This window comes from Streptomyces sp. NPDC013187 (assembly GCF_042899705.1).
GTDB lineage: Bacteria > Actinomycetota > Actinomycetes > Streptomycetales > Streptomycetaceae > Streptomyces > Streptomyces hawaiiensis_A.
Genome location: NZ_JBIBAF010000030.1, coordinates 1 through 57,671 on the forward strand (window position 1 = coordinate 1; position 57,671 = coordinate 57,671).

Below are 57,671 nucleotides of genomic sequence, written 5' to 3' on the forward strand. Positions count from 1 at the left end.
CCGCGCCCCCCACCCGTGGCTTTTTTCACCCCCGGGGGCGCCCCCCGGGGGGGGGGGGCCCCCCCCCCCCCGGGGCCCCCCCCCCCCGCCGTGTTGCCATGCCCCGGCCGAACCCGGTCGGCCGGAAGTGCCTACTGCTCCTTCTGCGACTGCTGGGGCTGTTGCCCCGTCCCGCCCGCCGCCTGACCGGCGCCCCCGGGGCCGCCGCAACCGCCGCCGGGACCACCCTGGCCGCCCTGCGCGCCACCGGGCATGCCCGAAGGGGCCCCGGACGGCGCCCCCGTCGGCTTGGCGCCCGAGGAGGCGGCGCCCGAAGGAGCCTCTGACGGAACACCCGACGGAGCCCCTGACGGAACACCCGACGGAGCCCCGGAAGGAACGCCCGAAGCCGCCCCCGACGGCGCCTGGCACGCCTGCCGCTGCCCGGAGCCACCCCCGCTGCCCGAGGACGACGACTCACCCGACCCACAGGCCGCGAGAGCCAGCGGGGACAGCATCAGCAGGGCCACGGCGGGAACGAGACGCGCACGCTTCATGAGAGACAGCTCCAGGGAGGAGGAGGAGAGTTCCGAGGCGACGAACTCAACCAACGCCGCCTGGGCCTCCCTTGGGATCGTCCTGTGATCCCCCTGTCAGCGCGGCGGAGTTCAGCCCAGCCGGACCCGCGCCAGTTGCCGGGACTGCGCGACCAGCCGGTCCGCGCTGTCCCACACCTCGGCGTCCTCCTCGAGGAAACCGCCGGCGAGGTTGCGCGTGGTGATCGACACCCGCAGCGGGCCCGGCGCCGGGCGGCACCGGACGTGCACGGTCAGCTCCACGGTCGGCACCCAGCCCTTCAGGCCGAGCTCGAACGCGGTGGGCGGCAGGGCGTCGACCGCGAGCAGCAGGGAGAGCGGGTCGTGATCGCGCCCGTCCTTGAGTCCGAACCAGGCCCGCATCTCGCCCTTGCCGGAGGGCTGTCCCAGGGCCCAGCCGAGGGTGGACGGGTCGAGCTTGAGCATCAGGCGCTCGGTGATCGCCGAACTGCCGTCGACGGGAGCGGGCCCGTCCTCCGGGCCGAAGCAGTGCTCCAGCGGCGGGATCGCGGGCGGCCGGGCCGTGGTGCGGACGTCGTCGGGCAGGGTGTCCAGGTCGCCGTAGGAGGCGAGGACGCGGATGCGTTCGACCTCGCGGCCCTCGTCGTCGTACTGGAAGAGGGAGGCCTGGCCGGTCGACAGGGTGCGGCCGGTACGGACGACGTCCGTGCGGACGACCGCGGGGCCGGGCTGGGAGGCGGTCAGGTAGTGCGCCGAGATCGTGAAGGGGTCGGCGTGCGGCAGGGCGTCCGCGAGGGCGCGGCCCAGGACGGCCAGCAGGTAGCCGCCGTTGACGGCGCTGATGATCGTCCAGCCGGCGGAGAGGTCGATGTCGTAGACGCCCGGCGCGCGGCGGGTGAGCGCGGTGTCGCGGTCGAACTCGCTGTCGCCGATCGTGGCCCGGGCGGCCGGGGCGGTGGCTGCTTCTGGCATGGCTGAACAGTACAAGAACCAGCTACTAAGCGGTAGCTTTCTGGCGGCGACGCGGGTCATGCGCCCCCCTGCCGACCCGGGTCATGCCTTGGTGAGACACGGGCAATTCTTCGGTAAGTGTCGGACTCGTCCGTAAACCCGCGTACGCCTTCCCTCCTCTGTAGGGGCATGAGCCTCACCGGAACGCCGTTCCTCTGCACGCTGGTCGTCCTGTCCGTCGCCGCCCTGGTGCTGCCGCTGTTCCTCTGGTCGCGCATCCGCGGGCACCGGGTCCTGCGTGTCGCGGTCCGGGCGCTGATGCTGCTGTTCGCGCAGGGGACGGCCGTGGCCCTGGTCTTCACCCTGGTCAACAACGCCGACAACCTGTACGACAACTGGGCCGACCTGCTCGGCACCGGCGACCACGTGGAGCAGGCGGCCGATCTCGGCGCCGACGGAACCGGCGGCATCGCGCTCACGCGGCTGCCCAAGGTGCGCCAGACCTTCGAGCCCGCCACCGGACCCGGGATGGGCGCGGCCGGCGGGGTGCGGGTGACCCAGCTCGCGGGCCGGGTGTCGGGGGTGAACGCCGAGGTCTACGTCTGGCTGCCACCGCAGTACCGGGAACCGGCCTACCGGCACCACCGGTTCCCGGTCGTGGAGCTGCTGCCCGGCTATCCCGGCTCGGCGAAGGCGTGGTTCGGCTCGCTCTTCGCGCACGAGCAGCTGGAGCCACTCATGCGCGACGGCCGGGTGGCCCCGTTCATCCTGGTCGCGCCCCGCACCAACCTGCTGGCCGCCGTGGACACCGGCTGCGCCAACGTCCCGGGCACGGTCAACGCGGACACCTGGCTGAGCGTCGACGTGCCCAAGATGGTCATGGACAACTTCCGCGCCCAGCCCGCGCCGCAGGGCTGGGCCGTCGCCGGCTACTCGGCCGGGGCACACTGCGCGACCAGGCTCGCCGTCGCCCATCCCGACCGCTACCGGGCCGCCGTCAGCATGTCCGGCTACAACGACCCGAGCGGCGAACGCGACTCGCTCACCGCGCAGAGCCCCGCCCTGCGCTCCGAGAACAACCCGCTGCTGATGCTGCGCAGGGCGTCCGTCCCGCCGCGGATCGCGCTGTACCTCTCCGGCCAGCCGCACGACGGCTACGAGGACGCCGTGGCCATGCAGCGGGCCGCGAAGGCCCCGACGACCGTGCACGTCGTGTACATCCCGAAGAGCGCGGGCGGCCACAACATGGCGCTGTGGCGGCCGCAGGTGGTCCCGGCGTTCCGCTGGCTGACCCAGCAGATGGGCATCGGCCGGGTCACGGCCGGACGGGCTGCTCCTCCTCGCTCACCGTCGACCGCCGGTGCCACGCCCGCGGAGCTCGCCAGTGGTACCGCATCGCGAGCAGGCGCAGTACGAAGGCGGTGATCACCGCGAGAGAGCTGGTGAACGGGTTCAGGGCGTCGTAGCGGATGCACAGGGCGGCCAGGGCGGAGCCGACGATCGCCGGGACCGCGTACAGGTCGCGGTCCCAGCGCAGCAGGGAGGGGACCTCGTTGGCGAGGACGTCGCGCAGCACACCGCCGCCCACGGCGGTGGTCAGCCCCAGACCGGCGGAGGCGGTCAGGCCGAGCCCGTACTCGTACGCCTTGATGGTGCCGGCGACGCAGAACAGGCCGAGGCCGGCCGCGTCGAAGACGTTCACCGCGATCTGGATGCGCTCCACCTGGGGATGCAGGAAGAAGACGAGGAGAGTGGCGAGCAGCGGGGTGAGGAAGTACCCCAGGTCCGTGAAGGCTGCCGGCGGTACGGCCCCGATCACCAGGTCGCGGAAGAGACCCCCGCCCAGCGCGGTGACCTCGGCGAGGACGGCCATGCCGAACACGTCGAAGTTCTTGCGCACGGCCAGCAGGGCACCGGAGATGGCGAAGACGAAGATGCCGATCAGGTCGAGCGTGTGCTGGACGGACGGGCTGAAGAGTTGCTGGAGCACCCGGACATACTCGCTCACCCCTGACGGGCGGCCCACCGGGGCCGCGACACAGCGGGTACGGGCCGCGCTCCCGGGCAAAGCGATGAGAGGCGAATGCCGGACAGGCGGGGTCCTCCCGCCTGTCCGGCATGTTCCGCAGGTATGGCTCGGCGGTCAGGCCGGCTTGTCTCCCGACGCCGGTTCGCCCGTTTCCTTCGCTGTGCCGGCACTCGACGAGGTCCCGTCCACGGGCTTGCCCTCGACTGCCCCGGCCACCGCCGCCGACGTCTGCGCCGACTCGGCCAGCACCTCGTCGGCCACCAGCTCCGCCGCCTCCTTGGCGGCCGTCAGCAGCACCGTGTCCTGCGGGGCCTGGTCCTCGAAGTTCTCCGGGTGGTGGCAGGCCACCCGCTGGCCGGGACGCAGTTCCTTCAGCGGCGGCTCGGTCGTCTTGCAGATCTGCGTGGCCTTCCAGCACCGGGTGTGGAAGCGGCAGCCGCTCGGCGGGGCGATAGGCGAGGGCACGTCGCCCTTGAGCAGGATCCGCTCGCTCTTGGCGTTCTTCCGCCTCGGGTCCGGGATCGGCACCGCCGACATCAGCGCCTTGGTGTACGGGTGCATCGGCGTCTTGTAGAGCAGGTCACGGTCGGCCAACTCGACGATCTTGCCGAGGTACATCACCGCGATACGGTCCGAGACGTGCCGGACGACCGACAGGTCGTGCGCGATGATCACATACGTCAGACCGAGTTCCTGCTGGAGGTCGTCGAGCAGGTTGACGACCTGGGCCTGGATCGACACGTCGAGCGCGGAGACCGGCTCGTCGGCCACGACCAGCTTCGGATTGAGCGCGAGCGCGCGGGCGATGCCGATGCGCTGGCGCTGACCGCCGGAGAACTCGTGCGGGTAGCGGTTGTAGTGCTCGGGGTTGAGGCCCACGACCTCGAGCAGCCGCTGCACTTCCTTCTTGATGCCGCCCTCGGGCGTGACTCCCTGGAGCTTGAAGGGGGCGCCGACGATCGTGCCGATGGTGTGGCGCGGGTTCAGCGAGGAGTACGGGTCCTGAAAGATCATCTGCACGTCCCGGCGGAGCGGACGCATGCCGCCGACACCGAGGTGCGTGATGTCCTGGCCCTCGAACTCGACCTTTCCCGCGGTGGGTTCGAGCAACCGTGTGATCAACCGGCCCATCGTCGACTTGCCGCAGCCCGACTCGCCCACGACACCGAGGGTTTCACCGGCCCGGACTTCGAAGTCGATGCCGTCGACCGCGCGCACCGCACCGACCTGCCGCTGAAGCAGCCCCTTGCGGATCGGGAAGTGCTTCTGCAGCCCGGTCACCTTCAGCAGGACATCGCCCGGAGCCGCGTCCTTGGTGAGGGTGGCCGCGCCGGACGCGTTCGCCTCGGTGCCGTCGCTCTCGGCGGGAGTGGTCACAACGGTGTCCTTGGAGTTCTCGCTCACAGCTTCGGCGCAATCTCTTCGATCCAGATCCGCTCCCGCTGCTCCCTGCTCATGTGGCAGGCGGCCCAGTGCCGGCTGCCGGCTTCGGTCAGCTCGGGGCGGACCGTGCGGGTGAGGTTGTCCTTGGGGACGTCGGCGTACGGGCAGCGCGGGTTGAAGGCGCAGCCGGACGGGACGTTGATCAGGGAGGGCGGGGACCCCTTGACCGGGATGAGGCGCTCCTGCTGGTCACGGTCGAGGCGCGGCATCGAGCCGAGCAGACCCCAGGTGTAGGGGTGGCGGGGCTCGTAGAACACCTGCTCGGCCGGGCCCCGTTCGACGCAGCGGCCGCCGTACATCACGAGGAGATCGTCGGCGAGCTCGGCGACGACCCCCAGGTCGTGGGTGATGATGATGACCGCGGAGCCGAACTCCTTCTGCAGGTCCCGGATCAGGTCGAGGATCTGCGCCTGGACGGTCACGTCGAGGGCGGTCGTCGGCTCGTCCGCGATGAGCAGCTCGGGGTTGTTGACGAGCGACATCGCGATCATCGCACGCTGGCGCATCCCGCCGGAGAACTCGTGCGGGTAGCTGTCGACGCGCTTGTCCGGCTGCGGGATCCCCACGCGGTCGAGCATCTCGACCGCCCGGCGGCGCGCGACCTTCTTGCTGACGTCGTTGTGGATCCGGTACGCCTCCACGATCTGCTGGCCGATCGTGTAGTACGGGTGCAGCGCGGACAGCGGGTCCTGGAAGATCATCGCCATCTGACGACCGCGCAGCTTGCGCACGTGGTCGGGGTCGGCGGACAGCAGCTCGGTGCCGTCCAGCCAGATCTCGCCCGAGAGCCGCGCCTTGCGCTTGCCGTACTGGCCGGCGGTATGCAGGCCCATGATGCCCAGCGAGGTCACCGACTTGCCGGAGCCCGACTCGCCCACGATGCCGAGGGTCTTGCCCTTCTCCAGCTGGAAGCTGAGCCCGTCGACGGACTTGACCAGACCGTCATCGGTCGGGAAGTGCACCTTCAGGTCGCGCACTTCCAGGAAGGCGGTCGGTGCCGCGGAGTCGCTCGTGGGCTCGCCCACGGCCGCTCCGGTCTTGCTGAGGTCGGTCATGCGAGCCTCACTCGGGGGTCGATCACGGCGTACAGGACGTCCACCACGAGGTTGGCGATGAGCACCGCGACGGAGGTGATCAGGGTGACGCCCAGGATAACGGGCAGGTCCTGGTTCTTGATCGCGTTGAGCACGGCCTGGCCCAGGCCGGGCAGGCTGAACGTGGTCTCGGTCAGGATGGCGCCGCCGATGAGGGCGCCGAGGTCCATGCCGAGCATGGTCAGGATGGGGGTCATCGTCGAGCGCATGGCGTGCTTGCGGATGACGACCTGTTCGCGCATGCCCTTGGCACGGGCGGTACGGATGTAGTCCTCGCCGAGGATCTCCAGCATGGTGGCGCGGGTGATCCGGGCGTACATCGCGGCGTACAGGAACGCCAGGGTCACCCACGGGAGGATCATGCCGCCGAGCCAGCCGGTGAAGCTCTCCTCGATGGGCACGTACTCGGCGTTGATCCAGCCCAGCCCGTAGGAGAAGATCGCCAGGCTGAGCAGCCCGGTGAAGTAGATGGGGAGGGAGACGCCGGCGAGGGCGATCACCATCGCACCGCGGTCCCACATGCTGCCCCGCTTGAGCGCGGAGAGGACACCCGCCGCGACACCGAACAGCAGCCACAGCACGGCTGCGCCGAGCGCGAGTCCCAGGGTCACCGGGAATCGGTCGGTCAGTACCGGCCAGATGGCCTGTTCGCTGCGGAATGAGTAACCGAAGCACGGTGCGGCGCAGTGGGTGACGTCGCCGCCGGCCGCGTAGGTGCGGCCCGCGAAGATGCCTTTGAAGAACTCCCAGACCTGGACGAAGATCGGGTCGCCCAGACCCAGCTTCTGGCGCACGGCCTCGACGGCCGCCGGGTCGGCCTGCTTGCCCACGAAGCTGGTGGCGATGTCGACACCCGCCCACTTGGGGACGAGGAAGAAGATGCCGAAGACCACCATGATGATGACCGCGAGCATCACTACGGCGGCGAACAGCCGCCTGATCAGGTAAGCGAGCACAGATCTCGGCCCGCTGCGGACCTCGGGCCACCGGAGGTCTTCCGGTGGCCCTGGGTCACGCCGCGCCGGCCTTCACCTGCCTTTCGTGCCGTACGGCGGGTGTGCCGGTTACTTCGCGGACTTCAGGCCGAGGTTGACGAAGTCGTACATGCCGCTGTACGCGTCCGTCGTGTAGACGTTGGCCAGGCGGCTGGAACGCCAGTTGATGAACTTCTCGAACACGAAGGGCAGGTAGTAGCCGCCCTCCATGACCTTGTGGTTGATCTCCGTGGCGATCTTGGTCTTGCCCGCGTCGTCCAGCGTGGTGACGTACTTGTCGAACAGACCGTCGATGGCCTTGTCCTTGATCAGGGCGAAGTTGTTGTTGCCGCTCTCCAGGATGTAGCTGCTGTCCCACAGCGGCAGACCGTAGCCCTGCACGGACGGGAAGTCCGGGCCCCAGCCCATGATGATGATGCCGTAGCCCTTCTTCTTCACGTTCGAGGGGCTGCCGATGATGCCGGAGCTCTGCGAGCCGTCGTACTGGTCGATGTCGGCGGTGATGCCGACCTTCTTCAGCGAGGCCTGGAGGGACTCGGCGGTGGCCACCTCGGACGGCTTGTTGTTGCGGACCGCGATGGTGGTCTTGAAGCCGTTCGGCTTGCCGCAGGCCTTCAGGGCTTCCTTGGCCTTGGCCGCGTTGCCCTTCTTGTTGGCACCCGCGATCTCGTACGGGTCGTACTTCTGGCCCTCGGCGCCCGGGACCGCCGGCGGCAGCATGTTGGTGCCGATGTCACCACCGGCGACGGGGCCGCCGCGGGCGGTCTGCAGCGACACGTGGTCGGCGCCGTAGATCACGGCCTTGCGGCACTCGATGTTGTCGAACGGCTTCACGCTCTGCGGGAAGACCGCGTAGCGGATGTAGCCGGAGACCGGGTTGTCCAGGTTGCCCTTGTGCTGCTTCAGGGCAGTGGTGCGGCCCTGCGGGGACATACCGGTCTGGTTGATGTCCAGGTCGTAGTCGCCCGCGATCAGGCGCGCGTCCATGTCGTTGGCGTTGGAGAAGAACTTGATGGTGATCTTGTCCGGGTACGCCTTGCGGATCGGGTCCGAGGCCTGCTTCCACTGGGTGTTGCGGACCAGCGTCAGGTCCTTGCCCGGGTTGTACGACTCGAACTTGTACGGGCCGGAGGAGAACGGGTGCAGGCCGTACTTGGACTTGGTGTCCTTGTCCTGGCGGACCGGGGACGCCGAGGTCAGGGCCAGCATCTCCTCGAAGTCGGAGTTCGCCTGCGGCAGCTTGAAGACGATGGTCTTGTCGTCGGGCGTCTCGATGGCCTTCAGGCCCAGCTTGTCCGCGGACTTGTCCTTGTACGGGCCCTGGTACTCGCCCTTGGGGTCGAGCACGTCCTTCAGGTAGACCGGGCCGCCGGACAGCACGTCCTGCGCCCAGACACGCTCGATGCCGTACTTGACGTCCTTGGACGTGATCGGCTTGCCGTCCTCCCACGTGACGCCGTCACGCAGGGTGTACTGGTAGGTCTTGCCGTCGTCCGAGATCTTGGCGAGCCCGGTGGCGAGGTCCGGGGTCAGCTCGGTGCCGGCCTTGCCCGGCTCCGTCTTGCTGGTGACGAGCTGACGGCTGTAGTAGCGGGAGAAGTTCCACATGAAGCCGTAGTAGCCGCGCGTGGTGTCCCACGAGTCGGCGTCCTGGGCGCCGGCGAACTTCAGCGTGCCGCCCTTCTTGGCGAGCGAGGCCTGGGCGACCTTGTTGTTCGCGGCGTCGAAGCCCGCCGCCCCGTCCTTCGACCCCCCGTTGTCGTTGCCGCCGCCGCACGCCGCCGTGGTCAGCAGTGCGGCGACCACGGCCGCAGCGGCCATGGCCTGCTTGCGCCGCCCTGAGGTGCGTTGGGTAGTCACGATCTCGGATCCTCCGGATTAGATGAGAGACCCCGTGCCAGGTGTCACGGGTCGCTGTTTGTACGGCAGTTCAGCGGGAGCCCTTCGGGTCGAGCGCGTCACGCACGCCGTCACCGAAGAGATTGAAGGCAAGGACGGTGATGAAGATCGCCATGCCCGGGACCACCATGTACATGGGGTCCGAGTCGTAGTAGTCGATCGCGCTCGACAGCATCTGCCCCCAGGAGGCCGTGGGGGGTTTGACACCCACACCCAGGAAGCTGAGTGCCGCCTCGGTGAGGATGTTGGTGGGGATCATCATCGTCGTGTACACGATGATGGGCGCGACGAGGTTGGGCAGCAGCTCCTTGAAGAGGATGTAGAACCGCCCGGCACCGAGCGATCGGGCCGCCTCGACGTACTCCCGCTCGCGCAGCGAGAGCGTCTGGCCGCGTACCACGCGCCCGATATAGGGCCAGCCGAAGAAGCCGATGACCAGGATCATCACGAACAGACGCACGCCGGTGCCGGTCAGCCCCAGCATCTCGTTCGGCATGACGGAGACCAGCGCGATGATGAACAGCAGCTGCGGGAAGGCCAGCAGGCCGTCCATCACACGGCTGACGACGGCGTCGACCCAGCCGCCGAAGAAGCCCGCCAGGACGCCCAGGACGGTGCCGATCACGACGGCGACGATCGCGGACAGGAAGCCCACGAGGAGTGAGATCCGGGCACCGTAGATGATGCGGGCGAAGATGTCACGGCCGCTCACCGGCTCGACACCCAGCAGGTGATCACCACTGATGCCGCCCAGCGCTCCCGTGGGGGTGCCGAACAGCGGGTCGATCAGGTCCTCGTGGTGCGCCTCGGGGTCCTGGCCCACAAGGCTCGTGATGACCGGCGCCAGGAGGGCGATCGCGATGAGCACGAGCACCATGACGCCACCCGCCAGTGCGAGTTTATCCCGTTTCAGGCGCTCCCAGGCGATCCGCCCCAGAGAACGGCCCTGTACGGCTTTCACACCGGCGCCGACAACTGCCGCTTCCTCGGCCGCACTCGGAGCCGCTTCCGCGGTCGGCTCGTGCAATGGTGCCGTCATCAGGCAGGGACCCCTCTTCTCAACCGGCGGTGGCCGGCCCGCGCATTCCGCTGTAGCGGCGTGATCAGTCCGTCGTACGCAGGGGCGAAACTCCCCTGGTGCGGGGAGTCTTCAACGCTTCAGCGTTTCGCTGCCAGACTTGACGATGAAAGGATGCGCAAACGTGATGCTGTCTGCGGGATTCCGTTATCCGGACAGGGGAAGACGGGGATCGGTCGCAGACAAACCTGGACATTTGACGCAGGTTAGATGATTTCTCCGCCATCTACGCGCGAAGACGCGCCTCTGTCACGGCCGACAGGATGAGGGCGGGCGAAGCTCAGTACCGGCCTTGGGCCGGAGGGTAGCCGTAGCCGGAGGCCGGGGCCTGCACGGGGGCGGTGGCGTGCGCCTCACGGTCGTAGAAGGGGCGCGCCCTCTCGCGCAGCCACATCGCGACCGGGTCGTGCTCGTCGGACATGGCGACGGTCGACACGGGCAGCCCGTCCGGTACGGCACCGAGGGACTGCTGCATCATCGCGCGCACGGAGTCCACGGCCGGCGGCGAGGTGTCGTACACATCCAGTCCGATGGCGAGGTACGGCGCCCCGAGCGCGGGCTGCACCCAGGCGCGGCGCAGCGAGCGGACGGCCGGGGTGCGGTGGGCGTTCTGCGCGAGCAGGGCGTAGAACTGCGGGACCTCGATGGCGGGTTCGGACAGGCGCAGGGGTCCGGCGGGCTGGCGGTCCAGGCCCGTGGCGATCCGGCGCAGGTCGAGCCACGGGATGCCGACGCCGCCGCCGGGGGCGTGCGGGTTGAGCCAGAGGCCGTAGTGGTCGGGGTAGAGGGCACGGGCGACGTCGAGTCCGTCGACCACCTCGTACGAGCGGTTCCAGCCGCTGGCGGAGAGCTCCTGGGCGGAGGTCACGCAGGGGGCGTAGCCGTGGCCGTCGACGTCCATGTTCCCGTACTGGGCGTCGGGTGAGCCGGCCTGGCCGTGCCACAGGAGCATCCAGATCTGGCCGGTGTGCGGGGTCGCGAGCGCGCGCAGGAGTGCCTCGTAGGCGTCGTAACGCCCGGGCGTGACCTGGCGCAGCATGTGCTCGACCTGTCCGGCCGCGGCCGTGCCGCTCGCGCTCACCTTTACCGCCCCTTCGTACAACGCCTCGACGGTGCCCTAGCTTAAGCCCGCCCACGGGGTAGGGGGTTGCCCTCGCTTGGCGGGTGCGGGTCGATGTGTGGCAGGTCGCGCAGTTCCCCGCGCCCCTGGGGCGGCTGCCCTAACGCTGGTAGAAGGGCCGGACCCTCTCCCGCATCCAGGCACCCACGGGGTCCTCCGTCACGTCCAGGAGCACCAGGTTGACCGGCCAGGGGGCCGGGGCGGCGGTGACGGCACGGGTGAGGGCGTCCAGGGGGAGGACGCGCAGGTCGCCCTCCCACTGGGAGAGTTCGACGCCGACGAACATCACCGGGTCGGCGGTCTCGATCGCGGCGAGGCAGCGGCGGGCGGTGACGACGACGCCGGTCGCCTCGAACTCGGCGGCCGCGGCGGCGAGGAAGTCCACCGGGTCGTCCTGCCAGTCGGGCTCGAAGAGGCGGACCCGGCCGCCGCTCGCGGGGCCGTCCAGCGGGGTCCGGCCGGCCCGGCACAGCTCGGCCACGGCGGGCGGCGGCAGCGGGATGCCCACCACCCCGCCCGGGTTGACGGCTATCCCCGCGTGCGGGGGAAGGCCGCGGGCGAACTCCACCGCGGGCGCGATGGTGTAGGACATCTGCGCGCCCACGACCTGGCGGAACTGCTCCTCGGAGCTGAACACCGGCACGAACGCCTGGCCGTCGATCTCGATGCCGGGCAGGTCGAGGGGACCGCTGTGCGGGCCGCCGCCGTTGGGCAGCGGGATCCAGAGGAAGCTCCGGCCGAGCACCTCGACGATCCGCCCGCCGGCGGCCGGCCCGGCGCCCAGGGAGGCCGAGAGCACCTCCTCCAGCTCGTTGCCGGGCCAACCGCCGTGCGGGTGGGTCTGTGTCTGCGCCGGGAAGTCCGCGGAGAAGTCCGCCGGGATGTCCATCTGCCTACCGCCTGCCTGGAACCACTGCTGTGGCTCAAAAGGCTAACGGCTGACGGACGCCGGGCGGCAGGAGGAAGGCCGGCTTGTGGACGACCGCGCGGGCTCAGCCCGTGAAGCCGATTCTGCGGAGGCTGTTCGCCGCGTCCCGGTCGGCCAGGACGGCCGAGGCGCAGCCGGCGGGGAGGTCGCCGCGCTCCACCGCGCGCAGGAGGCGGGTGCTCGCCGCGCGGTGGCGCAGGAACGCGTAGCGCGAGACGCCGCGACCGCGGTCGCGCTGACCGGCCAGGGCCTGTTCGGGACTGACGTCGAGCAGGAGGAGGTGCAGGGCGCCACCACGGCGGCCGGCCTCGCGGGCGAGCCAGCGGCGGACCCAGGCCTGTGTGCCGCAGTCGTGCACGACGACGCCCTCGCCGGTGCGCAGGGCGCGGCGCAGCCCGGCGTAGTGGGAGAGGCGGACGAGCGGGCGGTAGAGCGCGTACGGCAGGGCGCGCGGCATGCGGGCGGCCCAGCGGTCGCGGGTGTCCTGGGAGTCGACGCGCCGGCCCGGCACGGTGCGCCGCATCAGCGTGGACTTGCCGCTGCCCGGCAGGCCCGTGACCACGACGAGGTCGCGGGGGCCGAACAGCAGCGCGTGCGGGCTCCGGCCGGCACGGTCGCGCAGGTCGCGGACGACCGGCGCCGGTGCCGGAGCACGGACCGCCCGGGCCGGTGCGGCCGGCTGCTCGGGCAGCGCGATGCCCGTCGTCGCGTACGCGGTGGTCCTGTTCACCGTGATCGTCCTCCCCTGGGGCCAGGTACGGAGTCCCATCCCCGCCGAGTGTAAAGAGAAGGTAATGCCGCAGGCCTCTCATTTACGTGCCCGTCCTGCAACAGGGCTGCTACAGGTCGCTGCGTCCGGGGGGACGGACTCGTGCACTCCCTGGGAAAGGTCCCCCTGCCGCGCCGGAAGGATGCGTGCAATGATGTGCGCGCCAACTGCATACCGGCCGTTTGAATCCGCGCGGGAGAGTCCCCAGCAGCAGCCGTCGCTGGGGCGCCGAAGGAGCAAGTCCCTCCCTTGAATCTCTCAGGCCCCGTTACCGCGCGGGCGAGGCACATCTGAAAAGCGGGCCGCCCCCTGTCCTCGACGGGGACGCGGCTCCACCCAAGGTGCAAGCCATGGACCCGTGCGGTCATGGCGAACCTCTCAGGTTCCGATGACAGATGGGGAGGATCGCCCTCGCCCGTCATGCCCCTTGGAGACACCGACCGTGAGCAGTACAGGACAACTCCGCCACACCGCGCTCGATGCCCTGCATCGTTCGCTCGGCGCGACGATGACCGACTTCGCCGGCTGGGACATGCCCCTGCGCTACGGCTCCGAGCGCGACGAGCACACCGCCGTGCGCACGCGGGCCGGGCTCTTCGACCTCTCCCACATGGGTGAGATCACCGTCACCGGGCCGCAGGCCGCCCAGCTGCTGAACTTCGCCCTGGTCGGCAACATCGCCTCGGTCGGTGTCGGCCGGGCCCGCTACACCATGATCTGCCAGGCCGACGGCGGCATCCTGGACGATCTGATCGTCTACCGGCTGGGCGAGAGCGAGTACATGGTCGTCGCCAACGCCTCGAACGCCCAGGTCGTCCTCGACGCGCTGACCGAGCGCGCGGCCGGTTTCGACGCCGAGGTGCGGGACGACCGGGACGCGTACGCGCTGATCGCCGTGCAGGGGCCGGAGTCCCCCGGGATCCTCGCGTCGCTGACCGACGCGGACCTCGACGGCCTGAAGTACTACGCCGGTCTGCCGGGCACGGTCGCCGGCGTTCCGGCGCTGATCGCGCGCACCGGGTACACCGGGGAGGACGGCTTCGAGCTGTTCGTGAAGCCCGAGCACGCGGTCCAGCTGTGGCAGGCCCTGACCAAGGCGGGCGAGGGCGTCGGGCTCGTCCCGTGCGGGCTGTCCTGCCGGGACACGCTGCGCCTGGAGGCGGGCATGCCGCTGTACGGGCACGAGCTCTCGCGGGAGCTGACGCCCTTCGACGCCGGGCTCGGGCGGGTCGTGAAGTTCGACAAGGAGGGCGACTTCGTGGGCCGCGCGGCCCTGCGTGAGGCCGCGGAGGACGCGAACCACGAGCCGCGCGTCCTCGTCGGACTCGTCGCCGAGGGGCGTCGCGTCCCGCGTGCCGGGTACGCCGTCGTCGCGGACGGCGAGGTGATCGGCGAGGTCACCTCCGGAGCCCCCTCCCCCACCCTCGGCAAGCCGATCGCGATGGCGTACGTCGACGCCGCGCACGCCGCACCCGGCACGACCGGCGTGGGCGTGGACATCCGGGGCAGTCACGAGCCGTACGAGGTCGTGGCGCTGCCGTTCTACAAGCGCCAGAAGTAGACACTGGCCGAAGGGCCGCGGCAGCGACCCCGTGCCCGTCGTCCCAGCTCACCAGCAGTCCCCCCTTCCACAGCACTCCCGCGCGTACAGGAGAATCCAGGCCATGAGCAACCCCAACGAGCTGCGCTACAGCAAGGAGCACGAGTGGCTGTCGGCCGCCGAGGACGGCGTCTCGACGGTCGGCATCACGGAGCACGCGGCCAACGCGCTCGGCGATGTCGTGTTCGTCCAGCTTCCCGAGGTCGGTGACTCCGTGTCCGCCGGCGAGACCTGCGGCGAGCTGGAGTCGACCAAGTCGGTGTCCGACCTGTACTCCCCCGTCTCCGGTGAGGTCACCGAAGTGAACGAGGACGTCGTGAACGACCCGTCGCTGGTGAACTCGGCCCCCTTCGAGGGCGGCTGGCTGTTCAAGGTGCGGGTCACGGACGAGCCGGGCGACCTGCTGTCCGCCGACGAGTACACCGCGTTCTCCGCGGGCTGAGGGAGCCGTATGTCCGTCCTGAACACACCCCTGCACGAGCTCGACCCGGCGGTCGCCGCGGCCGTCGACGCCGAGCTGCACCGCCAGCAGTCCACGCTCGAGATGATCGCCTCGGAGAACTTCGCGCCGGTCGCGGTCATGGAGGCGCAGGGCTCGGTCCTCACCAACAAGTACGCCGAGGGCTACCCGGGCCGCCGCTACTACGGCGGCTGCGAGCACGTCGACGTGGTCGAGCAGATCGCGATCGACCGCGTCAAGGAGCTGTTCGGCGCCGAGCACGCCAACGTCCAGCCGCACTCGGGCGCCCAGGCCAACGCCGCCGCGATGTTCGCGCTGCTCAAGCCGGGCGACACCATCATGGGTCTGAACCTCGCGCACGGCGGGCACCTGACTCACGGCATGAAGATCAACTTCTCCGGCAAGCTCTACGACGTCGTCGCCTACCACGTGGGCGAGGACGGCCGGGTCGACATGACCGAGGTGGAGCGGCTGGCCAAGGAGTCCCGGCCGAAGCTGATCGTCGCCGGCTGGTCGGCGTACCCGCGGCAGCTGGACTTCGCCGAGTTCCGCCGGATCGCGGACGAGGTCGGCGCGTACCTGATGGTCGACATGGCCCACTTCGCCGGTCTTGTCGCGGCCGGGCTGCACCCGAATCCGGTGCCGCACGCCCACGTGGTCACCACCACGACCCACAAGACCCTCGGCGGCCCGCGCGGAGGTGTGATCCTCTCCACGGCCGAACTGGCCAAGAAGATCAACTCCGCCGTCTTCCCCGGTCAGCAGGGCGGCCCGCTGGAGCATGTGATCGCCGCCAAGGCCGTCTCCTTCAAGGTCGCCGCCTCGGAGGACTTCAAGGAGCGTCAGCGCCGTACGCTGGACGGTGCCCGCATCCTGGCCGAGCGTCTGGTGAAGGACGACGTCCGGGCCGTGGGCGTGGACGTCCTGTCCGGCGGCACGGACGTGCACCTGGTCCTGGTCGACCTGCGCCATTCGGAGCTGGACGGCCAGCAGGCCGAGGACCGCCTCCACGAGCTGGGCATCACCGTCAACCGGAACGCCATCCCGAACGACCCGCGTCCGCCGATGGTGACGTCCGGTCTGCGGATCGGCACGCCGGCCCTGGCGACCCGCGGGTTCCAGGCCGAGGACTTCGCGGAGGTCGCGGACGTCATCGCCGAGGCGCTGAAGCCGTCCTACGACGCCGAGGCCCTCAAGGCCCGCGTGAAGGCCCTGGCCGACAGGCACCCGCTGTACCCGGGTCTGAACAAGTAAAGAAGAAACCTTTCGGGTGCCGCGCCCGCCACAAGCGGGCGCGGCACCCACCCCCTTGGCACCACCCCCGTAGTCAGGAGTTCCCCCGTGGCCATCTCGGTCTTCGACCTGTTCTCGATCGGCATCGGCCCGTCCAGCTCCCACACCGTCGGCCCGATGCGGGCGGCCCGGATGTTCGCCCGGCGGCTGCGCAACGAGGATCTGCTGGCCCCGACCGCGAAGGTCCACGTCGAGCTGTACGGCTCGCTCGGCGCGACCGGCCACGGCCACGGCACGCCCAAGGCGGTGCTGCTCGGCCTGGAGGGCGACTCGCCGCGCACGGTCGACGTGTCGAGCGCGGACGAGCGGGTGGAGGCGATCAAGACCGGCGGGCGGCTGAACCTGCTCGGCGAGCGCGAGATCGCGTTCTCCTTCGACGACGACATGGTCCTGCACCGCCGCAAGGCCCTGCCCTATCACGCGAACGGCATGACCCTGTGGGCGTACGACGCCTCGGGTGCCGAGCTGCTGACGAAGACGTACTACTCGGTGGGCGGCGGGTTCGTCGTGGACGAGGACGCGGTCGGCGCGGACCGCATCAAGCTCGACGACACCGTGCTGAAGTACCCCTTCCGCACGGGCGACGAGCTGCTGCGCCTGACCGAGGAGACCGGCCTGTCCATCTCCGCGCTGATGCTGGAGAACGAGCGGGCCTGGCGCTCCGAGGAGGAGATCCGCGAGGGCCTGCTGGAGATCTGGCAGGTGATGCGGGACTGCGTGGCGCGCGGACTGTCCCAGGAGGGCATCCTGCCGGGCGGTCTCAAGGTGCGCCGCCGGGCCGCGAACACCGCGCGCAAGCTGCGCTCCGAGGGCGAGCCGCTGGCTCTGGCCATGGAGTGGATCACCCTCTACGCCATGGCGGTCAACGAGGAGAACGCCGCCGGCGGACGGGTCGTCACCGCGCCCACCAACGGCGCCGCCGGCATCATCCCGGCGGTCCTGCACTACTACGTCAACTTCGTGCCCGGCGCCGATGAGGAAGGAGTGGTCCGCTTCCTGCTCGCCGCGGGCGCGATCGGCATGCTCTTCAAGGAGAACGCCTCGATCTCCGGCGCCGAGGTCGGCTGCCAGGGCGAGGTCGGCGCCGCCTGCTCGATGGCCGCGGGCGCCCTCGCCGAGGTCCTCGGCGGTTCGCCCGAGCAGGTCGAGAACGCCGCCGAGATCGGCATGGAGCACAACCTCGGCCTCACCTGCGACCCGGTCGGCGGCCTGGTGCAGATCCCCTGCATCGAACGCAACGGCATGGCCGCGGTCAAGGCCGTCACGGCCGCCCGCATGGCGATGCGCGGCGACGGCTCCCACAAGGTGTCCCTGGACAAGGTCATCAAGACCATGAAGGACACCGGCGCGGACATGTCGGTGAAGTACAAGGAGACGGCCCGGGGCGGGCTGGCGGTGAACATCATCGAGTGCTGAGGAAGTGGGCCCTGACCAGCAGGTTTCGTCTTTCAGCGCTGTCAGGGCCTCACTTGGCGGATCAGGGCTTCACCCCGTAGACGTCCGGATCAGCGAGGCCGCCTTCTCTCCGATCATGATCGCGGGGGCGTTCGTGTTCCCGGTGACGAGGGTCGGCATGATCGACGTGTCCGCCACGCGGACGTTCTCCAGCCCGCGCACGCGGAGTTCGTGGTCGACGACCTTGCCCATCATGCAGGTGCCCGACGGGTGGTAGAAGGAGAACGACTGCGTGCGGATGAAGTCGTCGATGTGCTGGTCGCTGTCCGACAGCGGGGCGAGCCCGGCGTCGGCGGCCGCGCGCAGGTCCGCCTGCAGCAGGGACGTCAGCCGCTTCTCACGGGCGATGCGCATGCACAGCCGGACACCCTCGCGCAGCCGCCGGCGGTCGTCGGGGTCGGCGAGGTAGTTGTGGAAGATGCGCGGCTTGGCGTACGGGTGGGAGTGCCGCAGCCGCACCGAGCCGCGGCTCGCGGGCCGTGCGACGTAGGGGCCGAACGACATTCCGGGCTCGAGCGGCGCGGCCAGGCCTTCGTCACGGACGATGCCCAGTGCCGCGTGCACCTGGATGTCCGGTGCGGGGAGGTCGTCGCTGGAGCTGAAGAAGCCGCCGGTCTCGTTCCAGGCCATCGGGCCGGTGCCCTGCTCGCGCAGGAGCCGCTCCTCCGCGGAGGTGTCCGGTCCGAGGAGCGGCTGGGTGTCGCTGAAGAAGCTGATGAAGCACCCGGTGTGGTCCTGCATGTTCCTGCCGACGTCCGGCAGGTCGTGCAGGGGGGTGATCCCTCCCGCGGTCAGTTCGTCGGCCGGCCCGACACCGGACTGCAGGAGCAGGTGGGGTGAGTTGTAGGCCCCGAGGGACAGCACGATCTCACGGTCGACGTGGATCGTCCGGACGGTTCCGAGGTGGTCGACCTCCAGACCGGCGGCCCGCGAGCCGTCGAAGCTCAGGCGCAGGGCGGTCGTCGAGGGAAGCACGGTGAGGTTCGGACGACCCGCGGCCGGCTCCAGGAACGCGATCGCGCTGCTGCACCGCAGACCGTTCCGCTGCGTGACCTGGTGGTAGCCCACGCCCTCCTGCTCAGCCCCGTTGAAGTCCGCGTTGTACTTGTGGCCCGCGTCCTGAGCCGCCTCGACCCATGCCGTCAGCAGCGGGTGGACGGAGTTGGGGTTGCTGACGGTGAGAGGCCCGCCGACGCCGTGGAAGTCGTCGGCGCCGCGCTCGTTGTCCTCGGACTTCTTGAAGAACGGCAGAACGTCGTCGTAGCCCCAGCCCGGGTTGCCGAGCCGCTCCCAGGTGTCGTAGTCGTAGCGGTGCCCGCGGACGTACAGCATCGTGTTCATCGAGCTGGTGCCGCCGATCGCCCGGCCGCGGGGCAGATAGGCACGGCGCCCGCCGAGTTGCGGCTCGGGCTCCGTCTCGAAGTCCCAGTCGAACGCCGTCTTGAGCTGCTGCGAGAACAGTGCGGGTATCTCGAAGAGGCGGCCCCGGGCAGGCGGCCCCGCTTCGATCAGCGCGACCGTGACATCAGGATCCTCGGACAGCCGGGCCGCCAGCGCGCACCCGGCCGAGCCGGCCCCGACGACGATGTAGTCATACGATTCCCTGTTCATTGCGCCTCCACGGAAGTCCGGTCGCCCTGATCGGCGGCGTGGTTCCTGGAGAGGCTAGAGACGCCAGGCACGCTCAGCACATGCACGAGGTGAGCAACTCGGGCGTCAGTCATTACCCATATCGTGCATGTGCTGGGTCCATGGCGCTGCTTAGGCTCTCCTGGAACTGCCACGGCAAGGAGCACCACTTCTCGCCGTCCGTACCCGAGCGCCCAAGGGATTCCGACTCATGTCCCACCCGGTCCGTCAGGATTACACACCCCCGGAGCTCCGGCCCGAGGCCCTCGTTTCAGTCGGTACCGCCGAGGAGATCAGCACCGATGTCCTGATCATCGGCTCCGGCATGGGCGGGTCCGCGCTGGCCTGGGCGCTGAAGGACTCCGGTCTCGACGTACTCGTCGCGGAACGCGGCCATTTCCTTCCCCGTGAACCCGAGAACTCACAGCCGACCGAGATGTACATCAAGGGCCGGTACAAAAACGCCGGCTATTGGTACGACGGCAGCACCGGCAAGCCGTTCGCGCCGGGTGTGTATTACTGGGTGGGCGGAAACACCCGTTTCTACGGCGCCATGCTGCCCCGTTTCCGGCGCAGTGACTTCACCGAGGTGGAACACCACGAGGGCGTCTCGCGTGCCTGGCCTTTCGGTTACGACGACCTGGAGCCCTTCTACACCGTCATGGAGCATGTGCTCCAGGTGCACGGGCAGACCGGCGAGGACCCGACCGAGCCGCCTCGCTCCAAGCCCTACCCGTTCCCGGCGCTCCAGCACGAACCGGAGATCGAGCGGTTCTCCCGGTCGCTGCGCGGGCAGGGCCTGCACCCGTTCCACACGCCGAACGCCCTGAACATCAGCACGCAGGCCGACCGCGCCGCCGTGACGACGGCCGACGGCTGTCCGGACGAGACGGGCATGAAGTCTGACGCCGAGAACCGGCTCCTCCTGCCCGCGCTGCGCGACGGCGTGAAGATCCTCACGGGTGCGGAGATCACCCGCCTGATCACCTCGCCCGACGGCCGGAAGGTCGTCGCCGCCGAGGCACGGCACGGGGGCCGTACCGTCCGCATCAACGCCAAGACCTTCGCCCTCGCCGGAGGCGCCGTCAACTCGGCCGCGCTCCTGCTGCGTTCGGCCGGTGACGCGCACCCCCAGGGGCTCGCCAACTCGTCGGGACTGCTGGGCCGCAACTACATGGTCCACAACTCCACGTTCTTCGTCGGGGTCAACCCCCTGCGGACCAACCCCACGCAGTGGCAGAAGACGCTCGGCCTGAACGACTTCTACGAAGCCGGACCGGGAACGCGCTTCCCGCTCGGGAACCTCCAGATGCTGGGCAAGCTGCAGGCCCCCATGCTGAAGCCCGCGCGGCCGTGGGCACCGACGTGGGCCCTGAAGTTCATGGCGGCCAGAAGCCTCGACATCTACCTGACGACCGAGGACCTCCCGTCCCGGAACAACCGGGTACGCGTGGACGGCGACCGCATCCTCATCGACTGGACACCGACCAACCTCGCGCCCCACCACGAACTCGTGCGCCGGGTGACCCGGGCGGTCCGCAGGGCCGGTTATCCGCTGATCTTCACCCAGCGCATGGGTATCGAGACCAACTCCCACATGTGCGGAACGGCCGTGGCGGGTCACGACCCGGCGGAGAGTGTGCTCGATCCGCTGTGCCGCAGCCATGACGTCGAGAACCTCTGGCTGGCCGACTCGTCGTTCTTCCCGTCCTCCGCGGCGCTCAACCCGGCCCTGACGATCGGGGCGAACGCCCTGCGCATCGCCCCGTTCCTCGCCAGGGCGACGAAGGACTGACGTCGCAGCGGTCGGTCGGGTCCGCCGCAGGTCACGTCCGCCGCAGCGTCGGCTTGCGCAACAGGTCGTGTCCGCGCACGGCCAGTTGCAGCCGCTGCTGGTTGCTGACCTGCGTGAGGTCCAGGCCGAGGATCTCGGAGAGTTTGTCGAGGCGGTGGTAGAGGGTGCGTCGCTGGATGAAGAGTTCCTCCGCCGCCCGGGCCTTGTTGCCGCCGCAGTCGAGGAACGTGCGGAGGGTGGGCAGCAGGGGGTTCTTCGCCAGTGCGTCGTGCTCGAAGAGCAGACCCAGTTCGTCCTCGACGTAACGCCTGAGCTCGGGGCCTTCGGAGAGGGCGACGAGAAGGCGCAGAGCTCCCAGGTCGTCGAAATGACGCACTTCCGGGGTCGAGGCCGCCGCGGCGACGGACGCCGCGCTGCGGCTCTGGCGCAGCGCCAGCGGAAGTACCCCCGGCTCCACGATGCGGCTGACGCCACCCCGTACCCCGTGATCGGCCAGCAGGGTCTGCATACGGCCGGCGTCGACGCGGGCGGGCAGGCCCACGACCGCCACGTCGAAGTCCCCGGTGTCGCCGACGACGGCGGGCCAGCCGGCCTCCTGCAGTAGGCGGGCGAGGAGGTGGTCCCTGTCGGACTCCTCGTCCCCCGCCCAGGCCGTGACGACGATCAGGTCCCGTCCGCGCAGGTCCTGGCCGAGCGCCAGGCTGAGGGTCACGAACCGCTCTCCCGTGACGTCACCGAGGAGGAGCCGGTTGAGCAGCGCCGTCTGGCGCTGGGATGCGCGGGCGCCGCTCTCCCGTTCGCTCAGCAGCGAGATCGCCACGGCCGCGGCGGCCCGCTCCAGCGTGCGCAGTTCGGGCGGGCTCGGCTGCCTCCCCCCGTGCAGGAGGTGGAGCCACCCCCACGACTCACCCCGAAGCACCACGGGCTGGCGAGCGCATGGCGCGACCTCGCGGAACGAGGCCGCCGAGGCGGTCGGAACCTCGGGGCCCTGCGCCGCGAGCGAGGGGTGGCGTTCGTGAATGGCCCGGGAGTGCGCGCTCCACTCGTCCACGATCCGGTCGGCCTCCGGCGTCGCGCCTCCGTAGGCCAGCATCTGGTGGGCGACGTCCTCCAGCACCACGGGGTGCCCGGTGCGACGGGCCAGTTCCCTCACCACGCCGACGTAGTCCTCGTCCGCCAGGAGCAGATCCATGAACGCCTGACTGGTGGCCTCCTCGGCGATCAGCTGCTTCACACGCATCCCGACCAGGACCTCGTGGACCTGGGCCGACGTCTCGACGAAGGGAATCTCGTCGGCGAGTCCCACCAGGGGCAGGCCGACCGCCTCCGCCTCCTCGATCACGGCCTCCGGCATGGAGTCGAACATGCGCCCGGCCAGCTCGACGACGAGGACGGCCGCGTGGGCGTCCGCGAGCCGCCGGATGAAGGCCCGCTGCTCGAGCTGCGTCGCGCCCATGCCGAGGCCGGCCGTCAGCAGCATCTCCTGACCCGTGAGAAAGCGATGGATGTCCGGGATCTCACCGGTGTGCACCCAGCGCACGGGACGGTCCAGATTCCTCTCCCCGGCATACACACGCACGGCGGTGCGGGTGAACACCTCGAGCTCCAGCGCGGCGCGAACAGTCAGGACTTGAGCCATGATCCACGACCTCGGTGTGTGCAGAACCCCCGGTCAATATTGCACACACTGTGCCTGTCGTCCCACCCCCGGTTTCCCCAGACTTCAGGGCAAGCCCGCAGGCACGACCCCGTGCAAGGAGTGCAGAGTGTCAGCCCAACACAAGACCATGAAGGCTCCTGTCGCCGTGAAGACGTCGCGGACCAGCCGTCCGGAAATCGTCGAGACCGTCGCGGACGTGATCGCCGACGTACGGGCCAACGGCGACGCCGCCGTGCGCCGCTGGTCGCAGAAGTTCGACGACTGGAGCCCGGAGTCCTACCGTCTAGGTCCGGACCAGATCGCCTCGGTCGTCTCCTCCGTCCCCGAGACGGTCCTCGACGACCTGCGGTTCGTCCAGAAGCAGGTCCGCGGCTTCGCCCAGGCGCAGCGGGACTCCCTCACCGACTTCGAGGTGGAGACGCTGCCCGGCGTGTTCCTGGGGCAGCGCAACATCCCCATCGGCGCGGCCGGCGCCTACGTTCCCGGCGGCCGCTACCCCCTCACCGCGTCGGCCCACATGACCGTCCTGACGGCCAAGGTCGCAGGAGTCGAGCGGGTCGCCGCGACGACTCCGCCGGACCGAGGGGCTCCGCCGCCCGTCAGCATCGCCGCGATGCATCTGGCCGGTGCCGACGAGATCTACGTCATGGGCGGTGTCCAGGCCGTGGCGGCCCTGGCGCTGGGTACCGAGACGATCGACGCGGTCGACATGCTCGCCGGCCCCGGCAACGCCTATGTGGCGGAGGCCAAGCGCCAGCTCTTCGGCGAGGTCGGGATCGACCTCTTCGCCGGACCGACGGAAGTCCTGATCGTCGCGGACGGCACGGCGGACCCGTTCGTGGTGGCGACGGACCTGCTGTCCCAGGCCGAGCACGGACCCGACTCCCCGACGGTGCTCATCACGACGTCCGAGGAGGTGGGCAGGCAGACCATCGCCTGGGTGGACAAGCTGCTGCCCGACCTGTCCACCGGAGAGGTAGCCGGGCGGGCCTGGCGCGACCACGGCGAGGTGATCGTGGTCCCCACCCTCGACGCCGCCTACGAACTCGCCGACGAGTACGCCAGCGAGCACGTCCAGATCCTGACCGCAGAGCCCCGCGAGGCGCTGCACCGGATGCGCAACTACGGTGCCCTGTTCCTCGGGGACAAGACGTGCGTCGCGTACGGCGACAAGGTCATCGGCACCAACCACGTGCTGCCCACCTTGGGAGCGGCCCGCTACACCGGCGGCCTCTGGGTCGGCAAGTACCTGAAGACCATGACCTATCAGGAGATCAGGGACTCCGGGTCCAGCGCCCGGCTCGGCGAGATCTGCGGCAGGGCCTCACGCATCGAGAACTTCGAGGGACACGCGCGCTCCGGAGACGTCCGCGCCGCGCGTTACGGATCGGCCCGGCTGGACTGGACCGACCACACCTTCGAGCAGAGCTGAACCGCGATGACCCATCGCGACTTATGCCGGACCGCGTACGCGGTACGGCAGCCGTTCGACAAGGAGCAGTTCCCCCTCGACACACGGAGATCGTCATGTCAGCTACGGACAACGAGGCGCACGCGGCGCCCACATCCACCCCCGGCGGCCCGGGCGGGACCGCGAGTCCCGTCTCGTCGGCCGCGGACGCGGAAATGCTCGCCGTACTCGGCTACGAGCAGAAGTTCGACCGCAAGGTCAGCCTGTGGGGGAACTTCGCCCTGGGCTTCGTGTACCTCTCGCCCCTCGTGGGTGTCGTGGCCCTCTTCGCGGTCGGTCTGGCGACCGCCGGCGGACCGTCCGTCTTCTGGATCGGCATCGTCGGGGCCGGGCAGTTCCTGGTCGCGCTGGTCTTCGGCGAGGTCGTCTCGCAGTTCCCGCTCGCGGGCGGCCTGTACCAATGGGTCAGACGACTGTGGAACGGGCGCTATGCCTGGTTCAACGCCTGGACGTACATCTGTTGCATCACCATCGGCATCACCAGCACCGCACTGTTCAGCTCGGACTTCGCGGCCAGCCTCTTCGCCGGAACCGCTGCCGAGCCCGCCATCAGCTCCACCCCCGCCCAGCGCCTGTGGATCGCCGTCGCCGTGACCGTCGTCTGCCTGATCTGCAACTGCTTCGGCACCAGGACACTGGCTCTGATCTCGAAGATCGGACTCGCCGCGGAACTGATCGGCATCGTCCTCGTGGGCCTCTACCTGCTGGTCTTCGAACGGCACAACTCCATCTCGATCTTCTTCGAGACCAGCAGCGCCACCCACGACAACTACGTCATGGCCTTCATCGCCGCCTCGCTCGTCGGGCTCTTCCTCTTCTACGGCTTCGAGGCGTGCGGCGAGATCGCGGAAGAGGTTCCCAACCCCTCCCGCAGCATCCCGCGGGCCATGCAGCTGACCGTCGTCGTCGGTGGGGTGGCCGCACTGTTCGCCTTCGTCGGTTACGCCCTCGCGGCTCCGGACCTCGGCTCGATCCTCTCCGGCAAGGACACCAACCCGATCCCCTCGATCCTGCAGAGCTCGGTCGGCACCATAGGCACGAAGGTGGTGCTCGCGGTGATCATGACGTCCTTCATCGCGGGTGTGATGAGCCAGCAGGCCGCCGCGAGCCGGATCGTCTTCTCCTTCGCCCGCGACGACATGTTCCCGGGTTCCCGCGTCTTCTCGCAGATCACCCGCAAGCACCGTGTCCCCATGAACGCGCTGCTGGCCGTCAACGTCCTGCCGCTGCTGCTCTTCGTGTTCGTCTACTACTCGCCCGACTCCCTCACCAAGATCGCGGCGTTCCAGATGCTGGCCGGATACGCGGCCTTCATGATGGTCGTACTGGCCGCGCTGCGGATGCGCCTGAAGGGCTGGCGCCCCGCCGGAGCCTGGACGCTGGGCCGCTGGGGCTTCCCGGTGACCGTGGCGGCCCTGACCTACGGCGTGCTCGGAATGGTCCTTCTCGCCTGGCCCACCGGTGACTCCGGAACCCCCTTCGTGGACCGATGGATCGCGCTCATCGGGTTCCTCGTCGTCTCGGCAGTGGGACTGGTGTACCTGCTGGCCGCGAAGCCGGAGCGCAAGTCCACCGCGCCGGAAGGTGACGCCCTCGAGGTGGCCGAGCGTCTGCGCAGCCGCGCCGAAGCCCTTGCCCGTACGACCTCAGGGAGCACCGCATGACCCGCGTTCTGTATCTGTACGGAGGCTGGCCTGGGCACAAGCCCTACCAGGTGGCCGAGCAGTGGGCCCTCCCGATCTTCAAGAACCTCGGATTCGACGTCGACGAGACCAACGACATCTTCTCGCTCGACGCCGACCTCACCGGCTACGACCTCATCGCGCTCAACTGGAACAACGCCCTGCTGTCCGAGGGGCTGACCGCCGCCCAGGAGTCGAACCTGCTGGGGGCGGTGGAGAACGGCACCGGAATCGCCGCCTGGCACGGCGCGGCCGCCGCGTTCCGCACGAGCCTCAAGTACCACTGGCTGATCGGCGGCAGCTTCCTCGAACACCCCGCCGGCGAAGGCGTGAAGTACCCCTACGAGGTCACCGTCACCGACACCGGCCACCCCATCACCGCCGGGGTGAAGGACTTCCGGGTCGCGTCGGAGCAGTACTACATGTCCGTCGACCCCAACAACCACGTCCTGGCCGAGTCCACCTTCACCGGCGAACACCTGCCCTGGCTGGAGGGAAAGACGATCCCCCAGGCCTGGACCCGCACCTGGGGCGAGGGCCGCGTCTTCTACAGCGCGGTCGGACACGACCTCGACGACCTCCAGAACCCGGACGTCACCCGCCTGTGCACCCAGGGCTTCGCCTGGGCCGCCCGACAGAACCCCTGACCCCACCATCCGACCCGAGCTGATTGGGAACACACCATGCCCGTCCTCACCGGAGGCCAGATCGTCGCGCGGACCCTGCGCAACTACGGGGTCGACGTCGTCGCCGGCATCCCCGGCCACGGCATCTGGTCACTGACCGACGCCTTCCTCGACGACGAGTCCAGGATCCCCTTCATCCAGACCTTCCACGAGCAGAGCGCCGTCCACCTCGCCGACGGCTACTACCGCGTCACCGGCCGCCCACAGGCCGCGGTGACCTCCATCGGCGCCGGCGCCAGCAACACCGTCATCGGCATGGGCACCGCGTTCACGGACTCCACCAGTGTTCTCGTCGTCACGGGCGGCCCGCCGACCCACATGCGCGGCCACGGACTGCTGCAGGAACTCGACCGCTACACGGCGAACGACTTCCCCAAGGTGGCCGAGGCGGTCAGCAAACGGCACTGGGTCGTCACCCGGGTCGAGGAGCTCCCCTTCGTCCTGCACCGCTGTTTCAACTCCATGCTGACCGGCCGGCCGGGCCCGGTGCACCTCGAAGTCCCCATGGACGTACAGGCCGAGGCCGCGAACGTGGACCTCCACGACCTGGAGCGGCGTATCCCCGTCGGCCGCCAGCACCCCGACCCGGAGGCCGTGGACCGCGCCGTGGACGTGCTGCGCGCGGCTACCCGGCCGGTCATCGTGGTCGGCGGCGGTGCGATCACGTCCGAGGCGTCCGACCAGGTCCTCGCGCTCGCCGAGCGGTGGCAGATCCCGGTGGTCACCACGTGGAACGGCAAGAGCGCCTTCCCCGAGGACCACGAGCTGTTCGCCGGCAGCGTCGGCCAGACCGGCACGATGACCGGCAACGCGATCGCGAGCTCCGCCGACGTCGTGATCTCGGTCGGCTGCCGCTTCACCGACTGGTCCGCCTCCAGTTACGCCAAGGGCGTCAGCTTCTCCATCCCGCCCGCGAAGCTGATCCACATCGACATCGACCCGCACGAGATCGGCAAGAACTACCCCGCCGAGGTGGGCATCGTCGCGGACGCGCAGCGTGCCGTGGCCGCCATCGTCGACTCACTTCCCTCGAAGGGCGTCGACCGCTCCGAGTACCTCGCCGAACTCGCGAGCCTCAAGCAGGACTGGGAGGAGAAGCTCGCCGGCCGCCGCGACAGCGACCGCTTCCCGTTCACCTCCCAGCGCCCGCTCGGCGCCCTGCGCAACGTGCTCCCGCGCGACGCGATCATCGTCGCCGGCTCGGGCAACACCCAGGGAGCGGTCAAGCAGACCTTCCCGGTCTACTCACCGCGCACCCACCTCACCTCCGGCGGCTTCTCCTCCATGGGCTGGGCCATTCCGGCCGCCGTAGGGGCCAAGCTCGCCCGGCCGGAGAGCCCCGTGGTGTGTGTCCTCGGCGACGGCGACTTCCTGATGACCTCCCAGGAGATCGCCCTGAGCGTCACCGCCGACGCACCGGTGATCTTCGTGGTCCAGAACAACGCGGGCTACATGTCGATCCGCGGCGGCCAGCGCAAGCAGACCTCACGGCACATCGGCACCGAGTTCTCGCACCCCGACGGCTCGCCGTACAGCCCCGACTTCGCGGCCATGGGCCGGGCTTTCGGGATCGAGTCGTGGAAGGTCAACGACGCCGCGTCCCTGGAGCCGACCCTGCGCAAGGCCGTCCAGTCGGGAGCGCCCGCCCTGGTCGAGGTCCCCACGGACCGCGACGCCGCGGGCCCCTGGGTGCCCGGCTGGTGGGACTTCCCGATCCCGGCGTACATCACCGACGAGCGACAGGAGGAATACGACCGCATCCGGGCCACCGAGCAGCACCTCTGAGACGGCCCGAGGCCCTGTGACGCCTACCGCCCGTGCAGCCGATACAGGCCGCACGGGCGGTAGGCATGCGGAGCGGACGGTCCGTCAGACGGTCCGGACGACGGTGCCGCCGTCCTCGAGTGCGGTGACTTCCCCGGCGGCCGCGGTGGTGTCCGTGACAAGGGTGTGCAGCAGGGCGGCGGCGCCGACGTGGGCGTAGGCGGTGTGGCCGAGTTTGCTGCCGTCCGCGGCGCCGATGACACGGCGGGCGGAGGCGATGCCCGCCTTCTTCACCGCGGCGTCGTCGAGGTCGTAGGCGGTCAGGCCGTCGGCCGCGGTCAGCCCGCAGCAGCCGATGACGGCGGTGTCGAAGCGCAGGGCGGCCAGGGACGCGAGGGTGAGGGGGCCGGTGAGGGCTCCTTCGGCGGCGCGGGGCTGTCCGCCGGGCACGACCAGGGTGGCGGGCCCGGGTGTCTCGGCGAGGAGATGGATGGCCTGCAGGGACAGGGGCATCACGGTGACGGGCCGTTCACGCAGGAGACGGGCGACCTCCAGGCAGGTGGTGCCACTGTCCAGCAGGACGCTCTCGCCGTCGGCCACGAGTGCGGAGATCTCGGCGGCGATCCGGCGTTTGGCGTCGACCGCCTCGTGGGCGCGCAGCGCGAAGGGGGGTTCCTCGCCCCGGAGCAGCAGGGTGCGGGCCCCGCCGCGGATCCGTTCGAGGACGCCCTGGGCGGCGAGGGTGTCGAGGTCGCGCCGGATGGTCATCTCCGAGGCGCCGGTCAGCTCCGCCAGTTCCTGGACCGTGGCCCCTCCGGAGTCCCTGACGACCTTTGCGATCAGCCCGTGCCGGTCTGCGTTGCTCATGCCGCGATTGAACACCACCAGGAAACGAACAATCAACTTGTTCATTAGGTCAGCTTTCAAACAGGAAGAATGTTCGTTACGTTGGGCGGCATGGAACGTTCCCTGCGAGCCGCCCGCGTGGCGACCTATGTCTACTTCGTCCTGTACGGCACCTTGCTGGGCACCTGGGTGGTGAACATCCCGGCGATCGAGGAGCGCGTGGGCATCAGCCACGCCGCGCTCGGCGGCCTGCTGGTGGTGCTCGGGCTCGGAGCCTTCGTAGGCATGCAGGTGGCGGGTCCCCTGACCGACCGCCTCGGGACCCGCGTCGTGGTGCCCACCGGGGGCGTGCTCTGCGGCGCGACCCTTTTCCTGCCCGGTCTCGCCCACGACCCGTGGACGCTGGCCGCCGCGCTGCTGGTCTTCGGGCTCTGCAACGGCTGCCTGGACGTCAGCATGAACGCCCACGCCGTGCACGTGGAGAAGGCGTACGGCCGCCCGGTCATGTCCGGCTTCCACGCCACGTTCTCCGTCGGCGGTGTCCTCGCCGCGCTCGCCGGGGCGGGGGCGGCGAGCGCCGGACTGCACCCGGCCGCGGGCATGGCCGCCATGGGAGCCGCGGGCGTCGTGATCGCCCTGGCCTCGGCACGTGCCCTGCTGCCTGCCGCTCCCGCCGTCGAGAGCTCCGACTCCGCCAAGGAGGCCGGGACGTCACCGGCCGTCGAGCGCAGCGGCACCACGGGCCGGGTCTGGCTGCTGGCCGTCCTGGCGCTGATGGTGATGCTGTGCGAAGGCGCCGCCAACGACTGGAGCGCCCTGCACCTGAAGGACGTCATGGGTGCGTCCGCCGGTACGGCGGCCTTCGCGTACGGCACCTTCGCCGCGGCCATGACCGTCGGCCGACTGCTCGCCGACCGCTTCGCCGCCCGGTTCGGTTCCCTGGCGATCCTGCGTCATGGCGCGATCATGGCCGCCGTCGGCATCACCCTCGTGGTCCTCGGCCCGTGGCTGGGGGCCGTGTTCACCGGCTGGGCGCTGTTCGGCCTGGGCCTGTCCGGCACCGTCCCGCAGTTGTTCAGCGCGGCCGGGCACGCCGACCCCGCCGCCGCCGGGGCCAACGTCTCCCGCGTCGCAGGACTCGGTTACGTCGGCATGCTCGCCGGCCCCGCGGTGATCGGCTGGCTGACGCACGTCGTCGCCCTCAATCACGCCTTCGTCCTGTTGACCCTGCTGTGCGTGACCACCGCCGTGGGCGCCGGCGTCCTGCGTACCGGACCCGACCGCACCCGCCGGCGCGAGATGGCGGCCAACACCCCCTGACCGCTTGTGCGGCACGGTCCCTGACAGCCGTGCCGCACAAGCTCCCTTTTCCCCGCCTCACCCGAGGCCGGGGGCAAAGCCCTCAGCCGACCGAAGGAGTCCCAGATGTCCGAGTCCTCCTCACCTCCCACCCCCGGCCGTGTCGGTGTCATGCTGCCGCTCGATCTCCCCGTCGGCGAGGTGCTGCCCTATGTCCGGCGTGCCGAGGAGCTGGGGTTCCACCAGGTCTGGGTGGTGGAGGACCTCGGCTGGCGGGGCGGTGTCGCCCAGGCCGCCACCGTCCTGGCCTCCACCACGAACCTCACCGTGGGGATCGGGATCATGCCCGCCGGCGCCCGCAACGTGGCTTTCGCCGCGATGGAACTGGCCACCCTCGCCCAGCTCCACCCCGGCCGGCTCATCGCGGGAATCGGTCACGGCATGCCCGGCTGGATGCGCCAGGTGGGGTCCTGGCCCGCCAGCCCCCTGACGCTGATCGAGGAGTACGCGAGAGCGCTGCGCCTGCTCGTCGCCGGTGAGCCCGGCCCCGAGAACGGCCGGTACGTGCGCTGCGAAGGCGTCGTCATCACCGAGACCCCGGACATCGTCCCCCCGGTGGTCCTGGGCGTCCGCGGCCCCAAGTCGCAGGCCGTCGCGGGCGAGGTCGCCGACGGGCTCCTCCTGGCCGAGCCCGCCGCACCCGGCTACATCACCGCCTCCCTGCGCAACCTGGGCCCCGCCGCCGCGAACTCTCCGGAGATCGTCGTCTACGACGCCGCCGCCGTGGACGACGACGAGGAAGCCGCCCTGACCCGCGTCCGCGCGGCCCTGGAGTCGGTCGGTGAGCCGCAGTGGGCCGCGCACATCGACCCCCTGCCCTTCGCCGGGGAACTGCGCGCACACCGCGCCGCCAGCCCCGACGCCCAGCACTTCGCCGAGACGATGCCGACCGAGTGGGTCCGCGCGTTGAGCATCGCCGGCACCCCTGACCAGGCCCGCGCCGCGATCGAGGCCCGCCACGCGGCCGGCGCGACCAGCGTCGTCCTCGCCCCGGCGGGCCCCGACCGCCTGGCCGCACTGGACTCGCTCGCCCGCGCCCTGCCCCACCGGCACTGACCCGAACGCCCCCGAACCCCAAGGGACCTTTCATGTCCACCGACCGCCGCCGCGTCGTCCTCTTCGACCTCTTCGGTGTCATAGCCCGCCACCAGCGCCCGGGCGCCCTGGAGAAGATGGCCGCCCGCTGCCACACCTCCACCGAGGACTTCACCACGGCCTACTGGACCCACCGCCCGCCCTACGACGCCGGCCTGCAGACCGCGTCCGCGTACTGGACCGACGTACTGCACGCGCTCTCCCGCACCGCCGACGCCGACACGATCGAGGAGCTGCGACTCACCGACATCGACAGCTGGTCCCGCGTCGACGAGCGCATGGTCACCTACGTGCAGGACCTGCGAGAGCGCGCCCGGGTCGCCCTGCTGTCCAACATCCCCGCGGACCACGCGGACGCCTTCCTCGCCGCCCAGCCCTGGCTGCACGACCTCGACCACCTCACCTTCTCCGGAAGGATCGGCGCGGCCAAGCCCGACCCGGCCGCCTTCCAGCACTGCGTCATCGCCCTGCGGGCCGCACCCGCCGGCTTCCTCTTCATCGACGACCGCGAGGAGAACGTCCGCGCGGCGCAGGCCGTCGGCATGGACGGGCACGTCTTCACCGGTCAGGACGCACTCGCGGCCGTCATCGACGCGTGGCTTCCCGGGCTCACGGGCCGACGCCTCGGCTGAGTGCCGGCACCCGACCTCGTATCTCACTCTGCGAGACGTCAATACCGAAAAACAAGACGGCTGACATCGTTGCATCACCCATGTTTCAAACGTGAAAGACCGAGCGATGCCCGCACCAGACACCGGTTCAGCCCCCACGCCCGTCAACCCGCGGTCCCGCGTGCTCGTCGCCAGCCTCATGGGCACGACGATCGAGTTCTACGACTTCTACATCTACGCGACCGCCGCGGTGCTCGTCTTCCCTCAGCTCTTCTTCCCGAGCAGCGACCCGACCACCGCGCTGCTGTCGTCCTTCGCGGTCTTCGGCGCCGCGATGGTGGCCCGTCCGATCGGCGCCGTCGTCTTCGGCCACCTCGGTGACCGGCTCGGCCGCAAGAAGACCCTCGTCGTCTCGCTGCTGACCATGGGCATCGCCACGTTCCTCATCGGTGTTCTGCCCACCTACGCGCAAGCCGGCTGGCCGGCCACCGCGTTGCTCGTGCTCATGCGTCTCGCGCAGGGCTTCGCGCTCGGCGGCGAGTGGAGCGGCGCCGCCCTGGTCGCGACCGAGAACGCGCCCAGCGGCAAGCGCGCCCTGTACGGCACCTTCCCGCAACTGGGCGCCCCGCTCGGCTTCATCATCGGCAACGGTCTGTTCCTGGTCATGGGCGCGCTGCTGCCGTCCGCGGCCGGCGCGGACACCTCGCAGCCCTCGGACGCCTTCGTCAGTTGGGGCTGGCGCGTCCCGTTCCTGTTCTCCGCGGTGATGGTCGCGATCGGCCTGTGGGTGCGCTCCCGGCTCGTCGAGTCGGCGGTGTTCGCCAGGACCCGCGAATCCGGCGGAGTGCGGCGGCTGCCGCTCGTCACCGTGGTGCGCAGCCACGGCAGGCAGTTGGTCCTGGGCACCTTCATCATGCTGGCGACCTACGTGCTCTTCTACCTGATGACGACGTTCTCGCTGAGCTACGGACGCGCCGCGCAGGACGCCGCCGTGCCCGGACTCGGCTACGACTACACCACGTTCGTACTCATGATGATCTTCGGTGTGCTGTTCTTCGCCGCGTTCACCCTGGTCTCGGGTCCGCTCGCGGACCGGTACGGGCGGCGCACCATCCTGATCCGGGTCACCGCCGCGATCATGGTCTTCGGACTGGTCTGGGTGCCGCTGATCGATCTCGGCACCCTCGGCGTGGTGCTGTGGCTCGTCGTCGGCTTCACCCTGATGGGCATGACGTTCGGACCGATGGGCGCGCTCCTGCCCGAGCTCTTCCCGACCAGCGTCCGCTACACCGGCTCCGGCATCTCGTACAACGTCAGCTCGATCCTCGGGGCGGCGGTCGCCCCGTTCATCGCCGTGGCGCTGTGGGAGGCCGGGGACGGCTCGCCGTGGCTGGTCGGCGTCTACCTCTCGGCGATGGCGGCGCTGACGCTGATCGCGCTCCTGCTCGGCAAGGAGACCAAGCACATCTCTCTGGACGACCGCGAGGCCGCCTCCAGCGATGATGTGCCCCGGACTCGGGCGGGCTCCCCCGCCCCCTGAAGCCGGCCCTCGAACCGACCCTCAAACCGACCGGCGCTCACCACCGCCGGGTCGCGAGCCTCCTCGCGCCCGGCGTACGGCCATCGTCGCGGGGCATAACAACAACCCCTCGACCCAAGGGGACTTCAGCCCCACCCGCACCAAGGGAGCCCCCATGCTGCGTGGCATCGACGTGAGCGCCTACCAGTCCTCCTCCTACAGCACCGACGGCCTCTCCTTCGTCTTCGTCAAGGCGACCGAGGGGCGTTCCTACGTCAACCCCAAACTGGCCGCCCAGACGAAGCGCGCGCGGGACGCCGGGCTGGTCGTCGGCTTCTATCACTTCCTGTGGCCCGGCAACCTCACCGCCCAGGCCGAGTACTTCGTCGGCAAGGCCCCGGACCGGGCGGGCGACATCCTCGCCGTCGACTGGGAGACGACCGGTGAGGGGACACACGCGAGCAACGCCGAGAAGGACCGGTTCCTGCGCAAGCTGAAGGAGCTGCGGCCGAACAACCGGGTCGTCCTCTACGCCAACCGCGACTTCTGGCTGAACGTCGACACGACGTCCTACGCGGGCGACGGCTTGTGGATCGCCGATTACGTCTCGGCGGGCAAGCCCCGCATCAAGGCGAAGTGGCGCTTCCACCAGTACACCGACGACCCGCTGGACAAGAACGTGGCCGCCTTCGACAGCAGGACGGCGCTGCGGAGATGGGCTGAGGACGCCTGAGCAGCGGGGTGTCCTGAGCCCTGTCGTGCGGAACAGCTCGGCCGCGAGGTGCGGTTCTTCCCAGCCGACGCCGAGATGATCCGAACGGCAGGGCCCAGGCCGTGTCCGCAAAGTCCCGCCTGCCCCACCCTCCGGGCGGACGCAGGGACTGTGCGGACACGACCTAGCTGTATTGACCCGCAGCGTTGTTTGCACGGCTGATCGGTGGCTGGCCTCCAAGGGCGGTGTGGCAGCGATGGTAGTTGTAGACGTGGAGGAAGTCGGTCAGGGCTGCGCTGCGTTCGGTGTTGCTGGTGTAGGGCCGCTGGTAGGCCCATTCGTCGAGCAGGGTGCGGTTGAAGCGTTCGACCTTGCCATTGGTCTGCGGGCGGTAGGCGCGCGTCAGCTTTCCGGTCGCGCCGATCTCGGTGAGCACCTGTTTCCAGGCCAGGCCCTTGCGGTAGGCCCAGGCATTGTCGGTCAGCACGCGTTCGATGCGTGCGATGCCGTGGGCGTGGAAGAAGGCGGCTGCGCGGGTGAGGAAGCCTGCGCAGGTCGCGACCTTCTCGTCCGCGTGGATCTCGCTGTAGGCGAGGCGGGTGTGGTCGTCGACTGCAGAGTGGACGTAGTCGAAGCCCATGCCGCGGATCGGCCGGCCGGCGTCGCGGCCGCGGACCTTGTGACCGCCTCCGTCGGGGATGCGGCCGAGTTTCTTCACGTCGACGTGGATCAGTTCGCCGGGGCGGTCGCGTTCATAGCGGCGGATCACGGTGCCGGTGGGCCGGTCCAGCCAGGCCAGGCGGTTGAGGCCGTGGCGTGTCAGGACGCGGTGCACGGTGGAGGCGGGCAGGCCCAGCACCGGGCCGATACGGGCCGGGCCGAGCTTGCGGTCCCGACGCAGCCGGCACACCTGGTCCTCCACGGTCGCCGGGACCCGGTGCGGCGTCCTGCGCGGCCTGCTGGAACGGTCGGCAAGCCCGGCCTGGCCTTGATGGCGCCAGCGGCGGATCCACTTGTGGGCTGTGGCCCGCGAGACGCCCATCTCGGCCGCCACATGAGCGACAGGACGGCCCGAGCGGACACGTTCGACGAGCAGTCGCCTGCCATGGACGGTCAGCCGGGCATTACGGTGGGACACGAAGACCTCCGTGCGGTGTGTTCCTAGACAGCTCCACCACATCGGAGGTCTTCGCCATGTTCAAGACCCGCCAGTGTCAACAACGCTCGTGATCAATACACCTAGCCCCTGAACTCCGGCGTGCGCTTCGGGGACGCCTCCGTCAGGGCCTTCGTGACCGCCTCCACGCCGTCGCGCAGGCCGTAGACCGGGGTGCCGGGCTGCTGGCGCCAGGAGTCGTCGATGCCGCCCGCGTCGACGGTGTCGAAGCCGAGCGCGTCGATCAGTTCCCGAACCTTGCGCTTGGCCGCCTCGTCGTCGCCCGCCACCGGCAGGGCCATGCGGCCGGGGTCGCCGGCGGGGAGCGGGCGGTCCAGGATGTCCTGGGCGAAGGTGCCGTTGAAGGCCTTGACGACCGGGTGGCCGAGGTGGCGTTCCGTCCAGCGGCTCTCGGTGAGGCCGTCGTCCTCGATCGCGGCGATCCTGCCGTCGCGCTGCCGGGGGTAGTAGTTGCCGGTGTCGATGACCGCGACGCCGGCCGCCGCGCCGTCGAGCAGGCCGGAGGGAAGGTCCGGGACGGCCTTCAGCGGAACGGTGACGACGACGATCTCGGCGCCCCGGGCCGCCTCCCCGACCGTCACGGGCGTCGCGCCGGTCTCCTCCGCGAGGGACGCGAGCGTCTCGGGCCCGCGGGAGTTGGCGACGGACACGTCGTGGCCGAGGGCGGTGAGCCGCCGGGTCAGGTTGCCGCCGATGTTGCCCGCTCCGATGATGCCGATCTTCATGTCCTCGCCTCGCCCTTCCGGGGATGAACAGCGCCTCGTGAAATCTCGTGACCGGTCAACCTCCGCGGCGGATGGGCTATTCCGGGCCGGGGAAGGGCTCCTCGCGCACGTCGTCCGGACACGGCGAGGGGCCCGGTCCGAGATCGTGGACCGGGCCCCTCGCTCGCGGCCGGCGAGCGGTGCGCCTACTTGTTCAGGTAGGCCCAGAACTCGTCGAAGCTCAGCCGCTTGTCGCCGTCGAGGTCGCGGGTCTTGATGACGACCTCGGCGACCGACTCGGTGACGTTCCAGTCACCCGTCCGGGCCAGGGCGGCCTTGAACTCGGCAGCGGTGATGAATCCGTCACCGTCCGTATCGATCCGCTCGAACTGCTTGCGTGCTTCCTCGATGTCCGCCACCGATCCGCCCCTCATCTCGTGCTGTGCGTCCTGATGACGCAGGTCTGACGGAGGTCAGGTTAACCGGCCGTGCCCACCTCCGGCGCGGCGGCACCGGGCGCCCCGCGACGGACGCCGCTCACCGGAAGACGCCCGTGTGGCCGAGCGAGTAGCGGCCGGGCTGCGGGTAGACCGCGAGGCCGTGCGGGCCGCTGCCGACCGGGATGCGGGCGAGCTGGGTCCCGGTGCGGGTGTCGACGGCGTACACCTCGGCGTCGTAGCGGCCGGACAGCCACAGCACCTTGCCGTCGGCGGAGACACCGCCCATGTCGGGGCTGCCGCCGTCGGGCAGCTGCCACTTCTTGGTCAGCTTGCCCTGGGTGAAGTCGAAGATCGAGATCGTGCCCTCGCCGCGGTTGGTCACGTACATCTCGCGTGAGTCGCGGCTGACGTAGAGGCCGTGGCAGCCCTTGCCGGTGGGCATCAGGGTGGGCTCGGTGAACCGGTCGCCGTCCAGGACCCACATGCCGTGGGCCATCATGTCGGCGATGTAGAACCTCTTGCCGTCGGGCGAGACCTTCACGTCCTGCGGCATGGCGCCCTGGAACGGCAGCCGCTGCTGGCCCACGACCTCCATCTTCTCGGTGTCGACCTTCAGCAGCTCGCCGCTGAACTCGCAGGAGACGATGAAGTAGCGGCCGTCGAGGGAGAAGTCGGCGTGGTTGACGCCGTAGCAGGAGACCGGGACGGTCTTCCTGATCTCCATGGTGTGCGGGTCCCGGAAGACCAGCTCGCGGTCGAGGGAGGCCATGACGACGGCGTATCTGCCGTTGGGCGTGAAGTACAGGTTGTACGGGTCGTGGACCTCGACGTCCTTGCCCGCCTTGCCGGTCTTCGGGTCGATCGGGGTGAGGGTGTGGCCGCGGTTGTTGTTGACCCAGAGCGTCTTCAGATCCCAGGAGGGCACGACGTGCTGGGGCTGCCGGCCCACCCGGATCGTCTCGATGATCTCGTACGTCTTCGGATCGATGACGGTGACCGTGTCGGACTCGGTGTTGGGGACGTAGACCCGGGACGGGAAGTCCTTGACCACCGGGGACAGCTTGTTCGGGCGGTCGGCCGCGTACACGTCCTCGGGGTCCAGGACGGGCGGCATGCCGGGCAGGCCCTTCACGGGCTTCTTCTCGGGCGGGAGGGGCACGGCGGCCTTGGTGCCGTGCGCCGCGGAGGTCCGTTCCCCGCCTCCGGTGCCACAGGCGGCGAGGGCGGCGAGGACGGCACCCGCGACCAGGGTGCTCTTGACGAGATGGGGGCGCATTGCACCATTTAATGGGCGTACCCAAGGGAAAAGCGTGATTCGTCCGTCCGGCGACCGGGTGAGGCACCGGGCGTGCTCAGCGGTCGGCGACCCGCATCTCGAACCAGGTGGTCTTGCCCCGGGGCAGGAGGTCGACTCCCCAGCGGTCGGCCAGCTTGTCGACGAGGAACAGGCCACGGCCGCTGATGTCCATCTCCTGGACCGGCATCAGGCACGGCAGCCCGCGGGAGGGATCGCGGACCTCCACGCGGATCCAGCCGCGGCGCCGGTGCAGACGCAGTCCGAAGACACGGGCGCCGGTGTGGCGTACGGCGTTGCCGACCAGTTCGGAGACGAGCAGCACCGCGTCCTCGGTGGTCTTGGCGGTGAGTCCCCAGTGGCGCAGGATGACGACCTGGGTGAGCCGTCTCGCGGTGGCCGCGGACTCGGGGCGGGACGGCAGTGGAACCTCTGCCTCCGCCGGGTTGCCGTACAACTCCAGCGCTTTGAGCGCGTGTTCGTCCTCGACGGTCGGCGACCAGCGCGCCGCGGCCGCATGTGCGTGTCGCCGCGGCTGTTCCATACCCTCCAGCCCCGCCATGCCCCCATCATGGCCGCCCGCAGCGCCCGACGGGGCCGTTCCCGGGGAATACACCCCGGGGAACGGGCGGCGGACCGGCGATCATCCGTCATATGCCGCAGGCATTTCGAGGCCGTCGACACCCCGTCCGACCTGCTGGAACGTTGCATTCCAGGGTAATCGCCGGACTCTCCCGTTCCGGCACGCTTAAGGTTGCCTTAAGGCTCCCATAAACCGCCCCATCGAGGGACCCCGGGTCAGACACCGCGTCAATTGCAAGCCCCTGGACGGATGTCAGAGGAACTTCGCCTTCCCCGGGCCCTCCTCCACGAAGCTGCGCATCCCGCGCTCACGGTCCTCGGTGGCGAACAGACCCGCGAACCAATTCCGTTCGATCGCGAGCCCCGTGTCGATGTCCGTCTCCAGACCCGTGTCGATCGACTCCTTCGCGGCCCGCAGCGCGAGGGCCGGGCCCTGAGCGAGCTTCGCGGCCCAGGCGTGCGCTTGGGCGTACACCTCGTCGGCGGGGACGACCCGGTCCACCAGGCCGATCTCACGGGCCTCCTCGGCCTTGACCATCCGGCCCGTGAAGATGAGGTCCTTGGCCTTGGAGGGGCCGACCAGGCGGGCCAGGCGCTGGGTGCCGCCGGCGCCGGGGATCAGGCCGAGCAGGATTTCCGGCTGGCCGAGCTTGGCGTTCTCGCCGGCGATACGGAAGTCCGCGCACAGGGCGAGTTCGCAGCCGCCGCCCAGCGCATAGCCCGTCACGGCCGCGACGACCGGCTTGGGGATCCTGGCCACCGCCGTGAACGAGTCCTGCAGGGCACGGGAGCGCAGCACCATCGCGGTGTGGTCCATCGCCTGCATCTCCTTGATGTCCGCGCCGGCCGCGAACACCTTCTCCCCGCCGTAGAGCACCACCGCCCGGACGTCCTCGCGCCGCGCGGCCTCCTCGGCGAGTTCCTTCAGCCGGTCCTGCGTGGCGATGTCCAGCGCGTTCATGGGCGGGCGGTCGAGACGGATGGTGCCGACGCCTTCAGCGACTTCGAGAGAGACGGTCATAGGCAGCAGGTTAACGGGGGCTAACAGGATTGGGGGCGGTGCGGTGGGTCACATCGGCCGGGGGTCCGGGGGTTGCCCCCGGGCAGGCACAGCACGGCGACCAACGCCGAAGGACCCGGTGCGGTCGGTCGCACCGGGCCCTCGCGTCATGCCTGAACTACTTCTTCCACTTCTCCCAGGACATGTTCCAGCCGTTGAGCCCGTTGTCCGGGTCGACGATCCGGTCCTCGGAGTTCTTGACGACCACCACGTCACCGATCATCGAGTGGTTGAAGAACCACGCGGCCGGCACCTTCTTGTCCCAGCCGCCGCGCACGTCCCGCAGCCCGATGCAGCCGTGGCTGGCGTTGTAGTTGCCGAAGGCGCCGCTCGCCCAGTAGTTGCCGTGCAGGAAGGTGCCGGAGGTGGTCAGGCGCACGGCGTGCGGGACGTCCTTGATGTCGTACTCACCGCCGTAGCCGACCGTCTCGCCGTTCATCCGGGTGACCGTGAGCATCTCGCTGATGACCATCTGGCCGTTCCAGGTCTCCATGCCGGGCTGGCCGGTGGTGACGGGGATGGTCTTGATGGTCTTGCCGTCCCGCATGACCTTCATCGTGAGCTTCTTGGCGTCGACCACGGAGACCTGGTTGCGGCCGATGGTGAACTTCACCGTCTTGTCCTGCTCGCCGTAGACGCCGGAGCGGCCCTCGACGCCGTCGAGGTTCAGGTCCACGGTCACCTTGGTGCCGGGCTTCCAGTACTTCTCCGGCCGGAAGTCGAGGCGGTCGTTGCCGAACCAGTGGCCCTCGACGTCGACGGCCGGCTCCGTCTTGATGCGGATGGCCTTCTCGACGTCCTCCGGTGCGGTGATGCCCCGGGAGAAGCGGATGGAGAACGGCATCCCGACGCCGACCTTGGACCCGTCCTCAGGGGTGAAGGTGCCGGTGAAGGTGTTCTCCGGGGTCAGCGTGGTGAAGCCCGCGTCCTCCGCGGCCGTGCGGCCCTCGGAGTCCTTGGCCACAGCGTGGACCGTGTACTTGGTGGCGCCGGCCAGATGGGTGGACGGCGTCCAGTCGGCGCCGTCCCCGGATATCTCGCCGTCGACCTTCCTGCCCTCGGCGTCCTTGACCTCGACCTCGGTCAGCTTCCCCTTCGTCGCGGTGACCTTCAGCGCACCGCTCGTGTCGACGGCCTTCGCCCCGTCCTTGGGGGTAATGCCCACGACCGCCTCGGACTGCTGGCTCTGCGCGCCGCCCGAGTCCTTGCCCTTGTCGTCGCCCTCGCCGGAACCGGGGCCGCTTCCCCCGCCGCCGCACGCCGTGACGGCGAGAAGCAGCACGCCGATCGCCGACGCGAGCACTCCGTTCCTGCGCCCAACCGACGCCCCCGATATCGGTCGCCCGTTCACGTGGTTCTCCCCTCCCAGGGCCTGGTCAGGCCCGCACCCCGCGCGTCCCCCGCGCGTCGGCGCATATTAACCACAAGGCACCGGGCACCGGCGGCCTGCGATTGTCACCGTTCGGTCCCAACGGATCACAGGCCAACCCACCCCGCTGTCCGGTTACTTCACCGCACTGCCTGCCTTCCATGCATTCCAGCCCATATTCCATCCTCCGAGCCCGTTGTCGGGAGAGACCTTTTTGTCATTGCTGTTGACGACCTCCACGACGTCCCCGACGAGGCTGCGGTCGAAGAACCAGCCGGCCGGGGTGTCCGAGCTGCCGCCCTTCACATCGCGCAGTCCGATGCAGCCGTGGCTGACGTTGGTGCGGCCGAACACGGAGCGGTGCGCCCAGTAGTTGCCGTGCAGGAAGGTGCCGGAGTCGGTCAGGCGCATGGCATGGGGGACGTCGGGGATGTCGTACTCACCCTTGCCGTCGCGCTTCTTGAAACCGACCGTGGCGCCGTTCATCCGGGTGACGTCGAGCATCTCTGTGACCACCATCTTGCCGTTGTACGTGGTGTTCCCGGGCGCGCCTGCCGTGACGGGCACGGTGGCCAGGGGCTCGCCGTCGCGCCGGACCTCCATGGAGTGCGCGGCGGCGTCGACCACGGAGACCTGGCTGCGGCCGACGGTGAACGAGAACGTCTTGTGCTGCAGGCCGTAGACGCCGGGCGCGCCCTCGACGTCGCGCAGACGCAGGGCGACGGTGACCTGGGTGCCGGGTTTCCAGTAGTCCGCGGGGCGGAAGTCGAGGCGGGACCTGCCGAACCAGTGCGGGCGGATCTCGACGGCCGGGCGGGCGGTGACCCGCACCGCGCGTTCGACGGCGGCGCGGTCGGTGATCTCTCGGCTGAACTCCAGGGAGACGATCATGCCGGTCCCGACCGTGGCGCGGTTCTCCGGGGCGACGTAGCCGATGAAGCGTTCCTCGGGGACGTACGTGGTGAAGGTGGTGTGCCGGGCCGAGCGGCGGCCGTCGCCGTCCACGGCCACCGCGTCGATCGTGTACTTGGCGGCCAGCGCGAGCCGCCGCTCGTCGGGTTCCCAGGTCAGCCCGTCGGCGGAGAGGTGCCCGGGCACCGGGGACTCCTGCGCGTCCTGCGACCTGACGACCTTCACCTTCTCCAGCCGGCCGTCGGGCACGCGCACCCGCAGCCTCCTGTCGGGGCGCACACCCCTGCTGCCGTCGTCGGGCGAGACCTTGATGACGTCCTCGGGCGCCGGGGGCGCGCCGAACGCCCCGGTGATCCCGCCCGCGTCGTCCGAGGTACACCCCGTGGCCCCGGCCAGGAGCCCTGCCCATGTCACTACGGCGGCCAGCGCGGCCCTCGCGCGCCGCGCGCGCCCTTGTACGTGCCTCACGCGGTGCCCAACGACCGGCCGCGTCCCCGGGAAACGACCATGCCCGCCCCCGGGGAAACGTGAGTGCGACCCACCCTCTGGGCAGAACAGTGGGGAGGACGACGCGCAGGGGAGCCGCGACCCGGGCCGCAGCACAGGGCCACACCCCTCTGTCCCCCGTCGTCCCACGAGCCGGTGGGAGGCTGACAGGTGTCCAGCGCAGCCGAGCAGGAGGCGGTGGCCGGTCATCGGGCCACCGGGAACGGGCGCCAGGCCGCCGCCGTGAACGGCGCACGGAGGGCCGCGCCGCCGCCCACCGTGTCCGCGTGGCCGGGCGCGCCGACCCCGCTGGGCGCCCGCTTCCGGGTCGGCCCGGACGGGGTGGCGGGCACCAACTTCGCGTTGTGGGCGGGCGGGGCCGAGGGCATCGAGCTGTGCCTGTTCGACGAGGCGGGCAAGGAGTCGCGGGTCCGGCTCGCCGAGCTGACCCACGAGATCTGGCACGGCTTCGTCCCGGGCGTACTGCCCGGGCAGCGCTACGGCTACCGGGTGCACGGCCGCTGGGACCCGTGGACGGGCGCCCGCTGGAACCCGGCGAAGCTGCTGCTCGACCCGTACGCCCGCGCCGTGGACGGGGACTTCGGTCTGCCGCCGGAGGTGTACGGGCACGTCCGCGACTGGCCGCAGCAGCACGTCGCCGACACCGTGCGCGACGACCGGGACTCGGCGCCGCACGTGCCGAAGGGCGTCGTCGTCCACGATGACGACGACTGGGCCGACGACCGCCGCCCGAAGACGCCGTGGGCCGACTCGGTGATCTACGAGCTGCACGTCAAGGGCTTCACGCAGCTGCACCCGGGCATACCCGAGGAGTTGCGCGGCACCTACGCCGGTCTCGCGCACCCGGCGGCGATCGAGCACCTGGTCGGGCTGGGCGTGACGGCGGTGGAGCTGCTGCCGGTGCACCAGTTCGCGCACGAGGACCACCTGCTGCGCAGAGGTCTGAGGAACTACTGGGGCTACAACTCCATCGGTTACTTCGCCCCGCACGCGGGCTACGCGGCCTCCGGGACGGCCGGGCAGCAGGTCGGCGAGTTCAAGCGGATGGTGCGCGCCCTGCACGCGGCGGGGATCGAGGTCATCCTCGACGTCGTCTACAACCACACCGCGGAGGCGGGTGAGCTCGGTCCGACACTGTCCCTGAAGGGCATCGACAACCGGGGTTACTACCGCCTCCAGGACGACCCCCGGCGCTACGCCGACTACACCGGCTGCGGCAACACCCTGCACGTCGTCCAGCCGCACGTGCTGCGCCTGATCACGGACTCGCTGCGCTACTGGGTCACCGAGATGGGCGTGGACGGCTTCCGCTTCGACCTGGCGGCGGCGCTGGCCCGCTCCATGCACGACGTCGACATGCTCTCCCCGTTCCTGGCGGTCATCGCCCAGGACCCGGTGCTGCGCCGGGTGAAACTGATCGCCGAGCCGTGGGACGTGGGGTCGGGCGGCTACCAGGTCGGGGCGTTCCCTCCGCTGTGGACGGAGTGGAACGACCGGTACCGCAACGCCGTACGGGACTTCTGGCGGCATGCGCTGCCGGACGTGCGGGAGATGGGCTACCGCCTGTCGGGCTCCAGCGACCTGTACGCCTGGGGAGGACGCAGGCCGTACGCGTCCGTCAACTTCGTCACCGCGCACGACGGTTTCACCCTGCGCGACCTCGTGTCCTACGAGCGCAAGCACAACGAGGCCAACGGCGAGGGCAACCGGGACGGTACGGACGACAACCGGGCCTGGAACTGCGGCGCCGAGGGTGAGACGGACGACGAGGGCGTACGGGCGCTCAGGCGGCGCCAGCTCAGGAACCTCCTGACCACGCTGCTGCTGTCGACGGGCGTTCCGATGCTGGTCGCGGGCGACGAGCTGGGCCGCACCCAGCGCGGCAGCAACAACGCCTACTGCCAGGACAACGAGATCAGCTGGCTGGACTGGGAGCTGCTGGAGGACCCTGCCTGGCAGGCCCTGTTCGCGCTGACCTCCCGGCTGATCGCGCTGCGCCACCGCCACCCGGTGCTCAGGCGCCGGGCGTTCTTCTCGGGCCGGGCGCAGACCGCGGACGGGCTGCGCGACCTGGCCTGGTTCACATGCCGGGGCACGGAGATGACGGAGCAGGACTGGTACGCGCCGGCCGCCACGCTCGGCATGTACCTGTCCGGCCGGGACATCCCGGGCCGCGACGAACGCGGGGAGCAGATCCTCGACGACAGCTTCCTGGCCGTCCTGCACGCGGGCGAGGAACCGGTGGACTTCGCGCTGCCGGGGCCCCCGTGGGCCGAACGGTACGAGGTCGTCGTGGACACGAGCCTGGAGGAGCAGGGGGAGGCACCGGGCGTGGAACACCGCGCGGGGACGGAGATCACAGTGCCGGCACGGGCGGTGCTGCTCCTGCGCGTGACGGGCTGAGGCATCGTTTCGCCAACGTGGCCGAGAGGCCGGGCCGGGCCATGCCGACGCGGGCGGTGCTGCCGCGAGCGGCGGGCTGAGGTGCCGTTTCGCCAACGTGACCGAGAGGCCGGGCCGGGCCATGCCGATGCGGGCGGTGCTGCCGCGAGCGGCGGGCTGAGGTGCCGTTTCGCCAACGTGGCCGAGAGGCCGGGCCGGGCCATGCCGATGCGGGCGGTGCTGCCGCGAGCGGCGGACTGAGGTGCCGTTTCGTCGGTCGGCGGGGCCGGGGATTGTTGCGCCGCATTGCGGGTGCGTGAACGCGGCGGGGATCTTCTTGACCCCGCCGTCGCACCGCTGGCAGCGTCGCTGCTGAGCCTCGGCTCCACCCCCGCCCCCCCACCCCCCCCACTCCTCCCCTCGGACCCTCCAGGACCTCCGCATGCCCGAAATATCCCGTCGTGCCCTCGGTGCTCTTGTCGGCGGTGGTGCCGTGGGCGCCGTGGCCGGTACGGCCGGTGCCGCCGAGGCGGTTCCCGTCGAGCGCCCCTTCCGAGCCCGCCCCGGCGCCGCCTCCGGACAGCGCCCCAACATCCTGGTCATCCTCGGCGACGACCTCGGCTGGGCCGATCTGTCCTCCTACGGCGCCCCGCACATCCGCACGCCGAACCTGGACCGGCTGGCCCGCCAGGGGGTGCGCTTCACGGACGCCTACTCGGGCTCCGCGACCTGCTCCCCGACCCGGTTCAGCCTCTACACGGGGCGCTATCCGGGGCGTACCAAGGGCGGGCTCGCCGAGCCGATCGCCAACAGGTCACAAGGGCTCGACCCGAACCACCCGACCCTCGCCTCGCTGTTGAAGAAGGCCGGTTACGCCACCGCCCTGATCGGCAAGTGGCACTGCGGCTGGCTGCCCGACTACAGCCCCACCAAGTCCGGTTGGGACGAGTTCTTCGGCAACCACGGGGGCGTGCTGGAGTACTTCTCCAAGCTGGGGCAGCTCGGCGAATACGACCTCTACGAGGGCGACGCCGAGTACAAGGACCTGCGGTACTACACCGACGTCCTGACCGAACGGGCCGTGGAGTACGTGAGCCGCGACCACGGCCAGCCGTGGCTGCTCAACCTCAACTTCACCACCCCGCACTGGCCGTGGCTCGCGGAGGGCGACGAGGAGACCGGCGCCGAGATCGCGGAGAAGATCCGGAACGCGAAGAGCCAGGCGGAGGTGTCGGCCGCGCTCAACCACTACGACGGCGGCTCGGTCGCCAAGTACACCGAGATGGTGCAGAGCCTGGACGCGGCCGTCGGCGAGGTGCTCACGGCGCTGCGGCACTCCGGGCAGGAGGAGCACACGCTGGTGTACTTCGCCAGCGACAACGGCGGTGAGCGCTGGTCGTACCTGTGGCCGCTCAGCGGCGAGAAGTTCGTGCTTCAGGAGGGCGGCATCCGGGTGCCGACGATCGTGCGCTGGCCGCACCGGATCGACGGCAACCAGGTCAGTCACGCGCCCAACCTCTCTCCCGACTGGACCGCGACCTTCCTGGAGGTGGCCGGTGCGCGCCCCGATCCGGCCTACCCGCTGGACGGTGCGAGCCTGGCCGGATACCTGCTGCGGGGCGAGCAGCCGCCGGAGCACGACCTGTTCTGGCGCGTGCGGGCCAACCGGGCGCTGCGGCGCGGGAACTGGAAGTACTACCGGGACGCCGCAGGCAAGGACCACCTGTACGACCTCGCCGAGGACCAGCGCGAACAGGCCGATCTGGCCCCGGACCGGCCGGAGCTGCTCGCCGAGCTCAAGGCCGCCTGGGAGGAGACCGACCGAACGCTGCTGCCCTACCCCGCCTAGCCGGCCTGGCCGAGGATCCCCCGCTGGCAGGCCGTCGCGACCGCCGCCGCGCGGTCGTTGACGCCGAGCTCGGCGTACAGGTGGGTGGGTGGGTGACGAGCAGCACGGTCGCCCCGTTCGCGCGGATGTCCTCGATCAGCTCCCAGGTGTCGCGGCGGGCGCGCGGGTCAAGCCCGGCGGCCCGGACGCGGCCGGAGTCGGGCACGCGCAGCCCCTCGACGCACTCCACGGCGGCGGCGCGACGGCCGGCGTAGCTCTTGCGCAGCTCGGTGACTTCGATGACAGGTGCGGTCGGCATACGAAGAGGGTCCCGGTGAGGCGGGGCCCGGCACATCGGCCGTCACGCTCGAACGGGCATCGGCCGATCGGCTGATGCGGCCGTACGACACGGCAGGAGCGGCCGTACGGCCCGTCGAACGTTTTCCCAGGTCGTAGGACCAAAGGCCGAGCCGTGTCCGGCGGAAACTCGGTGGGCAGTGTCAGTGCCGATCCGTAGGCTCGCAACTGATGGCCACGACAACCGCCTCCACCCAGGACCGTTCCGCCGTGCGCTCGTTGCTGCGCCTGTGGCCGTACGTGCGGCCCGCGCGGGTGCGGCTGTTCACTGCCGCGTTCGTCGCGATACTCGCCTCCTGCGTGGGCCTGGTGATCCCGCTCGTCCTGAAGTGGATGGTCGACGGGCCGATCGCCGGGCGGGACCCGGCCGGGGTGTGGCTCGGCGCGCTGTATCTGCTGCTGCTCGGCTTCGCGGAGGCCCTGCTGTTCGGGCTGCGGCGGTGGCTGGTGGCCCGTCCGCTCACCCATGTCGAGGCGTCCATGCGGGCGGGACTCTACCGGCACCTCCAGCGGCTGCCGGTGGCCTTCCACGACCGGTGGGCCTCGGGGCAGTTGCTGTCCCGCGGCACCACCGATCTGATGCTGCTGCGCCAGTTCCTCGCCTTCCCCCTGACGTTTTTGCTGGTCAACGGGGTGACGATCGTCGTGGGCGTGGTCATCATGCTGCTCCAGGACTGGACGCTGGGGCTGGTCGTCCTCGGACCCGCCGTGCCCGTCATGGTCACCTGCCTGGTCTTCGAGAAGCGGTACGCGCAGGTGGCCCGGCGGGCCCAGGACCAGGTCGGCGATCTGACGACGGTCGTCGAGGAGAGCGTGCTCGGCATCCGCATCATCAAGGGCTTCGGCCGCCACCGGAGCCAGGCCCGGGCGTTCCGGGACCTGTCGCGGACGCTGCGCGGCACGGAACTGCGCAAGGCGCGGCTGCTGGCGACGATCTGGGGCGTCATCGTGACGCTGCCGGAGGTGGCGATCGGGGCGGCGCTGGTGGTGGGGGCCGTCCAGGTCGCCGACGGTGCCCTGTCGGCGGGGACGCTGGTGGCGTTCCTGTCGACGGCGCTGGCGTTGCGGTGGCCGGTGGAGTCGATCGGGTTCCTGCTGGCGATGAGCCAGGAGGCGGCGACGGCGACGGAGCGGTTCTTCGAGGTGATGGACGAGGAGGCCGAGCACACCGCCTCCGAACACGCCTCCTCCGACCACGCCACGTCCGAGCACACCGCCCCCGGGCACGCCTCCTCCGACCACACCGCCTCCGAGCACACCGCCCCCGGGCACGCCTCCTCCGACCACACCGCCTCCGAGCACACCGCCTCCGGTGTCCGGGCCGGTGCGAAGGTCCCGCAGGACATGGGTCTGCGCTTCCACCACGTCCGGTTCCGCTACCCGGACGCCCCGCCCGGTTCCCCTCCCGTCCTGCAGGACGTCGACCTGCACATCCGCCCCGGCGAGTCCATGGCCCTGGTCGGCGCCACCGGCAGCGGCAAGACCACCCTCACGGCGCTCGTCCCCCGCCTCTACGAGCTGACCTCGGGCCGCATCACCCTCGACGGCACCGACATCACCGAGCTGTCCCGAGAAGCGCTGCGTGCCAGGGTCGCCGTGGCCTTCGAGGAGCCCACGCTGTTCTCGGCCACGGTCCGCGACAACGTTCTCATGGGTGCGAAGGGCACCGCCGGCACAGCCGATCTGGAGCGTGCCCTCGCCGTCGCCCAGGCCGAGTTCGTGCATGCCCTGCCCCAGGGGACGGACACCCAGGTGGGCGAGCAGGGCCTCAGCCTCTCCGGTGGCCAGCGCCAGCGCCTCGCGCTCGCCCGGGCCGTCGTCGGGCAGCCGGAGTTCCTCGTCCTGGACGACCCGCTGTCGGCCCTGGACGTGCACACCGAGGCGGCCGTGGAGGCCGCCCTGCGGCAGGTGCTGGCGGACACCACCGCCCTGATCGTCGCGCACCGCCCGTCCACCGTGTTGCTCGCCGACCGCGTCGCGCTGCTGTCCGGCGGCCGGATCGCCGCGGTCGGCACCCACCACGAACTGCTGCGTACGAACGCCGAGTACGCACATCTGATGTCAGGGGAAATGTCAGGGGAAGAGGAGGGCGCACGATGACGGCGGCCAGCGGCGCACCGGCCGGCAACAAACCCGACGACCGATCCGACGACCGATCCGACGACGGACCCGACGATCGTCCCGCCGCCACCGGCGACCCCTTCGACCGGGACATCCTGCCCACCCCGCCGGGCGCCACCGGCGCCCTGCTGCGCTCCCTGCTCGCGCCCATGAAGGCCCGGGTCACGGTCACGACGCTCCTGCTGCTGCTCCAGCAGGCGGTCGTGCAGGCCGGCCCGCTGCTCGTGGCGTACGCCATCGACCGCGGCGTGCCGGCGTTCCGCGCGCAGGACCACGGGCCGCTGATCGCGGTGGGCGTCGGGTATCTGGTGTGCGCGCTGGCCGCGGGCGGGCTGCAGTTCGCGTTCGTCGCCGCCGCGGCCCGGGTCAGCCAGGACGTGCTGCTCGACCTGCGTGGCCGGATCTTCCGCCACGCGCAGGCGCTGAGCGTCGACTTCCACGAGCGCTACACCTCGGGCCGGCTCATCTCCCGCTCCACGACCGACGTGGAGTCGCTGCGCGAGCTGCTGGACGAGGGCCTCCAGGAGCTCGTGACGGTGATCCTGTCCTTCGTCTACATCTCGGCGATGCTGCTCTGGCTCGACCTGGGTCTCGGGTGCGTGGCGGTGGCGTCCCTGGTGCCGCTGTACGCGCTCGTGCGGTGGTACCAACGGCGGGCCGGGCGGGTGTACCGGGCGCGGTCGACCGCCATCGCGGCCGTGATCGTCAAGTTCGTCGAGACGATGAACGGCATCCGCCCGGTGCGCGCCTTCCGTCGAGAGTCCGCCAACGACGCGGACTTCGGCGAGCTCAACCGGCGGCACGAACGGGTCAACGGCGACGCGCTGCTGGAGATGGCCCGCTACGTCACCGGCTCCCGCCTGGTGGCCAACACGGCGGTCGCGGCGATCGTCCTGTGGGGCGCGCACCGGGTCGCGGACGGCACGCTGGCCCTCGGTGTGCTGGCGGCGGCCGTGCTGTACCTGCGGCGACTGTACGACCCCATCGACCGGCTCGGGATGTTCCTGAACTCCTACCAGTCGGCGGCGGCCTCGCTGGAGAAGATCGCCGGCCTGCTCGCCCAGGCCCCGTCGGTCCCCGAGCCGGCCACCCCCCGGCAGCTCCCGCCGCTCGAGAGCGAGCAGCCCGGCCGCGAAGTGGTCTTCGACGGCGTCCGCTTCGGCTACCGCACCGGCGGCGAGGTGCTGCCCGCGTTCGACCTCACCCTGCCGGCGGGGCAGACCGTCGCGGTCGTGGGCTCCACGGGCGCCGGCAAGTCGACACTGGCCAAGCTGTTGGCCCGCTTCTACGACCCCTCCGGCGGCCGGGTGCTGCTGGACGGCGTCGACCTGCGCGACCTCCCCGTGCCGGAACTGCGGCGCGGGGTGGTCATGGTGACGCAGGAGGCGTTCCTGTTCTCCGGCACGGTCGCCGACAACATCGCGATCGGCCGCCCGGACGCCACCCGCGAGGAGATGGAGCAGGCGGCGAAGGAGCTCGGCGCGCACGACTTCATCAGCTCCCTGCCCGACGGCTACGACACCGACGTGCGCAAGCGGGGTGGCCGGATCTCCGCCGGGCAGCGGCAACTGGTCGCGTTCGCCCGGGCGTTGCTGGCCGATCCGGCGGTCCTGATCCTCGACGAGGCGACCAGCTCGCTGGACATCCCGGGGGAGCGCGCGGTGCAGCGGGCCATGACGACGGTGCTGAAGGGCCGCACGGCCGTGGTCATCGCGCACCGGCTGTCGACCGTGGAGATCGCGGACCGTGTTCTGGTGATGGAGCACGGCCGGATCGTGGAGGACGGCGAACCGGCCGAACTCATCGCGGGCACGGGCAGGTTCGCGGATCTGCACCGGGCATGGCGGGACAGTCTGGCCTAGGGCGACGGCGGCGCAGGAGGAGGGCGGATGATCGACGCGTACGAGGACCCCGGCACACCCGATCACCGCGGCGGCGCCCGGTACCTGTGGTGGCTGGTCATGCGGCAGCCCGGGCGGTGTGCCGCCGGGGCGATGTTCGGCAGTGTGTGGATGGTGCTGCTGGCGGCCACGCCCTATCTGATGTCCCGGGCGATCGACGACGGGCTGGAGCCGGGCGACATGAGCGCGCTGGTGCTCTGGAGCGGCGCGCTGTTCGCGGTGGGCGCCTTCAACGCCTGGCTGAGCATCATGCGGCACCGCACCATGACGAGGGTCCGTATGGACGCCAACTTCCGCACGGTGAAGGTCGTCGTGGGCCAGGCGGTCCGGCTCGGGTCGTCCCTGTCCCGGCAGATGGGCGCGGGTGAGGTCGTCACGATCGGTGTGGGTGACGTCCAGACGATCAGCCAGTCCCTGACGGTCGTCGGCCCCGGCGTCGGCGCCGTCGTGGCCTATCTGGTCGTGGCCGTCCTGCTGATGTCGGTCTCTCCCCTCATCGCCGCCGTCGTCCTGCTCGGCATTCCGGTCCTCGTCCTGCTGGTCGGCCCGCTGCTCGGCCGGCTGCAGGGCTCGGAGGCGGAGTACCGCGAACGCCAGGGCGTCCTGACGGCCCGCATCGGCGACCTCGCCGGCGGCCTGCGGGTCCTCGCCGGCCTCGGCGGCAAGGACCTGATCTCGGACGCCTTCCGCCGGGACTCCGGGCGGCTGCGCGAACAGGGCTACCGCGTCGGGGCGGTGACCAGCTGGGTCCAGGCCCTGGGCATCGGCCTGCCGACGCTGTTCCTCGCGGTGGTGACCTGGCTCGCGGCGCGCCTGGCCGCGCAGGGCCACATCACCGTGGGCGAGCTGGTGTCGGTCTACGGCTATGTGGCGGTCCTGGTGGGCCCGGTGTCCTTCTGGGTGGAGTGCGGCTACCAGATCAGCCGCGGCCTGGTGTGTGCCCGCCGGGTCGTACGGTTCCTGCGCCTGGAGCCGGTGCCCGACACCGGCACCCGGGACGCCCCGTCCGAGCCCTCGGTGCTGCACGACCCCGAGTCGGGCGTACGCATCCCGCCGGGCGGCCTGACGGCGCTGGTGGCGGAGCACCCCGCGGACGCCACGGCCGTCCTGGACCGCCTGGCCCGCTACGCCCCGTCGAACGCCACGTGGGGCGGCACTCGCCTGGACGACATCGCACTGACCCAGGTCAGGTCCCGCATTCTGCTGGCTGACCACGAGGCGGACCTGTTCGCCGGAACGCTCCGGGAGATGATCGCCCCTTCTTCGAGGGGCGCGGGGAACCGGGCGAGCCGGCACGACGGACCAGCGGACGCCGCACCGGAGAACCCGGCGACCCGGAAGGCGCTCCACACCGCCGCGGCCGACGACATCGTCCAGGCCCTCCCCGGCGGCCTGGACTCCCCGATGACCGCCCAGGCCCGCAATCTCAGCGGCGGCCAACGCCAGCGCATCCGCCTGGCAAGAGCCCTTCTGGCCGACCCGGAGATCCTCCTCACCGTCGAGCCCACCTCGGCCCTGGACGCCCACACGGAGGCCACGGTCGCGTCCAGGCTGGGCGCGGCACGACAGGGCCGCACCACGGTCGTCACCACGACCTCCCCCCTGGTCCTGGACCACGCGGACACCGTCCACTTCCTGAAGGACGGCAAGATCGCAGCCACCGGCACCCACCACGAACTCCTGGAATCCACTCCCGGCTACCGAGCCGTCGTCGCAAGGGACACCGAGGCACGGGACACCGAAGAACGAGCCACGCGGGCCCGGGCCGGAGCACGAGCCCCCGGCGCACGGGCCACCGGAGCGCGGGACACCGAGGAGGCCCTGGGATGACCGGCACTCATCTCCCCGTCGCCGGACGGCAGGACGTCCGGCGCGCGATGCTGGAGCTCGTACGGGCGGACACCCGGGTCTTCTGCGTGGTTCTCGGTCTCAACGCCCTGGCCGCCCTGGCGGGTCTCGCGGGGCCGTGGCTGCTCGGCCGGATGATCGACGACGTACAGGCGGGCCACGGAGTCGGAGCCGTGGACCGGCTCGCCCTCGCTCTGCTCCTGTGCGCCCTCGCCCAGTTGCTCCTGGCCCGCTGGGCCCGCTATGCGGGCCACCGCTTCGGCGAACGGACCCTGGCCCGCGTGCGGGAGCGGTTCGTGGACCGCGCCCTCGCCCTGCCCGCCTCGGTGGTCGAGAGAGCCGGCACCGGCGACCTCACCGCCCGCGGCACCTCCGACGTCACGACCGTCGGCAACACCCTGCGCGACGCCGGCCCGGTCCTGCTCGTCAACCTCGTCCAGTGCCTGTTCCTGATCGGCGCGGTGTTCCTCCTGGACCCTCTGCTCGGCGCCCTCGGCGTGCTCGGACTCGCACCGATCCAGGCGGCGTTGCGCTGGTACCTGCGGCGGGCCCGGGACGGCTATCTCGCCGAGGGCGCGGCCACCTCGGACGTCGCCGAGATCCTCGCGGCGACCGCGTCCGGCGCCCGCACGGTCGAGGCGTTCCGCCTGGAGAGCCGGCGCACGGCCGCGAGCCGGGAGGCCCTGGAGATTTCCCGCCGCACCCGCTTCCACACGCTCCATCTGCGCAGTGTGTTCTTCCCGGCGGTGGAGGTGTCGTACATCCTGCCCGTGGCCGGTGTCCTGGTGATCGGCGGCGTGCTGCACTCCTCCGGGGCGATGAGCCTCGGAGCGGTGGTGGCGGCGGCCCTGTATCTGCACCAGCTCAGCAACCCGCTGGACGAGATCCTGGTCCGGGTCGAGCAACTGCAGAGCAGCGGCGCCTCGTTCGCCCGGGTGGAAGGACTCGCCCGGGCACCGCACGTCGGCGGGGAGGGCGACTGCCCGGATCCCGACGGCGACCGGATCGACGTCATCGGGGTGCGCTACGCGTACGACGGAGGCGTCGAGGTGCTGCGCGGTGTCGATCTGACGGTGCGGCCCGGGGAACGGCTCGCCATGGTCGGGCCGTCCGGGGCCGGCAAGACCACACTGAGCCGGCTGATGGCGGGCATCGACGCGCCGACCGCAGGCTCGGTGACGGTCGGCGGCGTGCCGGTCGTCGGACTGGGCCCGGAGCGGCTGCGCCGTCAGGTCGTCCTGGTCACCCAGGAGCACCACGTGTTCCTCGGCTCGGTCCGCGACAACCTGAGGATCGCCGAACCGACCGCGGACGACGAGCGGTTGTGGAACGCGCTGACCGTGGTCGGCGCCGACGCGTGGGTGCGGGAGCTGCCGCGGGGGCTGGACACCCCGCTCGGCCAGGGAGGCCGCCGTACCGACGGCTCGCAGGCGCAGCAACTCGCCCTGGCCCGCGTGGTGCTGGCAGACCCGCACACGCTGATCCTCGACGAGGCGACCGCGCTGCTCGACCCGACGACCGCCCGGCACACCGAGCGGGCCCTGGCCGCCGTCCTCGAGGGGCGCACCGTCATCGCCGTCGCGCACCGGCTGCACACCGCGCACGACGCCGACCGGGTGGCGGTGATGGAGGACGGCCGGCTGACCGAACTCGGCACGCACGACGAGTTGGTGGCGGCCGGTGGCGCCTACGCGGCGCTGTGGCACTCCTGGCACGGGGATCTGCCCGAGGACAGCGAAGCGCCCGCATAGCGGATCTGCCCGGGGACGGCCGAGCGGCCGCACGGCGACGCGTCCGTATAACGAACATGAACTTCCGGACAACGAACCGTTTCCGGCCATACTTTTGACGCGGTCCTGACAGAAAGCGCGCTCTCCTGCCACGCTTCCCACGACTGCTCCACAGGAACCCCACAGCAACACCTCCACCTCCCCAGGCCGGGCGACCCCCGGTCCCGCAGAAGGAGTCAGTGTTGAGAAGCAGTTCCTCGCGAAGAGGCACCTCCCACAGACGCACTCCCCACACCCCCCGCCGCACCGCGGCCGTGGCCCTCGCCGGCGTCGCCGCGCTGATCGCCGCCGCCGTCCAGAGCGGCACCGCCACCGCAGCCCCTACGACGGCGCCGTCGGCCGCGAGCAAGGCGAACCCCGGCTCCGAGTCGGTCAGGCTCACCCCCGCGCAGCGCGCCGCGCTGATCCGGGAAGCCGACGCCGCGAAGGCGGAGACCGCGAAGGACCTGGGCCTCGGCGCCAAGGAGAAGCTGGTCGTCCGCGACGTCCTCAAGGACCGCGACGGCACCGTGCACACGCGCTACGAGCGCACCTACGACGGCCTGCCGGTCCTCGGCGGCGACCTGGTCGTCGAGAGCACGAAGGCGGACGCCACCGCGGCCGTCGTGAAGGCAACCCGCGCCGCCATCAAACCGGCGACGACGAAGACCGCGGTGTCCGCCGCGAAGGCCCGGCAGCAGGCCCTGAAGGCCGGCGAGGCCGGCGAGGCCAAGGACGCCGGCATCAACCGCGCGCCCCGCAAGGTGATCTGGGCCGCGAACGGCAAGCCGGTCGTGGCCTACGAGACGGTCGTCGGCGGCTTCCAGCACGACGGCACCCCGCAGGAACTGCACGTCGTCACCGACGCCACCACCGGCGAGAAGCTGTTCGAGTGGGAGGCGATCGAGACCGGCACCGGCAACACGGTGTACTCCGGCACGGTCGACCTCACCACCACCCAGTCCGGGTCGACGTACAACCTCACCGACGGCGCCCGCGGCAACCACAAGACGTACAACCTCAACCGCGGCACCTCCGGCACCGGCACCCTCTTCTCCGGCCCGGACGACGTGTGGGGCAACGGCACCCCCTCCAACCTGGAGTCCGCGGGCGCCGACGCGCACTACGGTGCCGCCCTGACCTGGGACTACTACAAGAACGTGCACGGACGCTCGGGCATCAAGGGCGACGGCGTCGGGGCCTACTCCCGGGTCCACTACGGCAACAACTACGTCAACGCCTTCTGGTCGGACAGCTGCTTCTGCATGACCTACGGCGACGGCTCGGGCAACGCGAACCCGCTGACGTCGATCGACGTGGCCGCGCACGAGATGACCCACGGGCTCACCTCGAACACCGCCGGCCTCAACTACAGCGGCGAGTCCGGCGGCCTGAACGAGGCGACCTCGGACATCTTCGGCTCGACGGTCGAGTTCTACGCGAACAACTCCTCCGACGTCGGTGACTACCTCATCGGCGAGGAGATCAACATCAACGGCGACGGCACGCCGCTGCGCTACATGGACAAACCGAGCAAGGACGGCTCGTCCAAGGACAGCTGGTACTCGGGCATCGGCTCGATCGACGTGCACTACTCGTCCGGCCCGGCCAACCACTTCTTCTACCTGCTGAGCGAGGGCAGCGGCACCAAGACCATCAACGGCGTCACGTACAACTCCGCCACCTCGGACGGCCTTCCGGTCACCGGCATCGGCCGGGACAAGGCGGAGAAGATCTGGTTCCGCGCGCTCACCACGAAGTTCACCTCGACCACCAACTACGCGGGCGCCCGCACCGGCACCCTCGCGGCCACCGGTGAGCTCTACGGCACCGACAGCGCCGAGTACAAGGCGGTCCAGCACGCGTGGGCGGGCATCAACGTCGGCACCCGCCCCGGCGACGGTGGCGGCGGCGGCACGTCCTTCGAGAACGCCGCCGACGTGGCGATCCCCGACCGCGGCGCGGCGGTCAACTCGCCGGTCACCGTCTCCGGCCGCACGGGCAACGCGCCGTCCAACCTCCAGGTCGCGGTGGACATCGTCCACACCTACATCGGTGACCTCAAGGTGGACCTGGTCGCCCCCGACGGCACGGTCTACACGCTGAAGGGGTACGGCACCGGCGGAAGCGCCGACAACCTCAACACCACCTACACGGTGAACGCCTCCTCCGAGGTGGCCAACGGCGTCTGGAACCTGCGCGTCCAGGACAACGCGGCCATCGACACCGGCTACATCAACAGCTGGAAGCTGACGTTCCCGTAGATCCGCAGGTCGGCAGGCCCACCGTGCCTTAGGTACGCGGGCCCGTAGACCGTCGAAGTCAGGGCGCCGCCCCGGTGGGTTCGAATCCCCCGGGGCGGCGTCCGTTTCACGTGTCCTCGCGTACATCTGGCCGTCGACTTCTGGCCAACATCACGCCGACTCCTGACATGTACGCGTCTTGAGTGCCACTCTTCCCCCACCCGCACAGCACCACAGCAGCAGAGCACTTCCCCCACATCGAGGAGCTCGTGTGTCCACCTCTTTCTACGCGCGTCAAAAGCGCGCCACGCTCGCCATCGCCACCGCCGTCGCCGCAGGTGCCCTGCTCACCACCGGCCTGAGCTCCGGCAGCAGCGTCGCCGCGGACTCCGCGAGCAAGCCGGCCCTCGCCGCCGCCCCCGTCCTGCTCTCCGCGCAGGCCCGCACCGCGCTCGTCCAGGAGCAGCAGGCGGAGGCCACGCGGACCGCCGACGCGATAGGCCTCGGCTCCCAGGAGAAGCTGGTCGTCAAGGACGTCGTGAAGGACGCCGACGGCTCGGTCCACACCCGCTACGAGCGCACCTACGCGGGCCTGCCGGTCCTCGGCGGCGACCTCGTGGTGCACGAGTCGAAGTCGGGCGGGGCCTTGGGCGTCACCAGAGCCACCAAGGCGACCCTGAAGGTCGCCTCGCTCAAGC

The 57,671-nt window shown here is 70.5% G+C and carries 44 protein-coding genes, 2 pseudogenes and 1 riboswitch (1 of these 47 running past the window's edge); of the genes and pseudogenes, 23 read left to right on the top strand and 23 right to left on the bottom strand.

The window, feature by feature from the left end; translation table 11 throughout:
- Nucleotides 1–647 precede the first annotated feature (647 nt).
- Nucleotides 648–1,508 (bottom strand): thioesterase family protein, encoded by an 861-nt coding sequence (locus tag ACFY5B_RS38315; protein WP_352096807.1) that lies wholly within the window; start codon nt 1,506–1,508, stop codon nt 648–650.
- 168 nt (nt 1,509–1,676) lie between these two features.
- On the opposite strand from ACFY5B_RS38315, the gene ACFY5B_RS38320 reads away from it, so the two are divergent.
- Nucleotides 1,677–2,912: an alpha/beta hydrolase gene (locus ACFY5B_RS38320; RefSeq protein WP_389979513.1), complete on the top strand. Its 1,236-nt coding sequence runs from the start codon at nt 1,677–1,679 to the stop codon at nt 2,910–2,912.
- Here the strand turns inward: ACFY5B_RS38320 and ACFY5B_RS38325 are convergent.
- The 9 genes from ACFY5B_RS38325 to ACFY5B_RS38365 form a co-directional block, all read right to left on the bottom strand.
- Complete coding sequence (locus tag ACFY5B_RS38325; protein ID WP_389979516.1) at nt 2,803–3,477, bottom strand: trimeric intracellular cation channel family protein; 675 nt, start codon at nt 3,475–3,477, stop codon at nt 2,803–2,805. The genes ACFY5B_RS38320 and ACFY5B_RS38325 overlap by 110 nt on opposite strands.
- A gap of 153 nt (nt 3,478–3,630) precedes the next feature.
- Complete coding sequence (locus ACFY5B_RS38330; RefSeq protein WP_389979518.1) at nt 3,631–4,893, bottom strand: ABC transporter ATP-binding protein; 1,263 nt, start codon at nt 4,891–4,893, stop codon at nt 3,631–3,633.
- Nucleotides 4,894–4,916: 23 nt separating this feature from the next.
- A complete protein-coding gene (locus ACFY5B_RS38335; protein ID WP_389979521.1) occupies nt 4,917–6,014 on the bottom strand; it encodes an ABC transporter ATP-binding protein in 1,098 nt (365 codons plus the stop codon).
- Nucleotides 6,011–7,009, bottom strand: a complete 999-nt coding sequence (locus ACFY5B_RS38340; RefSeq protein ID WP_344458924.1) for an ABC transporter permease — start codon at nt 7,007–7,009, stop codon at nt 6,011–6,013. The genes ACFY5B_RS38335 and ACFY5B_RS38340 overlap by 4 nt, the downstream gene beginning before the upstream one ends.
- Before the next feature lie 108 nt (nt 7,010–7,117).
- Nucleotides 7,118–8,908, bottom strand: a complete 1,791-nt coding sequence (locus ACFY5B_RS38345; RefSeq protein ID WP_389979525.1) for an ABC transporter substrate-binding protein — start codon at nt 8,906–8,908, stop codon at nt 7,118–7,120.
- Nucleotides 8,909–8,978: 70 nt separating this feature from the next.
- Nucleotides 8,979–9,986 carry an ABC transporter permease gene (locus tag ACFY5B_RS38350; protein WP_389979528.1) on the bottom strand — a complete coding sequence of 336 codons (1,008 nt, stop codon included), beginning with the start codon at nt 9,984–9,986 and terminating at the stop codon, nt 8,979–8,981.
- A gap of 319 nt (nt 9,987–10,305) precedes the next feature.
- Entirely contained in the window at nt 10,306–11,106 is an 801-nt protein-coding gene (locus ACFY5B_RS38355; RefSeq protein ID WP_389979531.1) for an enhanced serine sensitivity protein SseB C-terminal domain-containing protein, read from the bottom strand.
- 139 nt (nt 11,107–11,245) lie between these two features.
- Entirely contained in the window at nt 11,246–12,034 is a 789-nt protein-coding gene (locus ACFY5B_RS38360; protein WP_389979534.1) for an enhanced serine sensitivity protein SseB, read from the bottom strand.
- A 103-nt stretch (nt 12,035–12,137) separates the two neighbouring features.
- On the bottom strand, nt 12,138–12,803 hold the full coding sequence (locus ACFY5B_RS38365) for an AAA family ATPase (RefSeq protein WP_389979637.1): 666 nt from the start codon (nt 12,801–12,803) through the stop codon (nt 12,138–12,140).
- A 222-nt stretch (nt 12,804–13,025) separates the two neighbouring features.
- Nucleotides 13,026–13,126, top strand: a riboswitch (glycine riboswitch).
- Between the two features lie 104 nt (nt 13,127–13,230).
- Here ACFY5B_RS38365 and gcvT point away from each other — a divergent pair.
- From gcvT to ACFY5B_RS38385, 4 genes are all read left to right on the top strand, one after another.
- Nucleotides 13,231–14,403 (top strand): glycine cleavage system aminomethyltransferase GcvT, encoded by a 1,173-nt coding sequence (gene gcvT / locus ACFY5B_RS38370; RefSeq protein ID WP_389979537.1) that lies wholly within the window; start codon nt 13,231–13,233, stop codon nt 14,401–14,403.
- Nucleotides 14,404–14,506: 103 nt separating this feature from the next.
- On the top strand, nt 14,507–14,884 hold the full coding sequence (gene gcvH, locus ACFY5B_RS38375; RefSeq protein WP_234845364.1) for a glycine cleavage system protein GcvH: 378 nt from the start codon (nt 14,507–14,509) through the stop codon (nt 14,882–14,884).
- A gap of 9 nt (nt 14,885–14,893) precedes the next feature.
- On the top strand, nt 14,894–16,156 hold the full coding sequence (gene glyA, locus ACFY5B_RS38380; protein ID WP_389979540.1) for a serine hydroxymethyltransferase: 1,263 nt from the start codon (nt 14,894–14,896) through the stop codon (nt 16,154–16,156).
- Between the two features lie 87 nt (nt 16,157–16,243).
- Entirely contained in the window at nt 16,244–17,611 is a 1,368-nt protein-coding gene (locus ACFY5B_RS38385) for an L-serine ammonia-lyase (protein ID WP_389979543.1), read from the top strand.
- 69 nt (nt 17,612–17,680) lie between these two features.
- Here the strand turns inward: ACFY5B_RS38385 and ACFY5B_RS38390 are convergent, their stop codons facing one another.
- On the bottom strand, nt 17,681–19,261 hold the full coding sequence (locus ACFY5B_RS38390) for a GMC family oxidoreductase (RefSeq protein WP_389979546.1): 1,581 nt from the start codon (nt 19,259–19,261) through the stop codon (nt 17,681–17,683).
- A gap of 229 nt (nt 19,262–19,490) precedes the next feature.
- Here ACFY5B_RS38390 and ACFY5B_RS38395 point away from each other — a divergent pair, with 229 nt between their 5' ends.
- Nucleotides 19,491–21,074 (top strand): GMC oxidoreductase, encoded by a 1,584-nt coding sequence (locus ACFY5B_RS38395; protein WP_389979549.1) that lies wholly within the window; start codon nt 19,491–19,493, stop codon nt 21,072–21,074.
- 31 nt (nt 21,075–21,105) lie between these two features.
- Here ACFY5B_RS38395 and ACFY5B_RS38400 read toward each other — a convergent pair whose 3' ends face one another.
- The gene (locus tag ACFY5B_RS38400) at nt 21,106–22,713 is read right to left on the bottom strand and encodes a PucR family transcriptional regulator (RefSeq protein WP_389979552.1); all 1,608 of its coding nucleotides are present in this window, start codon (nt 22,711–22,713) and stop codon (nt 21,106–21,108) included.
- A gap of 127 nt (nt 22,714–22,840) precedes the next feature.
- On the opposite strand from ACFY5B_RS38400, the gene hisD reads away from it, so the two are divergent.
- From hisD to ACFY5B_RS38420, 4 genes are all read left to right on the top strand, one after another.
- Nucleotides 22,841–24,166: a histidinol dehydrogenase gene (hisD, locus tag ACFY5B_RS38405; protein WP_389979555.1), complete on the top strand. Its 1,326-nt coding sequence runs from the start codon at nt 22,841–22,843 to the stop codon at nt 24,164–24,166.
- 95 nt (nt 24,167–24,261) lie between these two features.
- On the top strand, nt 24,262–25,869 hold the full coding sequence (locus ACFY5B_RS38410; RefSeq protein ID WP_389979558.1) for an APC family permease: 1,608 nt from the start codon (nt 24,262–24,264) through the stop codon (nt 25,867–25,869).
- Complete coding sequence (locus tag ACFY5B_RS38415; RefSeq protein WP_389979561.1) at nt 25,866–26,534, top strand: ThuA domain-containing protein; 669 nt, start codon at nt 25,866–25,868, stop codon at nt 26,532–26,534. The genes ACFY5B_RS38410 and ACFY5B_RS38415 overlap by 4 nt, the downstream gene beginning before the upstream one ends.
- A 36-nt stretch (nt 26,535–26,570) precedes the next feature.
- Nucleotides 26,571–28,358, top strand: a complete 1,788-nt coding sequence (locus ACFY5B_RS38420) for a thiamine pyrophosphate-binding protein (protein ID WP_389979564.1) — start codon at nt 26,571–26,573, stop codon at nt 28,356–28,358.
- 84 nt (nt 28,359–28,442) lie between these two features.
- On the opposite strand, the gene ACFY5B_RS38425 is transcribed toward ACFY5B_RS38420, so the two are convergent.
- The gene (locus ACFY5B_RS38425; protein WP_389979567.1) at nt 28,443–29,204 is read right to left on the bottom strand and encodes a DeoR/GlpR family DNA-binding transcription regulator; all 762 of its coding nucleotides are present in this window, start codon (nt 29,202–29,204) and stop codon (nt 28,443–28,445) included.
- A gap of 90 nt (nt 29,205–29,294) precedes the next feature.
- On the opposite strand from ACFY5B_RS38425, the gene ACFY5B_RS38430 reads away from it, so the two are divergent.
- The 5 genes from ACFY5B_RS38430 (at nt 29,295) to ACFY5B_RS38450 (ending at nt 34,500) form a co-directional block, all read left to right on the top strand.
- Complete coding sequence (locus ACFY5B_RS38430) at nt 29,295–30,503, top strand: MFS transporter (RefSeq protein WP_389979570.1); 1,209 nt, start codon at nt 29,295–29,297, stop codon at nt 30,501–30,503.
- A 105-nt stretch (nt 30,504–30,608) separates the two neighbouring features.
- Nucleotides 30,609–31,598, top strand: a complete 990-nt coding sequence (locus tag ACFY5B_RS38435; protein ID WP_389979573.1) for an LLM class flavin-dependent oxidoreductase — start codon at nt 30,609–30,611, stop codon at nt 31,596–31,598.
- 32 nt (nt 31,599–31,630) lie between these two features.
- The gene (locus ACFY5B_RS38440) at nt 31,631–32,269 is read left to right on the top strand and encodes an HAD family hydrolase (RefSeq protein ID WP_389979575.1); all 639 of its coding nucleotides are present in this window, start codon (nt 31,631–31,633) and stop codon (nt 32,267–32,269) included.
- A 106-nt stretch (nt 32,270–32,375) separates the two neighbouring features.
- Entirely contained in the window at nt 32,376–33,788 is a 1,413-nt protein-coding gene (locus ACFY5B_RS38445; protein ID WP_389979578.1) for an MFS transporter, read from the top strand.
- A gap of 154 nt (nt 33,789–33,942) precedes the next feature.
- Nucleotides 33,943–34,500: a glycoside hydrolase family 25 protein gene (locus ACFY5B_RS38450; RefSeq protein ID WP_389979581.1), complete on the top strand. Its 558-nt coding sequence runs from the start codon at nt 33,943–33,945 to the stop codon at nt 34,498–34,500.
- A gap of 163 nt (nt 34,501–34,663) precedes the next feature.
- Here the strand turns inward: ACFY5B_RS38450 and ACFY5B_RS38455 are convergent, their stop codons facing one another.
- The 8 genes from ACFY5B_RS38455 to ACFY5B_RS38490 all read right to left on the bottom strand — a co-directional run bounded on the left by ACFY5B_RS38455 (nt 34,664) and on the right by ACFY5B_RS38490 (nt 42,485).
- Nucleotides 34,664–35,617, bottom strand: coding sequence for an IS481 family transposase (locus ACFY5B_RS38455; protein ID WP_389979583.1), 954 nt, complete (start codon nt 35,615–35,617; stop codon nt 34,664–34,666).
- Nucleotides 35,618–35,718: 101 nt separating this feature from the next.
- A complete protein-coding gene (locus ACFY5B_RS38460) occupies nt 35,719–36,588 on the bottom strand; it encodes an NADPH-dependent F420 reductase (protein WP_389979640.1) in 870 nt (289 codons plus the stop codon).
- On the bottom strand, nt 36,567–36,779 hold the full coding sequence (locus ACFY5B_RS38465) for an EF-hand domain-containing protein (protein ID WP_161366005.1): 213 nt from the start codon (nt 36,777–36,779) through the stop codon (nt 36,567–36,569). Before ACFY5B_RS38465 ends, ACFY5B_RS38460 begins: the two co-directional genes overlap by 22 nt.
- Before the next feature lie 118 nt (nt 36,780–36,897).
- On the bottom strand, nt 36,898–38,076 hold the full coding sequence (locus tag ACFY5B_RS38470) for a YncE family protein (protein WP_389979587.1): 1,179 nt from the start codon (nt 38,074–38,076) through the stop codon (nt 36,898–36,900).
- A 76-nt stretch (nt 38,077–38,152) separates the two neighbouring features.
- The gene (locus ACFY5B_RS38475) at nt 38,153–38,656 is read right to left on the bottom strand and encodes an ATP-binding protein (RefSeq protein ID WP_389979590.1); all 504 of its coding nucleotides are present in this window, start codon (nt 38,654–38,656) and stop codon (nt 38,153–38,155) included.
- Nucleotides 38,657–38,929: 273 nt separating this feature from the next.
- Nucleotides 38,930–39,697, bottom strand: coding sequence for an enoyl-CoA hydratase/isomerase family protein (locus ACFY5B_RS38480; protein WP_389979593.1), 768 nt, complete (start codon nt 39,695–39,697; stop codon nt 38,930–38,932).
- A 157-nt stretch (nt 39,698–39,854) separates the two neighbouring features.
- Entirely contained in the window at nt 39,855–41,087 is a 1,233-nt protein-coding gene (locus ACFY5B_RS38485) for an Ig-like domain-containing protein (protein ID WP_389979596.1), read from the bottom strand.
- A 153-nt stretch (nt 41,088–41,240) separates the two neighbouring features.
- Nucleotides 41,241–42,485, bottom strand: coding sequence for an Ig-like domain-containing protein (locus ACFY5B_RS38490; protein WP_389979599.1), 1,245 nt, complete (start codon nt 42,483–42,485; stop codon nt 41,241–41,243).
- A gap of 189 nt (nt 42,486–42,674) precedes the next feature.
- On the opposite strand from ACFY5B_RS38490, the gene glgX reads away from it, so the two are divergent.
- Nucleotides 42,675–44,927, top strand: coding sequence for a glycogen debranching protein GlgX (gene glgX / locus ACFY5B_RS38495; RefSeq protein ID WP_389979602.1), 2,253 nt, complete (start codon nt 42,675–42,677; stop codon nt 44,925–44,927).
- Nucleotides 44,928–45,348: 421 nt separating this feature from the next.
- Complete coding sequence (locus ACFY5B_RS38500; protein WP_389979605.1) at nt 45,349–46,755, top strand: sulfatase; 1,407 nt, start codon at nt 45,349–45,351, stop codon at nt 46,753–46,755.
- On the opposite strand, the pseudogene ACFY5B_RS38505 reads toward ACFY5B_RS38500, so the two are convergent.
- Together ACFY5B_RS38505 and ACFY5B_RS38510 are read right to left on the bottom strand one after the other, a co-directional pair.
- Nucleotides 46,752–46,841, bottom strand: a pseudogene (locus ACFY5B_RS38505) (DNA-binding response regulator); the annotation flags it as partial. The gene ACFY5B_RS38500 and the pseudogene ACFY5B_RS38505 overlap by 4 nt on opposite strands.
- 2 nt (nt 46,842–46,843) lie before the next feature.
- Nucleotides 46,844–47,053: pseudogene (locus ACFY5B_RS38510) on the bottom strand (hypothetical protein); the annotation flags it as partial.
- 209 nt (nt 47,054–47,262) lie between these two features.
- Here ACFY5B_RS38510 and ACFY5B_RS38515 point away from each other — a divergent pair.
- The 6 genes from ACFY5B_RS38515 to ACFY5B_RS38540 all read left to right on the top strand — a co-directional run.
- A complete protein-coding gene (locus ACFY5B_RS38515; RefSeq protein ID WP_389979607.1) occupies nt 47,263–49,191 on the top strand; it encodes an ABC transporter ATP-binding protein in 1,929 nt (642 codons plus the stop codon).
- A complete protein-coding gene (locus tag ACFY5B_RS38520) occupies nt 49,188–51,074 on the top strand; it encodes an ABC transporter ATP-binding protein (protein WP_389979610.1) in 1,887 nt (628 codons plus the stop codon). The genes ACFY5B_RS38515 and ACFY5B_RS38520 overlap by 4 nt, the downstream gene beginning before the upstream one ends.
- 27 nt (nt 51,075–51,101) lie before the next feature.
- On the top strand, nt 51,102–52,943 hold the full coding sequence (locus ACFY5B_RS38525; protein ID WP_389979613.1) for an ABC transporter transmembrane domain-containing protein: 1,842 nt from the start codon (nt 51,102–51,104) through the stop codon (nt 52,941–52,943).
- Nucleotides 52,940–54,712, top strand: coding sequence for an ABC transporter ATP-binding protein (locus tag ACFY5B_RS38530; RefSeq protein ID WP_389979616.1), 1,773 nt, complete (start codon nt 52,940–52,942; stop codon nt 54,710–54,712). Before ACFY5B_RS38525 ends, ACFY5B_RS38530 begins: the two co-directional genes overlap by 4 nt.
- 221 nt (nt 54,713–54,933) lie before the next feature.
- Entirely contained in the window at nt 54,934–56,994 is a 2,061-nt protein-coding gene (locus ACFY5B_RS38535; RefSeq protein WP_389979619.1) for a M4 family metallopeptidase, read from the top strand.
- Nucleotides 56,995–57,244: 250 nt separating this feature from the next.
- A protein-coding gene (locus ACFY5B_RS38540) for a M4 family metallopeptidase (RefSeq protein ID WP_389979622.1) crosses the window boundary here: on the top strand, nt 57,245–57,671 show its 5' end (the start). The gene runs 1,220 nt beyond the window's last position; the window shows 427 of its 1,647 coding nt (coding positions 1–427); its start codon is at nt 57,245–57,247; its stop codon lies off the right edge, out of view.

Excerpts from the sequence above, each read along its gene's own strand:
- ACFY5B_RS38450 (WP_389979581.1), top strand. The coding sequence starts at position 33,943 with ATGCTGCGTGGCATCGACGTGAGCGCCTACCAGTCCTCCTCCTACAGC.
- ACFY5B_RS38525 (WP_389979613.1), top strand. The coding sequence starts at position 51,102 with ATGATCGACGCGTACGAGGACCCCGGCACACCCGATCACCGCGGCGGC.
- ACFY5B_RS38350 (WP_389979528.1), bottom strand. The coding sequence starts at position 9,986 with ATGACGGCACCATTGCACGAGCCGACCGCGGAAGCGGCTCCGAGTGCG.
- ACFY5B_RS38390 (WP_389979546.1), bottom strand. The coding sequence starts at position 19,261 with ATGAACAGGGAATCGTATGACTACATCGTCGTCGGGGCCGGCTCGGCC.
- ACFY5B_RS38400 (WP_389979552.1), bottom strand. The coding sequence starts at position 22,713 with ATGGCTCAAGTCCTGACTGTTCGCGCCGCGCTGGAGCTCGAGGTGTTC.
- ACFY5B_RS38500 (WP_389979605.1), top strand. The coding sequence starts at position 45,349 with ATGCCCGAAATATCCCGTCGTGCCCTCGGTGCTCTTGTCGGCGGTGGT.
- ACFY5B_RS38410 (WP_389979558.1), top strand. The coding sequence starts at position 24,262 with ATGTCAGCTACGGACAACGAGGCGCACGCGGCGCCCACATCCACCCCC.
- ACFY5B_RS38470 (WP_389979587.1), bottom strand. The coding sequence starts at position 38,076 with ATGCGCCCCCATCTCGTCAAGAGCACCCTGGTCGCGGGTGCCGTCCTC.
- glyA (WP_389979540.1), top strand. The coding sequence starts at position 14,894 with ATGTCCGTCCTGAACACACCCCTGCACGAGCTCGACCCGGCGGTCGCC.
- ACFY5B_RS38480 (WP_389979593.1), bottom strand. The coding sequence starts at position 39,697 with ATGACCGTCTCTCTCGAAGTCGCTGAAGGCGTCGGCACCATCCGTCTC.
- gcvT (WP_389979537.1), top strand. The coding sequence starts at position 13,231 with ATGACAGATGGGGAGGATCGCCCTCGCCCGTCATGCCCCTTGGAGACA.
- ACFY5B_RS38420 (WP_389979564.1), top strand. The coding sequence starts at position 26,571 with ATGCCCGTCCTCACCGGAGGCCAGATCGTCGCGCGGACCCTGCGCAAC.
- ACFY5B_RS38445 (WP_389979578.1), top strand. The coding sequence starts at position 32,376 with ATGCCCGCACCAGACACCGGTTCAGCCCCCACGCCCGTCAACCCGCGG.
- ACFY5B_RS38335 (WP_389979521.1), bottom strand. The coding sequence starts at position 6,014 with ATGACCGACCTCAGCAAGACCGGAGCGGCCGTGGGCGAGCCCACGAGC.
- ACFY5B_RS38520 (WP_389979610.1), top strand. The coding sequence starts at position 49,188 with ATGACGGCGGCCAGCGGCGCACCGGCCGGCAACAAACCCGACGACCGA.
- ACFY5B_RS38475 (WP_389979590.1), bottom strand. The coding sequence starts at position 38,656 with ATGGCGGGGCTGGAGGGTATGGAACAGCCGCGGCGACACGCACATGCG.
- ACFY5B_RS38415 (WP_389979561.1), top strand. The coding sequence starts at position 25,866 with ATGACCCGCGTTCTGTATCTGTACGGAGGCTGGCCTGGGCACAAGCCC.
- ACFY5B_RS38435 (WP_389979573.1), top strand. The coding sequence starts at position 30,609 with ATGTCCGAGTCCTCCTCACCTCCCACCCCCGGCCGTGTCGGTGTCATG.
- ACFY5B_RS38440 (WP_389979575.1), top strand. The coding sequence starts at position 31,631 with ATGTCCACCGACCGCCGCCGCGTCGTCCTCTTCGACCTCTTCGGTGTC.
- ACFY5B_RS38360 (WP_389979534.1), bottom strand. The coding sequence starts at position 12,034 with ATGGACATCCCGGCGGACTTCTCCGCGGACTTCCCGGCGCAGACACAG.
- ACFY5B_RS38315 (WP_352096807.1), bottom strand. The coding sequence starts at position 1,508 with ATGCCAGAAGCAGCCACCGCCCCGGCCGCCCGGGCCACGATCGGCGAC.
- ACFY5B_RS38320 (WP_389979513.1), top strand. The coding sequence starts at position 1,677 with ATGAGCCTCACCGGAACGCCGTTCCTCTGCACGCTGGTCGTCCTGTCC.
- ACFY5B_RS38425 (WP_389979567.1), bottom strand. The coding sequence starts at position 29,204 with ATGAGCAACGCAGACCGGCACGGGCTGATCGCAAAGGTCGTCAGGGAC.
- gcvH (WP_234845364.1), top strand. The coding sequence starts at position 14,507 with ATGAGCAACCCCAACGAGCTGCGCTACAGCAAGGAGCACGAGTGGCTG.
- ACFY5B_RS38430 (WP_389979570.1), top strand. The coding sequence starts at position 29,295 with ATGGAACGTTCCCTGCGAGCCGCCCGCGTGGCGACCTATGTCTACTTC.
- ACFY5B_RS38395 (WP_389979549.1), top strand. The coding sequence starts at position 19,491 with ATGTCCCACCCGGTCCGTCAGGATTACACACCCCCGGAGCTCCGGCCC.
- ACFY5B_RS38530 (WP_389979616.1), top strand. The coding sequence starts at position 52,940 with ATGACCGGCACTCATCTCCCCGTCGCCGGACGGCAGGACGTCCGGCGC.
- ACFY5B_RS38515 (WP_389979607.1), top strand. The coding sequence starts at position 47,263 with ATGGCCACGACAACCGCCTCCACCCAGGACCGTTCCGCCGTGCGCTCG.